Origin of the sequence: Haloarcula rubripromontorii, assembly GCF_001280425.1 — an archaeon.
Classification (GTDB): Archaea; Halobacteriota; Halobacteria; order Halobacteriales; family Haloarculaceae; genus Haloarcula; species Haloarcula rubripromontorii.
The window spans coordinates 773,220-830,890 of sequence record NZ_LIUF01000002.1; the positions used below are offsets into that span (position 1 = coordinate 773,220).

48 protein-coding genes (2 of these 48 cut by a window edge) are annotated in these 57,671 nt (G+C 58.3%); 29 read left to right on the forward strand and 19 right to left on the reverse strand.

What is annotated here, in order from left to right; all coding sequences use genetic code 11:
• Together AMS69_RS09175 and AMS69_RS09180 are read right to left on the reverse strand one after the other, a co-directional pair.
• Positions 1 to 1,420 carry the 5' portion of an aldehyde dehydrogenase family protein gene (locus AMS69_RS09175; protein ID WP_053967751.1) on the reverse strand. It extends 32 nt beyond the left edge of the window, so only the first 1,420 of its 1,452 coding nucleotides appear in the window; the start codon lies at positions 1,418 to 1,420; its stop codon lies beyond the left edge, outside the window.
• Positions 1,421 to 1,567: 147 nt separating this feature from the next.
• Positions 1,568 to 2,026, reverse strand: coding sequence for a MaoC family dehydratase (locus tag AMS69_RS09180; protein ID WP_053967752.1), 459 nt, complete (start codon positions 2,024 to 2,026; stop codon positions 1,568 to 1,570).
• Between the two features lie 101 nt (positions 2,027 to 2,127).
• On the opposite strand from AMS69_RS09180, the gene paaI reads away from it, so the two are divergent.
• Positions 2,128 to 2,523 carry a hydroxyphenylacetyl-CoA thioesterase PaaI gene (paaI, locus tag AMS69_RS09185; RefSeq protein ID WP_053967753.1) on the forward strand — a complete coding sequence of 132 codons (396 nt, stop codon included), beginning with the start codon at positions 2,128 to 2,130 and terminating at the stop codon, positions 2,521 to 2,523.
• A gap of 3 nt (positions 2,524 to 2,526) precedes the next feature.
• On the opposite strand, the gene paaK is transcribed toward paaI, so the two are convergent.
• Positions 2,527 to 3,816, reverse strand: a complete 1,290-nt coding sequence (gene paaK / locus AMS69_RS09190) for a phenylacetate--CoA ligase PaaK (RefSeq protein ID WP_053967754.1) — start codon at positions 3,814 to 3,816, stop codon at positions 2,527 to 2,529.
• Between the two features lie 132 nt (positions 3,817 to 3,948).
• On the opposite strand from paaK, the gene AMS69_RS09195 reads away from it, so the two are divergent.
• Together AMS69_RS09195 and AMS69_RS09200 are read left to right on the forward strand one after the other, a co-directional pair.
• On the forward strand, positions 3,949 to 5,121 hold the full coding sequence (locus AMS69_RS09195; protein WP_053967755.1) for a thiolase domain-containing protein: 1,173 nt from the start codon (positions 3,949 to 3,951) through the stop codon (positions 5,119 to 5,121).
• Positions 5,118 to 6,554 carry a zinc ribbon domain-containing protein gene (locus AMS69_RS09200; protein ID WP_053967756.1) on the forward strand — a complete coding sequence of 479 codons (1,437 nt, stop codon included), beginning with the start codon at positions 5,118 to 5,120 and terminating at the stop codon, positions 6,552 to 6,554. The genes AMS69_RS09195 and AMS69_RS09200 overlap by 4 nt, the downstream gene beginning before the upstream one ends.
• A 6-nt stretch (positions 6,555 to 6,560) precedes the next feature.
• On the opposite strand, the gene AMS69_RS09205 is transcribed toward AMS69_RS09200, so the two are convergent.
• Positions 6,561 to 7,706: a thiolase family protein gene (locus tag AMS69_RS09205; RefSeq protein ID WP_053967757.1), complete on the reverse strand. Its 1,146-nt coding sequence runs from the start codon at positions 7,704 to 7,706 to the stop codon at positions 6,561 to 6,563.
• 98 nt (positions 7,707 to 7,804) lie between these two features.
• Between AMS69_RS09205 and AMS69_RS09210 the strand changes: the two genes are divergently transcribed.
• Positions 7,805 to 8,689: a 3-hydroxyacyl-CoA dehydrogenase family protein gene (locus AMS69_RS09210; RefSeq protein WP_053967869.1), complete on the forward strand. Its 885-nt coding sequence runs from the start codon at positions 7,805 to 7,807 to the stop codon at positions 8,687 to 8,689.
• Entirely contained in the window at positions 8,686 to 9,498 is an 813-nt protein-coding gene (locus AMS69_RS09215; protein ID WP_053967758.1) for an enoyl-CoA hydratase/isomerase family protein, read from the forward strand. Before AMS69_RS09210 ends, AMS69_RS09215 begins: the two co-directional genes overlap by 4 nt.
• 105 nt (positions 9,499 to 9,603) lie before the next feature.
• On the opposite strand, the gene AMS69_RS09220 is transcribed toward AMS69_RS09215, so the two are convergent.
• Complete coding sequence (locus tag AMS69_RS09220) at positions 9,604 to 10,374, reverse strand: IclR family transcriptional regulator (protein ID WP_053967759.1); 771 nt, start codon at positions 10,372 to 10,374, stop codon at positions 9,604 to 9,606.
• 111 nt (positions 10,375 to 10,485) lie between these two features.
• Here AMS69_RS09220 and AMS69_RS09225 point away from each other — a divergent pair, with 111 nt between their 5' ends.
• The gene (locus AMS69_RS09225) at positions 10,486 to 10,812 is read left to right on the forward strand and encodes an EthD domain-containing protein (protein ID WP_053967760.1); all 327 of its coding nucleotides are present in this window, start codon (positions 10,486 to 10,488) and stop codon (positions 10,810 to 10,812) included.
• Between the two features lie 58 nt (positions 10,813 to 10,870).
• Here the strand turns inward: AMS69_RS09225 and AMS69_RS09230 are convergent, their stop codons facing one another.
• Positions 10,871 to 11,341, reverse strand: coding sequence for a VOC family protein (locus AMS69_RS09230; protein WP_053967761.1), 471 nt, complete (start codon positions 11,339 to 11,341; stop codon positions 10,871 to 10,873).
• Positions 11,342 to 11,539: 198 nt separating this feature from the next.
• On the opposite strand from AMS69_RS09230, the gene AMS69_RS09235 reads away from it, so the two are divergent.
• The 5 genes from AMS69_RS09235 (at position 11,540) to AMS69_RS09255 (ending at position 19,275) form a co-directional block, all read left to right on the forward strand.
• Complete coding sequence (locus tag AMS69_RS09235) at positions 11,540 to 14,389, forward strand: penicillin acylase family protein (RefSeq protein WP_053967762.1); 2,850 nt, start codon at positions 11,540 to 11,542, stop codon at positions 14,387 to 14,389.
• Positions 14,390 to 14,518: 129 nt separating this feature from the next.
• Positions 14,519 to 15,766 (forward strand): ABC transporter substrate-binding protein, encoded by a 1,248-nt coding sequence (locus AMS69_RS09240; RefSeq protein ID WP_053967763.1) that lies wholly within the window; start codon positions 14,519 to 14,521, stop codon positions 15,764 to 15,766.
• An 8-nt stretch (positions 15,767 to 15,774) separates the two neighbouring features.
• The gene (locus AMS69_RS09245; RefSeq protein ID WP_053967764.1) at positions 15,775 to 17,799 is read left to right on the forward strand and encodes an ABC transporter permease; all 2,025 of its coding nucleotides are present in this window, start codon (positions 15,775 to 15,777) and stop codon (positions 17,797 to 17,799) included.
• Complete coding sequence (locus AMS69_RS09250; protein WP_053967765.1) at positions 17,792 to 18,556, forward strand: ABC transporter ATP-binding protein; 765 nt, start codon at positions 17,792 to 17,794, stop codon at positions 18,554 to 18,556. The genes AMS69_RS09245 and AMS69_RS09250 overlap by 8 nt, the downstream gene beginning before the upstream one ends.
• Positions 18,553 to 19,275 (forward strand): ABC transporter ATP-binding protein, encoded by a 723-nt coding sequence (locus tag AMS69_RS09255; protein WP_053967766.1) that lies wholly within the window; start codon positions 18,553 to 18,555, stop codon positions 19,273 to 19,275. Before AMS69_RS09250 ends, AMS69_RS09255 begins: the two co-directional genes overlap by 4 nt.
• Positions 19,276 to 19,523: 248 nt before the next feature.
• Here AMS69_RS09255 and AMS69_RS09260 read toward each other — a convergent pair whose 3' ends face one another.
• A complete protein-coding gene (locus AMS69_RS09260) occupies positions 19,524 to 20,276 on the reverse strand; it encodes an IclR family transcriptional regulator (RefSeq protein ID WP_053967767.1) in 753 nt (250 codons plus the stop codon).
• A gap of 1,022 nt (positions 20,277 to 21,298) precedes the next feature.
• On the reverse strand, positions 21,299 to 22,429 hold the full coding sequence (locus tag AMS69_RS09265) for an ABC transporter ATP-binding protein (protein WP_053967768.1): 1,131 nt from the start codon (positions 22,427 to 22,429) through the stop codon (positions 21,299 to 21,301).
• Positions 22,430 to 22,560: 131 nt separating this feature from the next.
• Between AMS69_RS09265 and AMS69_RS09270 the strand changes: the two genes are divergently transcribed.
• Positions 22,561 to 23,784: an aminotransferase class V-fold PLP-dependent enzyme gene (locus AMS69_RS09270; protein ID WP_053967769.1), complete on the forward strand. Its 1,224-nt coding sequence runs from the start codon at positions 22,561 to 22,563 to the stop codon at positions 23,782 to 23,784.
• A gap of 44 nt (positions 23,785 to 23,828) precedes the next feature.
• The gene (locus AMS69_RS09275) at positions 23,829 to 24,533 is read left to right on the forward strand and encodes a PIG-L deacetylase family protein (protein WP_053967770.1); all 705 of its coding nucleotides are present in this window, start codon (positions 23,829 to 23,831) and stop codon (positions 24,531 to 24,533) included.
• 38 nt (positions 24,534 to 24,571) lie between these two features.
• Here AMS69_RS09275 and nagZ read toward each other — a convergent pair whose 3' ends face one another.
• From nagZ to AMS69_RS09295, 4 genes are all read right to left on the reverse strand, one after another.
• Positions 24,572 to 26,143 (reverse strand): beta-N-acetylhexosaminidase, encoded by a 1,572-nt coding sequence (nagZ, locus tag AMS69_RS09280; protein ID WP_053967771.1) that lies wholly within the window; start codon positions 26,141 to 26,143, stop codon positions 24,572 to 24,574.
• Positions 26,144 to 26,218: 75 nt separating this feature from the next.
• Positions 26,219 to 27,136, reverse strand: a complete 918-nt coding sequence (locus tag AMS69_RS09285) for a carbohydrate ABC transporter permease (RefSeq protein ID WP_053967772.1) — start codon at positions 27,134 to 27,136, stop codon at positions 26,219 to 26,221.
• Between the two features lies 1 nt (position 27,137).
• On the reverse strand, positions 27,138 to 27,998 hold the full coding sequence (locus tag AMS69_RS09290; protein WP_053967773.1) for a carbohydrate ABC transporter permease: 861 nt from the start codon (positions 27,996 to 27,998) through the stop codon (positions 27,138 to 27,140).
• 250 nt (positions 27,999 to 28,248) lie between these two features.
• Positions 28,249 to 29,616: an ABC transporter substrate-binding protein gene (locus AMS69_RS09295; protein WP_170084227.1), complete on the reverse strand. Its 1,368-nt coding sequence runs from the start codon at positions 29,614 to 29,616 to the stop codon at positions 28,249 to 28,251.
• Positions 29,617 to 29,858: 242 nt separating this feature from the next.
• On the opposite strand from AMS69_RS09295, the gene AMS69_RS09300 reads away from it, so the two are divergent.
• From AMS69_RS09300 to AMS69_RS09315, 4 genes are all read left to right on the forward strand, one after another.
• A complete protein-coding gene (locus tag AMS69_RS09300; protein WP_053967774.1) occupies positions 29,859 to 30,866 on the forward strand; it encodes an SIS domain-containing protein in 1,008 nt (335 codons plus the stop codon).
• Positions 30,867 to 30,970: 104 nt separating this feature from the next.
• Positions 30,971 to 32,119: a galactonate dehydratase gene (gene dgoD / locus AMS69_RS09305; RefSeq protein ID WP_053967775.1), complete on the forward strand. Its 1,149-nt coding sequence runs from the start codon at positions 30,971 to 30,973 to the stop codon at positions 32,117 to 32,119.
• Positions 32,120 to 32,171: 52 nt separating this feature from the next.
• Positions 32,172 to 32,918: an IclR family transcriptional regulator gene (locus tag AMS69_RS09310; protein ID WP_053967776.1), complete on the forward strand. Its 747-nt coding sequence runs from the start codon at positions 32,172 to 32,174 to the stop codon at positions 32,916 to 32,918.
• Between the two features lie 459 nt (positions 32,919 to 33,377).
• Entirely contained in the window at positions 33,378 to 34,436 is a 1,059-nt protein-coding gene (locus tag AMS69_RS09315) for a glucose 1-dehydrogenase (protein ID WP_053967777.1), read from the forward strand.
• 559 nt (positions 34,437 to 34,995) lie between these two features.
• Here the strand turns inward: AMS69_RS09315 and AMS69_RS09320 are convergent.
• Both AMS69_RS09320 and AMS69_RS09325 read right to left on the reverse strand, forming a co-directional pair.
• Positions 34,996 to 35,580: an HD domain-containing protein gene (locus AMS69_RS09320; protein ID WP_053967778.1), complete on the reverse strand. Its 585-nt coding sequence runs from the start codon at positions 35,578 to 35,580 to the stop codon at positions 34,996 to 34,998.
• Between the two features lies 1 nt (position 35,581).
• Complete coding sequence (locus AMS69_RS09325; protein ID WP_202904529.1) at positions 35,582 to 36,301, reverse strand: EthD domain-containing protein; 720 nt, start codon at positions 36,299 to 36,301, stop codon at positions 35,582 to 35,584.
• 104 nt (positions 36,302 to 36,405) lie between these two features.
• Between AMS69_RS09325 and AMS69_RS09330 the strand changes: the two genes are divergently transcribed.
• Together AMS69_RS09330 and npdG are read left to right on the forward strand one after the other, a co-directional pair.
• The gene (locus AMS69_RS09330) at positions 36,406 to 37,767 is read left to right on the forward strand and encodes an NAD-dependent succinate-semialdehyde dehydrogenase (protein ID WP_053967779.1); all 1,362 of its coding nucleotides are present in this window, start codon (positions 36,406 to 36,408) and stop codon (positions 37,765 to 37,767) included.
• A gap of 133 nt (positions 37,768 to 37,900) precedes the next feature.
• Positions 37,901 to 38,572 carry an NADPH-dependent F420 reductase gene (gene npdG / locus AMS69_RS09335; RefSeq protein ID WP_053967780.1) on the forward strand — a complete coding sequence of 224 codons (672 nt, stop codon included), beginning with the start codon at positions 37,901 to 37,903 and terminating at the stop codon, positions 38,570 to 38,572.
• Between the two features lie 131 nt (positions 38,573 to 38,703).
• Here npdG and AMS69_RS09340 read toward each other — a convergent pair whose 3' ends face one another.
• The 5 genes from AMS69_RS09340 to AMS69_RS09360 form a co-directional block, all read right to left on the reverse strand.
• Positions 38,704 to 39,087 (reverse strand): PaaI family thioesterase, encoded by a 384-nt coding sequence (locus AMS69_RS09340; RefSeq protein WP_053967872.1) that lies wholly within the window; start codon positions 39,085 to 39,087, stop codon positions 38,704 to 38,706.
• Positions 39,088 to 39,250: 163 nt separating this feature from the next.
• The gene (locus AMS69_RS09345) at positions 39,251 to 40,255 is read right to left on the reverse strand and encodes an LLM class flavin-dependent oxidoreductase (RefSeq protein WP_053967781.1); all 1,005 of its coding nucleotides are present in this window, start codon (positions 40,253 to 40,255) and stop codon (positions 39,251 to 39,253) included.
• A gap of 86 nt (positions 40,256 to 40,341) precedes the next feature.
• The gene (locus tag AMS69_RS09350; RefSeq protein WP_053967782.1) at positions 40,342 to 41,610 is read right to left on the reverse strand and encodes a M24 family metallopeptidase; all 1,269 of its coding nucleotides are present in this window, start codon (positions 41,608 to 41,610) and stop codon (positions 40,342 to 40,344) included.
• 113 nt (positions 41,611 to 41,723) lie between these two features.
• A complete protein-coding gene (locus tag AMS69_RS09355) occupies positions 41,724 to 42,686 on the reverse strand; it encodes an NAD-dependent epimerase/dehydratase family protein (protein WP_053967783.1) in 963 nt (320 codons plus the stop codon).
• A gap of 60 nt (positions 42,687 to 42,746) precedes the next feature.
• Positions 42,747 to 44,450 carry a thiamine pyrophosphate-binding protein gene (locus AMS69_RS09360; RefSeq protein WP_053967784.1) on the reverse strand — a complete coding sequence of 568 codons (1,704 nt, stop codon included), beginning with the start codon at positions 44,448 to 44,450 and terminating at the stop codon, positions 42,747 to 42,749.
• A gap of 1,156 nt (positions 44,451 to 45,606) precedes the next feature.
• On the opposite strand from AMS69_RS09360, the gene AMS69_RS09365 reads away from it, so the two are divergent.
• The 10 genes from AMS69_RS09365 to lpdA form a co-directional block, all read left to right on the forward strand.
• Positions 45,607 to 46,806: an ABC transporter substrate-binding protein gene (locus tag AMS69_RS09365; RefSeq protein WP_053967873.1), complete on the forward strand. Its 1,200-nt coding sequence runs from the start codon at positions 45,607 to 45,609 to the stop codon at positions 46,804 to 46,806.
• 187 nt (positions 46,807 to 46,993) lie between these two features.
• Complete coding sequence (locus tag AMS69_RS09370; RefSeq protein WP_053967785.1) at positions 46,994 to 48,112, forward strand: pyridoxal phosphate-dependent aminotransferase; 1,119 nt, start codon at positions 46,994 to 46,996, stop codon at positions 48,110 to 48,112.
• Between the two features lie 263 nt (positions 48,113 to 48,375).
• Positions 48,376 to 49,473, forward strand: a complete 1,098-nt coding sequence (locus tag AMS69_RS09375; protein WP_053967786.1) for a branched-chain amino acid ABC transporter permease — start codon at positions 48,376 to 48,378, stop codon at positions 49,471 to 49,473.
• Complete coding sequence (locus AMS69_RS09380) at positions 49,470 to 50,777, forward strand: branched-chain amino acid ABC transporter permease (protein WP_053967787.1); 1,308 nt, start codon at positions 49,470 to 49,472, stop codon at positions 50,775 to 50,777. The genes AMS69_RS09375 and AMS69_RS09380 overlap by 4 nt, the downstream gene beginning before the upstream one ends.
• The gene (locus AMS69_RS09385; protein ID WP_053967788.1) at positions 50,770 to 51,597 is read left to right on the forward strand and encodes an ABC transporter ATP-binding protein; all 828 of its coding nucleotides are present in this window, start codon (positions 50,770 to 50,772) and stop codon (positions 51,595 to 51,597) included. Before AMS69_RS09380 ends, AMS69_RS09385 begins: the two co-directional genes overlap by 8 nt.
• The gene (locus AMS69_RS09390; RefSeq protein ID WP_053967789.1) at positions 51,594 to 52,298 is read left to right on the forward strand and encodes an ABC transporter ATP-binding protein; all 705 of its coding nucleotides are present in this window, start codon (positions 51,594 to 51,596) and stop codon (positions 52,296 to 52,298) included. Before AMS69_RS09385 ends, AMS69_RS09390 begins: the two co-directional genes overlap by 4 nt.
• A 680-nt stretch (positions 52,299 to 52,978) precedes the next feature.
• Complete coding sequence (gene pdhA, locus AMS69_RS09395; protein ID WP_053967790.1) at positions 52,979 to 54,127, forward strand: pyruvate dehydrogenase (acetyl-transferring) E1 component subunit alpha; 1,149 nt, start codon at positions 52,979 to 52,981, stop codon at positions 54,125 to 54,127.
• On the forward strand, positions 54,124 to 55,140 hold the full coding sequence (locus tag AMS69_RS09400; protein ID WP_053967791.1) for an alpha-ketoacid dehydrogenase subunit beta: 1,017 nt from the start codon (positions 54,124 to 54,126) through the stop codon (positions 55,138 to 55,140). Before pdhA ends, AMS69_RS09400 begins: the two co-directional genes overlap by 4 nt.
• Before the next feature lies 1 nt (position 55,141).
• Entirely contained in the window at positions 55,142 to 56,656 is a 1,515-nt protein-coding gene (locus tag AMS69_RS09405; protein ID WP_053967792.1) for a dihydrolipoamide acetyltransferase family protein, read from the forward strand.
• Positions 56,656 to 57,671: the 5' portion of a dihydrolipoyl dehydrogenase gene (gene lpdA / locus AMS69_RS09410; protein ID WP_053967793.1), read on the forward strand. The gene runs 418 nt beyond the window's last position; the window shows 1,016 of its 1,434 coding nt (coding positions 1–1,016); the start codon lies at positions 56,656 to 56,658; its stop codon lies off the right edge, out of view. Before AMS69_RS09405 ends, lpdA begins: the two co-directional genes overlap by 1 nt.

Genomic DNA, 57,671 nt, shown 5'->3' on the forward strand with positions numbered 1-57,671 from the left:
CTGTGTAGCTCTCGATGGCCTGCTCGCCCTGTGCGCGGCCGTGTCCGCTCTGTTTCGTGCCGCCGAAGGGTGTCTGTGGCCACGTGTTGGGCGTCTCGTTGACCATCACCATCCCGTAGTCCAGTCTGTCTGTGACGGTGTGAGCGCGAGTCAGATCGTTCGTCCAGACACAGGCGGTGAGGCCGAACGGCGAGTCGTTCGCAACGTCAATGGCCTCTTCCTCGTCGCTCACTTCGATTGCGGTAAGGACGGGGCCGAAAATCTCCTCCCGTGCAATCGTCATCTCGTTGTCCACGTCGGCAAAGACGGTCGGCTCGACGAAGTGGCCGGTTTCTTTGTCCGCAGGAACGCCGCCGCCGGCCACGACAGTTGCGCCCTCTTCCTTGCCGGTCTCGATATAGTCGAGGATCTCCTGTTGTTGACCTGCGCTGACGACTGGCCCCATCTGTCCATCGTCGTCGATACCGCTGCCAAGTGGGATCTTTTCGGCGATTTCAGCCATCCGGGAGACCATCTCGTCGTAGATGTCTTCGTGGACGACAAGACGTGAGTTCGCCCAGCACATCTGCCCGGCGTTCATGAAAATCCCGTACTGGATGCCGCGGGCGGCGGCATCGAGGTCAGCGTCTGGGAACACGACGGCCGGGCCTTTGCCGCCGAGTTCGAGCGTCACATCGGCGACCGCATCCGCAGCCGTGCGCTGGACCGTCTTGCCGACGCCAGTACTCCCGGTGAAGGTAACGTGATCGACGCCCTCGTGTCCTGTGAGTGCCTCCCCGGCTTCAGATCCTTTCCCGGGAACGACGTTGACGACGCCGTCAGGCAGGCCCGCTTTTTCGGCGGCTTTCGCGTAGTACAGCGCCGAAAGCGGCGTCATAGCGGATGGTTTGAGGATAACACTGTTGCCTGTCGCCAGCGCCGGTGCCAGGCCGCGGCCGGCAAGCTGGAAGGGGTAGTTCCACGGCGCGATGTGTGCCGTCACGCCGACTGGCTCACGAGTGCTGTAGTTGAGCCGGCCGTTCTCAACGGGGATTTCGTCACCGCGGATCTTGTCCGTCCACCCCGCGTAATGGCGGAACGTATCGGTGACCATGTCGATTTCCAGCCCGGCCTCGAACGGCGTTTTCCCGTTGTCGTGGGATTCAACCATGGACAGCTCGTCTTTCATCGCCTCGATAGCGTCAGCCATCGCATGGAGCTTCTCCCGGCGCGTTCCCGGGTCCATCGTCGCCCACTCGGAACCGTCTGCGACGGCTGCCTGTGCTGCCTGTACCGCATCATCGATATCGCTCACCCCGGCTTTTTGTACTGTTGCGTAGGTCCGTTCGGTTGCCGGGTCCTCCGTCTCAATGCTGTCGCCGTTGGTCGCTTTTCGCCATTCGCCACCGATGTACAGGTCTGTCGGACCGGTGTACTCCATTGCAATAACAGAGGGAGCGCGCGCCGTCTTAGTTGTTATTATTGATTATTAATGTTCAGCTGACGGGAGCGCGAACTTCGACTTTCAGGCTCCAACATTGCGGTGCTATCCGCGACAGCTGCATCGCCTTCGGACGCGTCAGTAGATTCACTCGCGTTTCTTTATCAGGAACTTCATATCGCCCTCGAAGACGACGGTCCCGTCCTGATTTTCCATCTCGGTGTCGAGAACGACTAACCCGGCGTCGTCGCGCCCGACCTCCTTGGTGTTGTCAACGACAATTTCCAACTGGAGTGTATCGCCGATATGGACCGGGTTCGGGAGGTCCATGTAGTTCATCCCGAGGAACGCGAATGCAGTCCGTTCGACGATGCCCGTCCGGTAGACGAAGCCGGTCGCCTGCACGAACGTCATCGGACCGTGTGCGATCCGCTCACCGAACTCCTGTTGTTCCGCGTATTCCTTGTTCGTATGCAGTTCAGTCCAGTCTCCTGACAGGGCAGAGTGCATGACGAAATCGGACTCGGTAACCGTCCGGCCGACACTGATAAACTCTTGCCCCTCTTCGAAGTCCTCGAAGTGGTGTGGCTCGTAGCTGTAGGCCATAGTTTGTCATCTGATAGCAGCCATTTATATTTTTACGCTCCGCTGATAGCACCAGCAGTGACCGGTATGTATTTATTATTCCTGATGGAACCACAGGCTGTATGTCCGGTGTCGCTGACGAAGTCAGAGAGCGTATCGAATCGGACGCGTACTGCGAAACTCTCGGCATCGACCTGATCGAACTCGACTCGGGGTACGCACAGACTGAGCTGACGATTACTGAGGACTTGCTGAACTTTCATGGGACACCCCATGGCGGGGCGATCTACTCACTCGCCGATGCAGCGTTCGCCGCGGCGTCGAACTCGCACGGGGAGGCGGCGGTTGCACTGGAGACGAACGTCTCGTATCTAGACGCCGTCGACACCGGCGAGACGCTGTCTGCGGTCGCTGAAGAGACACATCTCGCGGACAGCACCGCGGAGTACGAGGTGACGGTGACTGCACAGGATGGCGAGCGTATCGCGACGTTTCGTGGACGAGTCTACCGGCCCTGACAGTCAGTCACGGTGGTCGTAGACGCGTTTCACTTTCCCGACCTGCGTCCGTTCGATGCTACCGGGCGCAACGAGTTCGAGTTCGTCCGGGGTGAACGCGAGGACGTTTTCCAGACGTTCGATGATTTCATCTTCCAGCGCTTTGTCGCCCGGCCCCTGCTCCGCAGTCCGTTCGATGGTGAGTTCCAGAACGTCGAGGTTGTCCTCCTCATAGAGGTCGATTCGGTAGTGCGGGGCGACGCCGTCGATATCTAGTACCGCGTGTTCGATTTCGCTGGGGTAGAGGTTGACGCCCCGGATGATGAGGAGGTCATCGGTCCGGCCGGTGACGTTGTCCATCCGTACCATCGTCCGCCCACACGCACACTCATCGTAGTTCAGCGTCGTGAGGTCACCGGTCCGGTATCGGAAGACCGGCAACGCTTCCTTGGTGAGCGTTGTGAGAACGAGTTCCCCTTCTTCGCCTTCTTCGACCGGCTCTTTCGTGTGTGGATCGATGACTTCCGGGTAGAAATGGTCCTCCCAGATGTGAAGTCCGTCTTGCGCTTCGTGGCATTCGCACGAGACGCCGGGGCCGATGATCTCGGACAGCCCGTAAATATCGATGCCATCGACGCCCAGTCGCTCCTCGATCTCCTCCCGCATCGGGTCTGTACACGGCTCTGCGCCGAAGATAATCGTTGAGATCGGCAGCTCTCTGGGATCGTGACCCATCTCTTCGGCGGTCTCGGCGAGATAGAGGGCATACGATGGGGTGCAGGCGAACACATCGCTCTCTAGGTCGGTCATCAACTCGATCTGTCGCTGTGTCTGGCCGCTCCCGATTGGAATAACTGAGGCCCCCAGCTCCTCAGTTCCGTAGTGGAGCCCCAGTCCGCCGGTGAACAATCCGTAGCCGTAGGCGTTCTGGACAGTGTCCCCCGCTTCGGTCCCGCTCGCAGCCAACGACCGTGCGACGACTTCACTCCAGGTGTCGAGGTCGTCATCCGTGTACGAGACGATTTTCGGTTTACCGGTCGTCCCGGACGACGCGTGGATTCTGGCAACGTTTTCATCGTCTACGGCGAAGAGACCGTCGGGGTACTCGTCGCGGAAATCCTCTTTCGTCGTCATCGGCAGCTTCGTGATGTCGTCGATACTCTCGATGTCGTCGGGGGAGACGCCCATCTCGTCGAGCTTTTCCCGGTAAAACGGGACGTTCTCGTAAGCGTGTGCTACAATCCCCTGTAATCGGTCAGTTTGTAACGCACGCAGCTCCGCACGGTCGGCCGTCTCCAGTTGCTTGTACACCATCTTCAATGACAGAATGGGATGAGAGTGATAAAATGGTTTGGGATTGGTCACTCCGCTGCCAATTGCGTGCGTGGCGTGTAACTCTCGACGAGTGATGCAAAGCTATTTTTCAGTACCCTCAGAGTTCTATGTATGCGGGACGCGTATCTCATCGGCGCAGGGCAAACGCCGTTTGGCTCGATGCCCGAGGAGAGCTACAGATCACTGTTCGACCATGCAGTTAGTGAGGCTGTCGACAGTGTCGACCACGGTATCGATATGGATGCGATAGATGAGGCGGTCGTCGGCTCACTCGGTGTAGGCGGCCGGCAGCTCGGTCTCTCGGGACCGGCAGCAACCGAACACGCCGGGCTGCACGGTGTCCCCAGCGTCCGCGTCGAAAACGCCTGTGCTGCGTCGGGCTATGCCGTCCGACAGGCAGTACAGGCGGTCAAAAGCGGGATGGCCGACGTGGCGCTGGCCGGCGGCGTCGAAGTCATGACCGATATGAGTAGCGACGTGACGAAGTACTGGCTCGGCGTTTCCGGCGAAACAGAGTGGGAGCGCCTGACCGGGACGACGTTTTCCGGTGTCTACGCACAGATGGCAAGCGCGTATCTACGAAAATACGAGGCAAGCGAGGAGCATCTCTCCATGGTGGCGGTCAAAAATCATCGGCACGGCGCGAAGAACCCGAAATCCCACCTGGGCTTCGAATGCTCTCTCGAAGACGCCGCCGGCGCACCGGTCGTCGCAGACCCGCTGAACCTCTATCACTGCTGTCCGACATCTGACGGCGCAGCGGTCGCGCTCGTCGCCAGTGAGGATGTCGTCGAGCAGTACTCTGACGACCCGGTCCGGGTCGCTGGAGTCGGCGCGGCCAGCGACCGGGTCGGTCTCTTCCAGCGCGACAGCTACACCGAGATTTCTGCTTCGAAAAAGGCCGCGGACACAGCATACGACCGCGCCGGAGTCGGCCCTGACGACCTTGATTTCGCGGAGGTCCACGACTGCTTTACAATCGCAGAATTGCTCGCATACGAGGACCTCGGGTTCTGTGACCGCGGCGAGGCACCGCAGCTACTTGACGCGGGAACGACCGACGCTGACGGAGCGCTCCCGGTCAATCTCTCCGGCGGTCTGAAATCGAAGGGCCACCCTATCGGCGCAACCGGTGCCGGACAGATCGTTGAGGCGTTCAAACAGCTCACCGGCAGCGCCGCTGACCGGCAGCTAGCCGCCCCGAAGTACGGGCTGACGCATAACGTGGGTGGAAGCGGGGGCAGCGCAGTTGTCCACATCCTCGAACGGGAGGCTGCACGATGACTGCGTCAGGGCTCGCGGCCATCGGCGCGTACGCACCTCGGCTGCGGATCGACGCGGCGGCGTTCGAAGCTGCCTGGGGTCGATTCGATGCGGCGGGAATCGACGAGAAGGCGGTCCCTGACGCCGACGAGGACTCGGTCACGATGGGTATTGAAGCAGCCCGCCGTGCGCTCACTGCCGCCGACGCGTCCGGCACGGATGTCGCGCACTTGGCCTTCGCGACAACGACACCGCCGATGGCGGAAGAGGACCTCGCGGCGCGACTCTGCAGTATTCTCACCGTCCCCGACAGCGCAAAGACGCAGACCATGACCGGCTCAACGCACGCCGGTGCGCAGGCACTGGACGCAACCATGGACGGCGGGCCGTTCGGGGACGGCATCGGTCTCGTCGTCATCAGCGACTGTCCGCGGGGCGACCCTGACAGCGAGGTCGAACACGCCGCCGGTGCCGGCAGTGTTGCGCTCGTTGTTGACGAGGACGGTCCCGGAACCGTCATTGAGCGAGCGTCACACACCGAGGCGTACCCCGGAACGCGCTTCAGAACGGGCGGCGACGACCGGACGACCGGGTTGGGCGTTACGCAGTACGACCGCGACGCGTTCACGACCACGCTTTCCAGTGCGGCGAAAAGACTGGACGTATCGATGGATACAGTTGATGCAGCCGCGGTCCAGTCTCCGGACGGAAAACTCCCGTATCGGGCGACTGGTGCGCTCGGGGTTGACGCGGGGACTATTGCCGCCGCGGACACAGTTAGTTCGCTCGGGGACACCGGCGCGGCAAGTGCATTTCTCGGAGCGGCGACAGCGTTTGCGGACGACGCCGAGCGCGTGCTGATTGCCGCGTACGGAAGCGGCGCGAGTGCGACGCTGTTCGCCGTTACTGGTCCCGTGCCGGTCGAAACTGCACTGGACGGGACCGCCTCCCTGTCCTACGCTGAGTACCTCAGGCGGCGCGGCGAGATTACACGCGACGAACCCGAGGGTGGCGGAGCCTACGTTAGCGTCCCGTCCTGGCAGCGGACGATTCCGCAACGCCACCGGCTCGTCGCCGGCCGGTGTTCCGCGTGTGATGCGTTGAACTTCCCGCCGACTGGGGCCTGTACGGACTGTCACGAGCGCACCGGTGATTTCGAGGCTGTCGAACTGCCCGGGACCGGGACAGTCGAGGCAGTAACGACCATCGAACAGGGCGGTGCACCGCCGGAGTTCGTCGCTCAGCAGTCCAAGAGCGGCCAGTTCGATAGCGCTATCGTCGCACTCGACAGCCCGTCGGATGCACAGACCGTGAGTGTCCCTGCACAGGTGCTTCCGACGAAGGCCGAAGTCACAATCGGCACCTCTGTCGTGCTGACGACGCGGCGCATCTACACGCAGGAGGGCGTCATCAGATACGGCTTCAAAGCACAGGTCGCCAGCCAGCGCCGGTAGCCGCCATCAGCCGGAATTCTCGAACACGACCGCGACACCCTGACCGAACCCGACACACATCGTCGCCAGTCCGTGTGTCGCGTCTTGCCGTTGCATCTCATACAGTAACGTCGTCGTGATTCGTGCCCCCGAACAGCCAAGCGGATGCCCTAACGCGATCGCCCCACCGTTGACGTTGAGCCGTCCGTCCGGAATGTCAAGTTCGCGTTTGCAGTGGATGCTCTGGGCGGCAAAGGCCTCGTTGAGTTCCACGAGGTCGATATCGTCGATTGTCAGGTCAGCGTCGTCCAGCGCAGCACGCGTCGCCGGAATCGGCCCCCGCCCCATGACCAGCGGATCGACACCGGCGACAGACCGCGTCTCTATCCGGCCGAGGATATCAAGACCGTGTTGTTCCGCGTACGCCGCCGATGTGACGAGCATCCCAGCGGCCCCGTCGGTCAGCGGCGACGCGTTCCCCGGCGTGACTGTCGCCGCCTCGTCGTCGCGGAACACCGTCGGGAGTTCGTTCAACTGCTCGACTGACGTGTCTGCCCGTGGTGTTTTGTCAGTCTCTACTGCTGTCTCGTCGGTGTGGACTGGCACGGTCTCCGCATCGAATCGGCCGCCTTCCATCGCAGCGACCGCCCGCTCGTGTGACCGCAGCGCAAATTCGTCCTGGGCTTTCCGGCTGATATCGTGGGTTCGTGCGATGGTTTCGGCCGTCTGTCCCATCGGTAGCTTGTCGGGGTCGTACCGCCGCTCGATAGCGGGATGCAGCCAGTCGGAGAAGGGGACGGTACTCATGTGCTCGACGCCGGCGACCGGATACACCGCACCGTCGCCCGCCTCGATGGCACGAGCGGCGTCGACGAGCGTTGTCAGTGACGAGCCACACAGGCGCGTCGTCGTCGCTCCGGGCACTGTTTCCGGAAACCCGCCGGCGAGTATCGACTGCCGGGCGAGGTTTCGTCCCTGCTCTCCCTCTTGATTTGCACACCCGAGTCGGAAGTCGTCCCACTCGACGGCCGGAACACCGGTCCGGTCGACAAGTGCAGCAAGCACGGTGGTGACGAGGTCTTCGGGATGTGTCCCGGCCAGCGCGCCATCCTTCGGCACCTGTGGCGTTCGTACAGCATCGACAACGACGGCTTGCGAGTCGGAGCCAGTCATTCTCACTGACAGCTACCGTGGCCGCTGTATTAAATGCAGGCCACACTGCGGCGGGACGCAGGCAACGTTTTTACCCCTCGCTACTGTGCTGAGAAATGATGCACGTAGCTATTCTAGGCGCCGGTACCATGGGCCACGGTATCGCTCAAGTGTCGGCAATGGCCGGTCACGACGTCTTTCTCCGTGATATCGAATCAGATATCGTCGATGACGGCTTGGCCGCCATCGAGTCGAACCTCGAAGAGGGTATCGCCCGGGAGAAGGTGTCCGAACCGACGGCCGAGGCAACGCTGAACCGCCTCACAGGAACCACGTCGCTGGAGGAGGCCGTGACTGGGGCAGACCTCGTCGTGGAAGCAGTCCCCGAAGACATGGAGATCAAACACGAGACGCTCACCGATGTCGAATCCCACGTCGACCCGGCGACGCTTATCGCGTCAAACACCTCCTCGCTCTCATTGACCGAGATAGCGAGCGTTCTCGACCATCCGGAACGGGCTATCGGCCTCCACTTTTTCAATCCGGTACATATCATGGCGCTCGTCGAGATCGTCGTCGCGGAACAGACGAGTCCCGAGACGGTTGCGCGTGCCCGGGAGTTCGTGAGCGGGATCGACAAGACACCGGTGGAGGTGGCTGACGCACCGGGCTTTGCCTCCTCCCGGCTTGGTGTCTCGCTGGGCGTCGAAGCGATGCGGATGGTGCAGGAGGGCGTTGCAACACCGCAGGACATCGATACCGCGATGGAACTCGGATACAATCACCCGATGGGACCGATCGAACTCGGCGATGTCGTCGGTCTCGATGTCCGGCTGGACATCCTCGAATATCTGCGTGCGGAACTCGGTGAACGGTTCCGGCCGCCACAGATACTGAAACGGAAGGTCCGAGCTGGGAAACTCGGCAAGAAATCCGGCGAGGGGTTCTACGTCTGGGAGGACGGTGACATCGTCGACACCAGCGGCGACTGGGGGGACGCATGACGGACCTCGCTGAGGCCGCCGCGGACTGTGAAACCGTTTCGGTGAGCGTCGGTGACCGTGTCGAGAATGTCGCCACTGTCGAGTTACACCGGCCGGAGGCCCGAAACGCGCTCAATGCCCAGTTGCGGTCGGAGTTCAAACAGGTCTTCGACGCAATCCCTGACAGCGATGTCCGTGCTGTCGTGTTGACTGGCGCGGCAGACACCGGCGCATTCGTTGCCGGTGCGGACGTGACAGAACTCCGTGAGCGGGATATGCTAGAGCAACGGGAGGCGAGCAAGCGACCCCGGGTCTACGAATATGTCGACGAGTGCCCGATGCCGGTCATCGCCCGCATCAACGGTCACGCACTCGGCGGCGGCTGTGAGCTGATTCAGGCGGCTGATATCCGGATCGCGCACACGGATGCGAAATTCGGCCAGCCGGAGATCAATCTCGGCATCATGCCCGGCGGTGGCGGGACACAGCGACTGCCGCGTCTGGTCGGCGAGGGCCATGCCATGCGGCTTATTCTTACCGGCGACCTCATCGACGCAACAGAGGCCGCCGACATCGGCCTCGTCGACGAGGTCCACGACGACGACGCCTTCGATGAGCGAGTCTACGAGATAGCGGCGTCGATTGCAGAGAAAAGCCCCGCAGCGCTCGAACTGGCGAAGAAAGCCGTCCGTGCCAGTTCCCGAATGGATCTCGAAGCCGGCATCGAGTACGAGGCTGAACTGTTCGCACAGCTGTTCGCAACTGGTGACAAGGACGAAGGGATCGACGCGTTCCTCGAAGACAGAGAGCCAGAGTGGGCCAGCGAGTGAGCGTGCGCTGTCCCCAGAACGGGGGACTCCGCTCGGTCGCCGCTCCACTCAGCAAGGTACAACTCGAAAACGGCCCGTTTCTCCGCTAGAATCGCGCTGCTGGCCTCAGGGATGAGCCATGTTTATGCCGATCTCGTTGACGACGCCCAGTAGCAGCGTCGGCAGTTCGTCCCGGAGAATGGAACCCTCAAGGCGGCTCGCCGGACCGGACACACTGATCGCCCCGATGGCAATGTCGTTTTCGTCCGTAATCGGGGCCCCGACCGCGTGCAGGCCCTCCACAGACTCCTCAAAGTTGAACGCGTATCCGCGGTCACGGATGGTCTCGATTTCTTCCCAGAGTTCGTCCCGGTCGGTGATGGTCTGTGGCGTCCGGCCAGGCAAGCCATGCCTGTCGATGGTCTCTGTGATCTGGGTATCGGGAAGGTGTGCGAGTATGGCCTTCCCCGCGGCGTGCTGGTGGAGGTAGTTCCGATGGCCAACCCGGGCGTACGTCTGTACCGAGTGTTTGCCCTGCGCGCCGTAGATGTGGACGCTCCGGCCGTGTTCCTCGACTGCACACCAGATCTTTTCCTCTGTCTCTTCTGCGAGTTCGTCGACTCTCGGCTTCGCCTCGTCGTAGAGCCGATACTTGTTCCGTGCCACTTCGCCGTAGTCCAGAAAGCGGATTCCGAGCTGATACTCGTTGTCGTCCTCGACGAGGAGACTGTTGGCCGCGAGTGTCTTCATATATCTGTGCGTCGTACTCTTCGCACAGCCGAGGTGGGCTGTCATTTCCGACACCGTGGCCGTGTCGTGTTTCTTGAGATACTCCATGATCTCGATTGCTCGCTCGATTGTTCCGACCGGCCTGTTGACAGCGGGCGGGATTGCCATACGTACACACATGTCTAACCGGCTTACAAGTGTTTTGTTCGAATAGCTTGAATCGATACAGCTAGCTCGGATCGGTAGCTAAAAGCCAACCCCTGACGACATGGCGCACGCATGCCAAAAATCGTCGATTTACTCGTCCGGAGAGATGGTTACACTCACGAGGAGTTCGCCAACCGATGGCAGGGCGACCACTCGGAGCTAGCGATGGACTTGCCAGGACTGCAACGCTACGTGACATCTGTCCCAACCGACCCAGAGCGTGCGGCGTACGACGGCGTGCTGGAGCTGTATTTCGAGGACATGAACGCACTCAGCGCCGCGTTCGATTCGGACCTTGCTGAGACGGTTCAGGCTGACGCGGCCGAGTTTATCGACCTAGAGGCCGGTCCCCGGCTGATCGTCGAGGAAACGGTCCAGCTCGACGAAAGAGACGACTGATAGCGTTCCGCCTGTTTTCCTGATCGACGCGGTTGCAGAGAGCGAGCCGACGCAGACATCAACCGTTGAGTCGGCTGCCATCGACGTAGAGCTTCCCGGCAGGTGGTCGGTCAGCGTCGTAACTATCGTGATACTCGAACAGTTGAATGAGCGCTCCGGTCGGGTTCGACGGTGGCACAAACGCCTCGGTCCAGTCCTGATACTCGCGGTGTTCGACGACGCTGTAACCGTTGCGCTCCAGTATCGCTTTCACGGCGTCAACAGCAGCTACTTCGAGCGTGACGTGGTGCAATCCCGGCCCGTAGTCGTCGAGATACGACGTGAGGAACGTGTCCGGTGCCTCCGGTGCGATGAGTTCGAGCCGCGACGCGTCTTGATTGAAGTCGTACTGCGCCCAGCGAAACCGTCCTTCGACGGACTCTTCGATGAGTTTCCGACAGCCGAGTGCGAACAGGAACGGTTCAGCGTCGGCGATATGCTCGACAGCGATCCCGATGTGGTCGACACGGATCGGCGGATCCACAGACATGGCGAGGACTGCGGCAGGCTCCCAATTATATGCTTGGGCCGAGAGTGCGGGCGGCGGTGAACTCAGTGCGGGTGCTGGGCGAATTGGCCGGCACAGTGCCGGGCAGACCGACTCTGATACCGTATCTGGAAAGGCATCCCAGTGACGCCCCCATATATCCCCAAATATTTATTACATATCCAGACTGTCACCTACGGGATGCCAACACAGCACCAGCACTCGTGGCAGCACCTCTCTCGACGAACACTTCTGAAGACAGGGGCCGCGGTTACCGGCATGACCGGAATCGGTGCCATCGAGACGGAGTTGGCGTACGCGCAGGCAGACGATGCCACGGTCACGATACGACGAGACGACTATGGCGTTCCACACATCTACGCCCGCGACGCTGACAGCCGTGCGCCGGTGTTCTACGGATTCGGATACGCAACGGCGGCAGACCGGCTCTATCAGCTCGAACTGTACCGGCGGTACTATCACGGGACTGTCGCGGCGGTCCTCGGTGCGGGTGACGAGGACACCGACTGGGTCCAGTTCGATATCGAAGCGCGGCGCAACACCGCAGGCGAGCCGCCACTGGACGAGCAGGCCGCTGAACAGTTGACGGCGGACCAGCGAGCGGTCCTGCAGGCGTTTACAGACGGCATCAACCGATACATTACCGAAGTCCGTGAAAGCGAGGACCTGCAGTTCCATCAGGCGTTTCAGGAACACGGGTTCGAACCCGAGGCGTTTACCACGACCGACGCTGCTGGGATGTTCGTCGCCAGTATGGCGTATTTCAGCGGCTTCCAGCTTGAGACACTCAGTGCGACTGTCCTTGACGCACTCACGCAGGAAACCGGGAGCGAACAGCGTGCGATGGAGCTATTCGAGGACCTGCAGTGGGGCGACGACCCCGGCTGCCCGACCTCGACGGTCCAGCCAGCGGATACCTACTCCCCTTCCTATACCGACGTGGGCGCAGGGCCGACACCCAACGTAACTGGGGGACAGCAGACAGACAGGGTGACACGCGGGGCAAGCGGCCCGTCTGCGACGCCGAGCAACGTCGTTACCGGCGGGGACTACACGCCCCCAGCTGACGCTGACGGAATGCACGAGGGCGAAATGGACCGGATGCGAACGCTTGCGTCCGGACTCGACAGGCTTGGCCTCCCGATCAAGTACGGCAGCAACGCCCTCGCTGTCCAGGGTGATATCACGGCCAGTGGCGATGCGCTACTGATGGGCGGGCCACAGATGGGGTTCAACACCCCCTCGATAATGTACGAAGCGAGCCTCCACGGCCCGGACTTCGATATCGCCGGTGTCACAGTTGCGGGATATCCGTTCATCATGTTCGGACACAATCGCAACGGGGCACTGACCTCGACCGCCGGCATCGACAACTGCATCCAGATGTTCACGGAGTCGATTACGACCAACTCGTCGGGGCCGGACACGTACACCTTTCAGGGCGAGGAGTACGAGGTTGAAACGGTCGAGCGGACAATTACTGTCGCTGATGGCGAGGACGTGACGTATACTGAACGGTTCACTCGCCACGGTGTCGTGACCCAGTGGGACCCTGACAACGGGGAAGCACTGGCACAGACGAAATCATACGCCGGCCGGCATATGAACTGCTGGCGGGCTTTCTATGAATGTCAGTTCGCGACGGACGCCGAGGCGTTCCGGGAATCAGCCAAGCGGTGTGACTATGCGTTGAACTTCATGTGGGCCGACAAGGACGGTGACATCGCGTATGTCCATCTGGGTCGGTATCCGGACAGCGAAGCGGTCGACTGGGACACCCGGCTGCCAGCCGATGGAACACAGTACGAGCTCACGGCGTCGGACTACCTGCGTGCGGCTGACGGTGACGTGCCCTACGCAATCAACCCCGAACCGGGGTACTCGGCACAGTGGAACAACAAACCCGCGCCTGCGTGGAACAACGGTGACCTGAGCTATTCGTGGTCGACCGACCACCGTGTGCAACGCATCATCAATCTGGTCGAGCAGCGGTTAGCGCAGGAGGGGACAGTTGATTATGACTTTCTGAAGACTGTTATCTACGACATCTCCTTCACCGACCTGCGTTCGATTCGGTACAGAGACCATCTGCTGGATGCGCTTGCGGACGCGGATCTCTCGGATACCGAACAGCAAGCACGCGACGAACTGGCCTCGTGGGACCACTTTGCACAGGCTGACGGCGAGGACAACGAGGGGCGCCACTCTGCTGGCTACACCATCTGGGATGCGACGTTCCCGTACATTCTGGAGGAGGTTTTCAGCGAGACGTTCGGAAGTGCCTACGGCCCGGCATCGTTCTTCCTCGGCTACGACTACGGTCGCGGCACCCTGATGCGGGTCCTCAACCCGGCGGAGACAGCACTGACGACGCAGGCAGAGTACGCGGATGGTGACATCACGGACGCGCTGGTCAGCGCGTTCCGGACGGCTGTGGGCGACCTCGCCGAGCAATACGACGGTGCCCCGGAGACTTGGCGGCGTGAGGCAGCGCTACACGAGTTCGACAATCTCGCGCTGTTCGGGATGCCTACCGGTGTCACGTCCGCGGGGAACACGGCGCTGATGAACCGCGGAACCGAGAACCACGTCGTCCGGCTGAGTGACGACCCGCAGGCAGAGAACATCCTCCCGCCCGGAAACGACGGCTACGTCGCACCAGACGGCACTACTGGCGAGCATTACGCCGACCAGCTGGCGATGTTCGAGAATTTCGAGTACAAACAGCTGTTGTTCGCCGACGCAGCTATTGAGTCCGCCACGACCGAGACCCGAACGCTGGCGCTGCCGGCAAACGCAACTGGCGGTGCTATCGGTAACACGCCGACGACTGACAGCACCGAGACAGACGAGGGTACTGCGGCGAGCGGCGCAACGACTACCGATGAGACAGACAGCGCGGACACAGCGACGGGGACGACTACCGCGACTGACGCCAGTGGACCCGGCTTCACGACACTGACTGGGGCGACAGCAGTCCTTGGGACTGCGCTGGCGTGGCTGTACAGACAAGAGGACGACACCAGATAGCCACCACTGCGGTGGGAATCAGGAGCCACGAGACGGGATACCGCCGCTACTGACCCCCTCGAACTGCGCGATACACGCTGACAGGGGCAAGGCTTTAATACGATTTGCTTAACAATAGATAATGAACCTATGTCGAGCGAAGGTACCTCATCAGACCGTACTGTAGGAATCGACCGGTCACGGAGACAGTTCCTCGCCGCAGCCGGCGCGGTCGGCGCGCTTGGCCTCGCCGGCTGTCAGGGCGGGTCCACGGGTGGCGACGAGGCAGTGACTATTGCGAGCCTGAACCCGATGACTGGCCCGTTCAGCTCTCTCGGACCGGGCCAGCGCACTGGGGCTGAACTCGCCGTCACGGAGATAAACAACAACGACGACTACGACTTCGAGTTCGAGCTGGTGACGGGCGATACAGAAACCGAGGCCGGGGCCGCACAGTCCGAGGCACAGCGCGTCGTTCAAGAAGAGGGGGCAGAGTTTGTGTTCGGTGCGATATCAAGCTCCGTTGCACTCGGGCTGAACGACTTTGCCGCTCAGTCGGAGCATATCTATTTCCCGGGCGGCGCAGCAGTCCCGATCACCGGGTCTGCCTGCAACGAATGGGTGTTCCGCTTCGAAACGAACACCGCACAGATTGCCGAGGCGATATCGGCGTACTCAGTCAACAATTTGGGGAACAACGTCTGGTTCCACTACGCGGACTACGCGTACGGCGACTCGGTGTACAACCGCACCAGCAGGCGCATGGCGGCCGCCAGCGACGACTACACCGAGGTCGGGACATCAACGTCCGAGTTGGGTGCCAGCAACTACGGCTCGTTCATCACGCAGATCAGCAACTCTGACGCTGACGTGGTCGTGCTTGGGATGACCGGTGGTGATCTGGTGAACTTCACCAACCAGGCCGCGGATCAGGGCCTCACCGACCAGATCGCTGTCGTCGGTCCGACCCAGACGTTCCAGAGCGTCCGTGCCGGAACCGGGTCGAACAGCGTCGGCACATTCGGCGGCGCTCGGTACGACCCTTCGCTCGACACCGGTGACAATCAGGCGTTCGTCGAGGCCTACGCCAGCGAGAACGACCGTGAGCCCGGCAACTTCGCCCGCGTTGGCTACGACTCGCTGCGGTTGATGGCGAAAGGCATGAACGAGGCCGGAAGTACCGAACCGGCGGATGTCCGAGACGCCCTCGAAGGTGGCACGTTCACGACAGTACTGGGAGACATCACCCTTCGAGAGAGCGATCATCAGGCCACGAACCCAACGTGGATGGCTGAGCTCGTTGAAGGCGACGGTGATACAGCGGATGTGGAACTCCTTGAGCAGGTCCCGGGTTCGGAAACACTCCCACCGGCCAGTGACCTCGGCTGTGAGATGTAGGTAGTACAATGGTTGCTGCCGATTTCATCGAACAACTGCTGAATGGCCTCACCCTGGGGATGGTTTACGTCCTGCTAGCCGCCGGGCTGTCAGTCATTTTCGGCGTGATGGACGTGATCAACTTCTCCCATGGCGAACTGTTCGCACTCGGTGCGTACTTCGCGCTGACCATCATTGCGCCGTTCGGAGCGGGGACTGGATTCTGGGTCGCGATAGTGGTTGCCCCGGTCGTCGTCGGTCTCATCGGGGCCGCTATCGAGCGAACGACTGTCCGGCCGTTATACGGTCGGGACCCGCTGTATCACATTCTCCTGACGTTCGGGCTGGTGCTCGTAATCAACGACGGCATCCGTCTTATTTGGGGGACACAGCAACGACAGCTAGCTGTCCCGGCGTATCTGAGCCGCCCGGTGTCTATACTGGGCGTTCAAGTATCGGTGTATAATTATTTCATGATCGTCTTTGCGGCGTTGCTCGCGGTCGTGACGTGGTACCTGCTGAACCGGACAAAGTACGGGATGATTATCCGTGCCGGGTCACAGGACCGTGAGATGGTTCGTAACGTCGGGATCGACATCGACCAGTACTACACGCTGGTCTTTGGCGTCGGTGCGGCGCTCGCTGCCGTCGCCGGGATTGTCCTCGGCGGCTACCAGAACGTAAACACTGGCATGGGCAACAGCGTCATCATTCCGGCGTTCGTCGTCGTCGTCCTCGGCGGTCTCGGTAGTTTCAGAGGGGCCGTCTTCGGCGGATTGCTCGTCGGTGTCGTCCAGACGCTTATGCGGGCCTACAGCGGGACTGTCCTTGCCACATTCGGTGAGACAACGCTGAGCGTTCCCAATCTCGAAGGGCTGACCGTGTACCTGCTTATGATCGCGGTGTTGCTCGTCAAACCGCAAGGACTGTTCGGAACCCGGGGTGACGAGTCGGAAGGGGAAGGTGAACTTCTCGTCGGTGGGTACGGCGGGATACTGGCAGACAGCACACGGGTCCGGCTCGGCGGAATCGCCGTTGCCGCGCTCGCAGTCGCGCCAGTGGCGATTCTGCTCATGGGCGATCAGTACTACCTTGTCGTCCTCAACGAGATTCTCATCTGGGCTATCTTCGCACTGAGTCTCGATATCGTGATGGGCTATGCCGGACTGGTGCCACTCGGCCACACAATGTTCTACGGCGTCGGCGCATACACCGCTGCGCTCGTGATGTTGCACTACTCGCAGTCGGTTTTCGTCGTGTTACTTGGGGCTATCCTCCTCTGTGCCCTCTTGGCTTGGGTCGTCGGCAGCCTCTCCATTCGGGTTTCCGGCGTGTATTTCGCGATGATTACGCTGGCGTTTGCGGAGTTACTCTACAGCGCTGTGTTCAAGTTCGACTTCACCGGCGGGAGCGACGGACTGCTCGGCTTTGAGGCGTTCCTCGGACTCGGTAGTGTCGGGGCGTCGCTCTCGAACATTGAGTTCGGGGTCCTCGGGTACGAAGTCGGACAGCAGTTCGTGTTCTACTATCTCGCCCTGCTGATTGCTGTACTCTCTTTCCTGTTCGCTCGGCGAATGATGAACGCACCGTTTGGTAGTGTCCTGCAGTCGATCCGGGAAAGCGAAGAGCGGGCGGAGTTCATCGGGTACGACGTCAACAGATACAAACGTCGAGCGTTTGTTGTTAGCGGCGGCATGGCCGGACTGGCCGGGGGTCTCCTCGCCGTCAGTCCGTCGACTGTCATTATCTCACCGGACCAGACCCTCAATTGGATCCACTCGGGCGAGGTCATCGTGATCGCGCTGTTCGGTGGGATGGGGACACTGTACGGTCCCATGATTGGCTCTGGTGTCTTCTTTGGTGCCGAGGAATTCCTCTCGTCGTACACCGACCAGTGGCGGCTCATTATCGGAACGATGTTCGTGCTGTTCGTGCTGTTTGTCCCACGCGGTATCGTATCGATTCCGTCCCTCGTCGCACAGCGACTTGAGACGGCCAACAACGCGGATGGTGCCGTTGACATGGACGAACGGGAAGTGAGAAGCGATGACTGAGACTGTCCTCGAAACGGACGGACTGACGAAGCGGTTCGGAAAGCTCACCGCTGTTGACGACGTGTCGCTGTCAGTTGCGGACGGTGAGTTCAGGAGCGTTATCGGACCAAACGGGGCCGGGAAGACGACGACGTTCAATCTCATCACTGGCGCGCTATCGCCGTCGGCGGGCGTGGTACGGTTCAAGGGTGAGGATATTACTAACGTCGCGCCACACGAACGGGTCGGCCGCGGACTGGGACGGTCGTTCCAGATTACGAACGTGTTCGGCGGTCTCACCGTAAGAGAAAACGTGCGTCTGGCAGCACAGTCCGTCCACAGTGACGAGATCAACCCGGGCGAAGCACTGTTCAGTGACAAGAACGGCTTCGACGAGATTACGGAGCAAACTGGGACGGTGCTGGAGCAGATCGGGCTTCACGACCGTGCTGACGAGCACGCGGAGGCTCTGGCGTACGGTGATCAGCGCCGACTCGAACTGGGCCTCGTACTGGCGACAGACCCAGATCTCGTCATGCTCGACGAACCAACTGCCGGCATGAGTAGCGAGGAAACACAGGCCACAATGAAGCTTATCGATGACGTCCTTTCAGACCGGTCGCTGATGCTCATCGAACACGATATCGACCTTGTGATGCGTGTCTCGGACCGGATTACCGTATTGACTCGCGGCGAAGAACTCGCAAGCGGGACGCCCGAAGAGATCGCAAACAACGAGGACGTCCGCGATGCGTACCTCGGTGGTGTTCGAGAATGACCGACCCGCTACTCTCCCTCGAAGACGTCCGGGCTGGATACGGGATGACTGAGGTACTACAGGGTGTTTCGATGGATGTCGAACGCGGAAGCGTCGTGTCGCTTGTCGGGCGCAACGGCGTCGGCAAGACAACGACGCTCCGCTCGATTGTCGGCAATATCACTCCGAATGGAGGGGAAATTACGTTCAACGGCGAAGACATCACGACACTCAGTCCCGAGGCGACGATCCGGCGGGGCATCGGGTTCGTCCCCGAAGAGCGACGTATTTTCCCCGAGCTGACCGTCCGAGAGAATATCCGGATGGGTGAGATCGGTGCTGAGTCCCCTGACGGCCCATCAGTCGACGATGTACTGGACATGTTCGAGAACCTTGCGGAGCGAGAACACAAGGACGGATCAGTCCTTTCAGGTGGCGAACAGCAGATGCTCGCGGTCGGCCGTGCCCTCACTGCTGACCCGGATCTGTTGCTACTCGATGAACCGACTGAAGGGCTTGCACCCTATGTCGTCCGGCAGATCGAAGACCTGATCCTCGAACTGAACGAACACGGTATCACGGTACTGGTTGTCGAGCAGAATATCCCGGTCGCGTTGGATGTCTCAGAGTACACGTACATCCTTGAAAAGGGCGAGATTGTCCACGAAGGAACAGCGGCGGAGATACAGGACAGCGACGACGTACTCGATAGACACCTCGGCGTCGGCGTCACTGACTGACTGTTGCAAAACCGGCGGAGAGCGGGACAGTCCTTATTCATGGACCGCATAGCGCCAGTCCGTGACCGCGGGCCGACTATCGGTCGAGTTCAATGCACCGAGCGGTAGCGTCTGTCTGGGTGTGAACAAGTCCCACGATCTGTTTTATTCTGTTGAATCGTCAAGCACCACGTCATATGTGTATTTTAGGCGGAATCAGGTGGCAGCACAGGTGTTCTGCCAATATCAACGAGTTCGAGTTAGTAGAACTATTGATATGAGAGATTCACCTGTAGCTCGCCGGAGATTCCCCGGATGAGGTCGGTCAGCTCGTTTTCGATGCGTTCTGAGTCCAGTCGGTTTGCCGGTCCTGAGACACTGATGGCACCGTACGTGTTACCGGCGTTGTCTACCAGAGGTGCGCCGACACCGGCGACGCCTTCGAGGAACTGGTCGATGCCGTAGGCGACGCCGCGGTCCTGAATCTCGTTGAGTTCTGCTTCGAGTTCCTGCCGGTCCCGACCATCAGGAAGTGGGTAGTCGTAACTTTCGAGGATTGTCTCCCGCCTGCGTTTCGGCAACACTGAGAGGATTGCCATGCCACCAGCCAATCTGTACAGTTCGGTGTACTGGCCGATCTGCGAGTTCGTCTGAATCGCCCGACTGCCGAGTGCTTTGGCAAGGAAGACGGCCTTGCCGTTCTCTTCGACGATCCACCACGCCTTTTCATCAGTTTCGTCGGCTATCTCGCTCAGTTTCGGCGTGACCTCCTGGTACATTTCCTGTCGCTCGCGAACTTTCATGCCAATATCCAGAAACCGCAGGCTCAGTTGATACGCTTTGTCCTTGTTCTGAACGACGTAACCTCGACTCTTGAGCGTTGAAAGATGAACGTGGACTGTACTCTTGGGCATCCCCACCTGCTCTGCCAACTCAGTGACCCCGAGTGGCTGCTCCGCTTTCAGTGCTTCAACAATGTCCAGCACCCTCCCGGCGGACTCGATCGGGTCTTGTCCCGTCATACCCGTATATTCGGCTAAATGATTATAAAATCATTCAATTAGATTGAACTCTATTTTCGGGTACCGTGTTACTCGGTGGTGTCGCGGCGACGGAACCCTGATATACATACCCAAGATTTGACAGCAGAGGAAAGTCTCTGAATCCCGTCGTTTCGTTTATTTATTTGCCGATCACTGAAAACCGGAGTACGGCGGCAGCAGGTATGTTCTAGTGCCAGTGAGTACTGTTATGATACAAGAACACCCTTGCTGCGCAGCGGCGCGTTCAGTCTGATTGAATCCGATTTCGGCATACGAATCGCGGGGAACCCATGGTGAGGATATCAGTGGTGGTTGGGATAGCCCTGCCGTAGTGTCTCAGTCCGCTTCGATTCGTCTGTGCAGACCCAGCGAGTTCCCTGCATAATACGCACTTCATGTGTGTCACGCTATTGTTTTCCTCTGTCAGGCAACAGTATGACCTGTAATCGGTATCTCACCAGCCGATGCCGACGAGCTAATACACGTACACCTGTTATTTCTCACAACGCCCCCGAATCATCCGAGACACTGTTCTACAGTGCAACTCTCTGATCTACAGTGAGAATTGTTCATTGCTATTGAATCACTGGTAATGGTGTGTCTATTGCAGGCCATAGGATTGACAACTCCGATAATAGCTGTACGCCTGTTATCGACGCACTGTAGAGATGTCGCATTATGAAACGGGGGCGAGTTACTACTCAGTCGCTACGAACTGTCGAGGCTCAGGCGGCAACTGACGCCACATGGCTAGCTACTTCTGCCGAGTCTCGGGATGGTTTTCACAATGCGAAACAAACACCCACGCTCACTCGAAGGAAGGGAGCAGTGAACACTGCAGAAGCATCCAGCGGCCCCTATTGCTAGCCCGTTCGCAAGCAACCGTGAAAACGCGCTCAGCTTCGCTCGGTACCAGTGGAATCAATTGCGCATCTCCCAGTCGGCACTACCGTTGGGATGTTCTCTGAAGCACCCCATCAAGCGTTGCGGAATGCGAAAAATCAGGCGGCAAGCGGGCTTTCTTTGTCGATGTCCGCTTCGCTGTTTTTAATTGCAGTGCCGGAGTCCACATCAAAGAGATGGATGGTCTCCTCTGGGAACCTCAAACCGACCGTGACTCCATTCTCAAGGCCCGATCCATCCTCGACGGTGACCGTATACTGCTGTCCGTCGATAGTCACGTACACATGGAACAGGTCCCCAAGTGGCTCAACAACGTCGACGGTCGCGGTGACGGTCTGCTTCGAGTCTGTGGTGGGGGTGAGTTGAATATCTTCAGGTCGGACACCGAGAATGACTTCTTCGTACCCGTCAAGCTGGTCGGCGGTTTCGGCAGATGGCGTATATGTAAACTCTTGATGCACTAGCGACCCGTCCTCGACAGTGACAGGGATAAAGTTCATCGATGGCGACCCGATAAACCCGGCGACAAACCGATTGGCCGGACGGTGGTAACACTCCAGTGGTGTTCCGACCTGCTGTAACACTCCGTCGTCCAGAATAGCGATCCGGTCGCCCATTGTCATTGCCTCCGTCTGGTCATGGGTGACGTAGATCGTTGTCACGTCGAGTTCGTTCTGGAGGCGCTTTAGCTCGGTCCGCATTTTCGTTCGGAGTTTGGCATCCAGATTACTCAGTGGCTCGTCCATCAAGAACACTGCCGGATCCCGAACGATTGCTCTCCCGAGAGCCACCCGCTGTTGCTGGCCACCAGACAACTCCTTTGGCTGATCATTGAGCAGGTCCTTGATGCCCATCATCTCGGCTGTCTCGGTTACGCGCTGTTCAATCGTCTCTGTATCCAGATCTGTCGTCATCTTCAACCCAAACGACATATTCTCCTTTGCGGTCATATGTGGATAGAGCGCGTAGTTCTGAAACACCATCGCGATATCGCGGTCACGGGGCTCGCTACCGATCACAGACTCATTTCCGATCAAAATATCGCCTTCAGTCACCGTCTCAAGTCCGGCAACCATCCGCAAGGTTGTCGATTTTCCACAGCCGGATGGGCCCACCAGTACCAGAAACTCACCGTCATTTAGCGACATATTCACCGTATCGACAGCGACGACCTCATCGCTCCCGTCGGAGAACGTCTTAACTAGGTTCTTGAGCTCTAACTGTGTCATGCGATACGTGTTATTCATCCACAGTAATATATAATAGTTTGTGTTCTTGGATTATCGATGGGAACCTTTCATATACTTGGAGAGGATTAGCGTTCGTATACACAACTAGCGGTAGTGAGCAGAGCACAACTATGGTTCGATTCACAACAGAGTCAGAGTCGGAGTCAGTGTACCATCAGTTAGGTGTCACGCCGGTCATCAATGCAGCGGGAACGAAAACGCGAATCGGTGGTAGCCTTATTCGGGAGGAAGCCGCGGACGCCATGCGCGCTGCTGCGGACGAATTCGTCCAGTTGAGTGATCTGGAGGCGAAGGCTTCCGAACAGATCGCTGAGATTGCCGGGTCGGAGGCCGGATACGTTTCCCCGGGTGCTGAAGCTGGCCTGTTGTTGGCCGCGGCTGCCGCAATCGCGGGGGACGATCCGAAGACGATGTCGGAGTTACCCCATCCGACGGACGCACCAAACGACATCGTGATGCCCCGGACTCACCGAACGGGGTACGACCACGCATTGCGAGCGGCTGGTGCAAACATCGTCGATGTCGGAACAAACGATTACCACCTCGGTACTGGTGCGACAAACGTGGAGCCCTGGGAAATCGAAAGTGCTATAGACGAAAACACTGCCGGGATTGCGTACGTCCAGAAAACGTACACACAGCCCGACCTCTCGACTGTCTCGGAGATCGCACATCGACACGATCTGCCCGTGATCGTCGACGCTGCTGCCGAGGTTCCGCCCATTGAGAACCTCTCGCGTTTCGTCGAACAGGGGGCAGACATGGTAGTGTTCAGTGGTGGCAAAGGGATTCGTGGCCCACAGACGACTGGCCTCATCGCCGGCAAACGTCGGTACATCCGTTCCATCGCTGTCCAACACCAGGATATGCATGTCGATCGGCGGGTGTGGAATCCACCGAGCTCGCTCATTGATACGGAACAGTTCGATGGAGTCCCCAGACAGGGAATCGGACGGTCGCTCAAGGTCGGGAAAGAGGAGCTTGTCGGCCTCATTCGCGCGCTGGAACTATTCATTGAAGAGGACCAGGAAGCGCTTGTTGCCGAGTGGGAGACGCTCGCCCAACGCATGGCGAGCCAGCTTGCGGCAGCGGGTGTGGAGACGACAGTTGTCACTGGCGGTGAGCAGAGCGTCGCTCCTCGCGTCGTTGCGGATATCGCTGGCTCCCAGTCAACTCTCTCGGCGGCTGTGCTGGTGGCAGAACTGCAGCGGGAGGACCCGCGTGTGTATGTCGGTGAGGACCGCATCGATGAGGGCGAGATTGTTCTCAACCCAATGTGTCTTGATGAAGACGGTGCTGCGTACGTCGTCGACCGTCTGCTCACACATATATGACGAAGATAAGTTATAAATAATAACTTACAATATCATAACATAGCATGCAGGTCCTGATAATAGTTGCCCACCCAGACGACGCAGACGTCTTCTGTGGCGGTACGATAGCAAAGCACGCTGAACGTGGTGACGAGGTCAGTATCGTACATATGACTCGTGGAGAGTACGGCGGGCTCCGGATGGACTCACAGGAAGCGGTCGGGCGAGTCCGTGAACAGGAGGCCCGCGCCTCGGGGGCGGTGTTAGGCGCGTCAGAAGTCACGTTTCTCGAATTCAAAGACGGACGAGTCACTTACTCCTTGGAAAACCGTTTTGAGATGGTGGATGTAATCCGGGAATACAATCCGGATATTATCCTCACGCATTACAAAGACGATCTGCATCCCGACCACCGCGCGACTTCACGGTTAGTTACGGACGCGTATTACATGGCGTCGCTCCCCCTCGTCGAGACGGATTTCGAACCCTGTGACCCGGACAATATCTACTACTTCGGCAAGCCGACATCGGAGTTTACACCCTCCATGTTCATCGATATCGATGGGTATCTGGAACAAAAGGTCACAGCAATTGAGAAACACGAGTCACAGGTGGAGTTCCTCGTCGAACATGGGGGGATTGACGCCGAGTTCGATAACCTTGTCGACGGACTCCGCGCCGAGAATCTCGTGTACGGAAAACAGGCTGGGGCCCGCAGTGCAGAGGGGTTCGTCCCGCTGCATGAGTCTGCACAAGACTTCCTCGGATGACGCCGCAGGCGCGTCCGGTTCGTTGATGTGGCGGCCCCTCACTCGGGAATCGTGACCGGGAGGCTCCCTGTTGTGTCGACTGTCCCTGCCAGTGTTTTCGCCGCTGTCTGAAGCGCACCCGGCGAGTAGTCATATGTCGTCAAAAACGTCGCCGCACCGGGACAGACAGCGAGGTCGTATGGGTTCCGCACAGCAAGGACAGCCAACTGCTCGTATTCCACAACGAGTGACCGGAGCGTCGCTGCCTGTGCCGTGTTGGACAGTGCATCGTAACTGACGGCCACTATCTGCTCGTTCGCTGCCGCTATGTCGACGGCCTCACCGCCGGCTATGGTATGTGTCGTGATTTCAAACCCGACCTCTCTGAGCGCAGCAGCAACTAGTTCTGGGTCGTATCGATCATCCTCGGCGGGCGACCCCCGCGTCCCGGTAAAGCTGACCACGTGCAGACGGCGTGACGTATCGAACGGCAGTGTCTCGCTGTCGTCCCTGACGAGCGTTACCCCACACTCTGCGATTTCGGACGCAAGCTGTTTCGATGTGGCTACACAGCGACGCCACTCCGGCACTTCACCACCCGCAGATTCGCCCACCCGCTGCTGCTTGTATCGCTGGATGCGATGCAGCGACCGGTCGATTCGTTCTTCGGTAAGTCGTCCCGTCCGGACGGCAGTAAGCACGGCTTCAATCGCTGCGCGCTGTCGCTCAAGTGTATGCGAAACAGTGATCATATCACACCCCGCTTCTATCGCGCAGACAGCCCCTTCGGCGGTGCCGACGCCTTCAGCAATCGCATCCATCTCGAGGCAGTCCGTGATGAGTAAGCCATCAAACCCTAATTCCTCGCGAAGCAGTCCTGTCTGCACTTCCGGAGATATCGTCGCCGGCAGTTCTTCATCACCTGTTATCGCCGGAAAGGCGACATGCGTGGTCATAATCGCGTCGATGCCGCCCTGTATCGCAGCTTCGAACGGGGGAAACTCCACGCGTTCCAATCGAGGCCGCTCGTGCGCGACCACCGGCAGATCGAGATGTGAATCGACTGCCGTGTCGCCATGACCGGGAAAGTGCTTTCCACAGGCCGAGACATCCACGGACTGAAGGCCCTGCGCCATGGCTGTACCCAGCGCGCCCACACGCTCGGGATCTTCACCAAAGGACCTGACACCGATTACGGGGTTGTCTGGGTTGTTGTTGACATCGAGAACTGGCGCGAGGTTCAGATTGATCCCGAGACTCCGTAGCTCCCGTCCGACGGTCGCACCTGCTTTTCGGGCCATCGCGTCGTCATCACAGGCCCCGATGAGCATCTGACCCGGGAGCTGTGTACCCCAGTTGAGACGTGAAACGACACCGCCTTCCTGATCGGTAGCGATGAACAGCGGGAGGCCAGCCCCGACCGCTGTGGCTTCTGACTGCAACTCCGCTGAGAGCGCTGTCACCTGCGATGGAGATGTAATGTTTCTGCTGAAATAAATGATGTTTCCGAGGTTGTACTCACGGATCAGTTCCCGCGACCCAGCCGTCGGTTCGGAGCCATCGAAGCCAGCCATGAACAACTGACCGACTTTCTGTGCCAGTGGCATACTCGCTACTGTCTGCGTCTGCATATACCAACACGCGACGTGCTGGGGATATAAAACTACGTTTGCGGTCGCGGACCGCGATAAAACTGGGTTTGAAGATTACTGCTTGACGCTCCCGGAAGTTAGCCCGGAAACGATCTGGCGCTGGAACACGACGAAGATGGCGAGCAGTGGGACAGCGGCGAGGGTCGAGGCTGCCATCATCTGGCCCCACATCGTCTGATCCTGTTGCTGGAAGTTCTGAATCCCAATCGAGAACGGCGTCACGCTGTCAGTCGCCAGCACCGATGCGAAAAGCACCTCGTTGAATGCGAGCAGGAACACGAACATTCCAGTCGCAGCTAAACCGGGTGCTGCAAGCGGCATAACGACGCGGAACAGGGCCTGTGTCCGCGTACAGCCGTCGATTCGCGCAGCTTCCTCCAGTGCGGTCGGAATTGTGTCGAAGTACCCGCGAAGCATCCAGATGGTAAATGGGACGGTAAACGTCGTATAGAGGAATATCATCCCGTGGTACGTGTCTTTCATCGGAATGTTCGCGGACTGGTCCATGAGGATGAACAGCAGAAACATCGGGATGAGGATGAGTACGCCGGGTATCATCTGCGTTGCGAGTGCCCCCATCTCGAACTTCTCCTTGCCGGGGAACTCGTATCGTGACAACGAGTAGGCGGCCAGTCCACCGATAAACAGCGAGAGGACCGTTGTTACACTCGATATGATCAAGCTGTTAACGTAGTAGTCGACAAGCGGGAATCGCTGGAACATCAGGACGTAGTTCTGGACATAGGGGTCTGCCGGAATTATGTCCAGCCCGAGCTGCAACACTTCATCCCGCGTTTTGAACGACGTCGTGAACATCATCCAGACGGGGAATATCGCGAAGATGAGAATGAGGATGAGTACGGAGCGCCAGAGCAGTTGGTATATGAGTTCTTTGCCATCCGCAGTCAGTCGCATTTCGTCGGGCAACATGGTACGTTCTGACCCGACAGCGGCCATGAGGGAGCTGAGCATCTCAGACAGCACCTCCGTCGTAGCTAGACGCCACAACGCGCTTGTAATAGACGTATGCAATAGTCATCGAAAACAGGAACAGCATCGCGCTGAGTGCGGACCCGATCCCGTATGCACTCTGTTTGAAGCCAAAGGAGTAAATGAGCAACATCAGTACGTTCCCCGATTCGCTGGGTGACCCACCCAGCAGAATGTATGGGACGGGGAAATTGATGAACGTCCAGAGAATCAACAGCAGTAGAATGACGGCAGAAACGGGCTTCAACTGTGGCAGTGTCACGTACCGCAGCTTCCCCCATCGGCCGGCCCCATCGATTTCGGCAGCCTCGTACAATTGCTCAGGAACCGACTGCAGTCCAGCGTACAGCATGATCGCTGCATACGGGAAGTTCCGCCAGACGTTCGCGATAATTATTGCATACAGGGAGTTTGGACCCAGAAGCCAGAACAGTGACCCCTCGATGAGTCCGGCCTGACGGAGCAACGCATTGATGACGCCAGTATCGCTCCGGAACATCATCCGCCACGTAAGGAGCGTGACGACAACCGGCGTCACATACGGAATCAGAATCACGGTCCGCGCGACAAGCTTGCCCCGGAACTGCTTATCGAGGGTCAGGGCGGTGACGAGCCCGAGAACGTACGTCCCTATCACTGACCCAACCGTATACAAAATAGTGACTTTGAGCGAGTTCCAGAACTGTGCGCCATAGATCGTATTCTTCTGGAACACCTTCATGAAGTGGTCAAGTCCAACGAACGTCTCAGGGCGGAACCAGTCGGTGTATCTGAGCGACGGGAACTCATAGAAGCTCATAACGAACCCGAGAATGACCGGAATCCCGTGGACGAGAAGCATCATCGCCAGGGCCGGTGCAATGAGCTTGAGTCCGAACCGCTGGCTTGCCGGTAACGAACTAACGTACGGGACATGGACTGCTGGCAGTCGACGTCTGACTCGCTGGTATGCGGACAGAAGCATACAGAATCGATTATTATGCAATGTATTTAACCGTTCTGCACGACGCCGGGACGTGACCCTACGAGACAGTGCAATTACGGATTCGACTGTCGAAGCGGTATGACACAGCAAAAACGACTGCTGGCGGGGTTCAGTCCTGGAGCGCGTTCTCTGCCTGCATCGCAGCCTGTTGGAGTGCCGCTTCGGTATCTCCTTCTGACCAAGAGTTCGTTGCTGCCTTCGTGAGCACCTTTGTGACGGCCCCTTTGATCGCTCCGGAGACATCACCCCACCCCACGACTTGTGGCGCTGTCTTTGCGTTTGTGTTGTTCAGCACATCTTCGCTGAAGGACTGGTACAGCTCACCCTGGAACGCTTCTTGTTCGAAGCTACTCTTGATTGTCGGCAGGAAGCCAGACCCCTTCGCAAGCTCTGCGTTGACCTCCGGCTGCATCAGATACTCGATGAATGTCGCGGCTGCGCCCTTCTTTTTTGTCCATGGATGGATTCCCATGAGATTCACTCCAAAAAAGGTCGACGACTCTCCCCGGGGGCCAGCCGGTGGCTTGCCGACGCCAAGCTCGGCATCGATACCGTTTGCAACTCTGAGTCCCTGCCACGTAGAGGCTATCCGCTTGCTGCTAAACGCGTTGTTTCGGGCAACACCGTTCCACTCGACTGACGCCTGTGGGGACGCTTTGTGCGTTGTCGACAGGTCCTTGTAGAAATTCAGCGCCTCCACGGCCGCGTCGCTGTCAAATGTCGGCTCGGACCCGTTAATGACGCTCCCGCCGTTTTGCCAGATGAGCATCATATAGTACTGGACGACAGCCCAGTTGTTCGCACCAGGGATGCCAAACAGGTATCTCGTGTTGTAACCCTCCTGTTCCCACTTTTCGGCCTGTTTGTTATACTTCGTCGCGTCATCTGCGAGTTCGTCCCAGGTCGAAGGGGGACCATCGATACCAGCTTCCTCGAACAGGGATTTATAGTAAATATGTCCACGAGGTCCCCAGAACCAGGGGAATCCTGCCCGGACACCGTCAAACTTGCCTATCTGAAGCGGGGACTCGTAGATATTGTCCGTCGGCATTGAAACGCCGGCTTCTTCGAGGTCCAGCCAGCCGTCGGAGTTGACCTGTTGTGGCAACCACGTCGATGCGATCTCCTCGACATCCGGACCGGTCCGGGTGGAGATACTGTTGTTTTGCTTCTTCCGAGCGACGCCCCAGCCCATCGTCTCGAAATCCACGGTGATTCCGTGTTTTTTCTTTAGTATTGGATTGTGTTTCTCGTAGAACGTCTCAATGTGGTCGTTGACGAAGTGACGGACTGTGAGAGTGGTTATATCGTTCGACTGGTTGCCGGTGTTCGCTCCGGAATCACCGCTATCTCCGTCTCCGGGAGTACTCTCCGAACTTTCATTGCCCCCACAGCCTGCGAGCAGCGTGACCGTTGCCGCGCCGGCGCTTTTGATGAAGTGGCGTCGCTTGCCACTCCGCAAACTACTGTCTGACATGTGCTATCACCAACGACCCAAGTAGTATATATAATTAATTATTTAGGTAATATTGCTGTTATCGGTGTCAGACACCATCACAAATACCTATCGTATGGTTTTATATACGCGGGCAGTCATCCTACGACCTAAGCGATTACAGAAATCTACAGTCAGACAGACTGTCGCTGGCTGACCAAAGCGCCTCTGCCGACGCTGTCGGTGGCGCAACCGACCGCAGTGCCGTCCTACACAATCAAAATATGACCACACACGCAGTCTACGACGAGATCCGTACCGGTATCGACCGACTGAATGATTTCGAGATGAGCACCCGTGATCTTTCCGAGCCACGTAAGCGTATTGCAAACGCTAATAGAGTCCACTTCATCGGCTGTGGGTCTTCTTACTGGACCGGTGTGATCGGTCAATATGCGGCGTTCCAGAGCGGCATTGATGCAACAGCGTACGCCGCATCAGAATACCTGTTCGCTGGTCCACCGATTACTGAGCAAACGGTTGTCGTCGCCTACTCCCAGTCTGGCGAGACATCTGAAACCGTTACAGCAGCGCGACGAGCAAAAGAGCGTGGTGCGGCCGTTATCGGGATTACAAACAGCAACGGTTCATCGCTCGGGACAGTAGCGGACGTGGCCCTTGTCACGCCGGCGGGAACCGAGAAGGCAGTCCTTGCTACCAAAACAGTCGATGCCGCGTTGATGCTGACCCTCTCGTTGCTCGGGGGCAAGTACAGCGAGCGCACACCGAGCGAGTTACAGCGCACGTGCCGGAATGTTCTCAATCAGGACTTCAAGGCAGCCGTCGCAGTCCTTTCGGAAGCCACGACTCTCTATACGCTCGGACGGGGAATCGAATACGGACTTGCAGGCGAGGCTGCGACGAAGTTCGGCGAGGGTGCGCTGTTACATACAACACCACTCCCGACACCTGAAATCAGCCACGGCCCCATCGCCAACGCCGCCGGGGAGCCGGCACTCGTCATTGCCGCTCACGAATCGAAGTCAGCGCTGACCAGCGAGGTTGTTTCGAAGCTACGCGACGCTGACGTTACTACTATTGTCCTCCGGCGGCCGACGAACAATTACGGTGGAGACATCTCAATAGAACTCCCCCCGCAATCGCCAGACCACCCGATAGTGCCGTTAAAAATCCTGCAATCGCTCACGTACAAGACGGCCGTCAAGAAGGGATACAATCCGGATGATCCACCGGAACTATCAAAACATATCGAGTGGAGCGCACTGCGGTAACTGCTGATTCGCGCTTATATCCGTTCGACTCGTAACACCGACGCGTGCTGGATCGTACAGATTAGATCCTGAAGGTTAATCACACTCCGCTGCGATGCAGCAGTATGCAAATCACCGGATACGAACTGTTCGAAATCCCTCCCCGCTGGGTCTTCCTCAAACTAGAAACCAGCACTGGGCTTCTGGGCTGGGGTGAGCCTGTTATTGAAGGTAGAGCAAAGACAGTTCGAGCGGCGGTCGAGGAGATGTTGGACCAGTACCTTATCGGGAAGGACCCGTTTCGGATAGAAGACCACTGGCAAGCGCTGTACCGGGGCGGATTCTATCGCGGCGGGCCGATCCTGATGTCCGCCATCGCTGGCATCAATCAAGCACTCTGGGATATCAAGGGGAAACATTTCGATGCCCCTGTGTATGAACTGCTGGGTGGGAAAAGTCGAGAAAAGGTACGAGTGTACAAGTGGATCGGCGGTGACCGGCCAGAGGATGTCGCTGCGGAAGCGACGCGATTAGCTGAGGCTGGCTACACCGCGCTCAAAATGGACGCGACGAATCAGACCAGATTCATCGAAACGAGAGCGTCGCTCGATGAGATCACAGACCGAATTCAGCACGTTCGAACAGCGGTGGACGACCGAGTAGATATCGGGATTGATTTCAGAGGTCGAGTCTCGAAATCGATGGCGAAAACCCTTGCCAACCGTCTTGAATCCGTTGAGCCGATGTTCATTGAAGAGCCGGTGCTTCCCGAAAACATCGAACACCTTCCGACCATCGCAGCACAGACACACGCACCCATCGCAGCAGGTGAGCGGTTATACTCGAGATGGGATTACAAAGATCTCCTCAAAACGGGGGCAATCGACGTGATTCAGCCCGACGTCTCTCATGCAGGGGGTATCTCAGAGATGGTCAAACTGGCAAACATGGCGGAATCACACGATGTCGCCATTGCTCCGAACTGCCCGCTGGGACCGATTGCACTGGCTGCGTCGATTCAGGTCGATACGGTCGTTCCAAATCTATTAGTACAGGATCAGGGGTTTGCTGTCCACTCTGGGGCGACCAGTCCCGCACATGACCTGCTACAGTCGAATCCGTTTTCGTTCGACGAGGGCTACCTGAAGACGCTGGACGGTCCGGGCCTGGGTATCGATGTAGCGCTAGATGTGGTTCGAGAAAAAGCAGAAGCAGATATCGACTGGTACAATCCGATATGGCGGCACGAGGACGGCAGCGTTGCCGACTGGTGACGATAGTTTCATAATAATAAAAGCTTAAGCTATAGACGGGAGTAGTTATCTTATGCCCGACAAAACTGAGACAGCAACACTTTCAGCTCCGATGAAGACGTTCGCCATTGTCGACGTGCTCAGAGATGCCGATGAGCCGCTTGGCGTCTCAGAAGTAGCTGATAAACTCGGGTACACTCGGAGTACGACATACAAGCACCTGAATACGCTGTTGCAGTCAGGCTACGTTACAAAGAGCACAGGGGACTATCAGCTGACGCTCAAGTTTGCTGATATCGGCGAACACGTTAAATCCCAGACCTCCATCTATCACGACACGAAGCCTCAGATAGATCAGATATCTGCGACGACTGGCGAGTCAGCGGGACTGGCCATCGAGTGTGAAAGACAAATTGCCGATGTCTATCACACCGCTGTTGATGACTCACTGCGACACGTCAACTACCCGTATTTTCACTGCAGCGCGCCGGGCAAGGCAATCCTCGCAGCGAGCGAGCCAGCGGAGGTTGATGCTATTTTAGACCACAGTGGGTTGCCTGCAATGACCGAAAACACGATTACTGATCGACAGACGCTCACTGCCGAACTAGATAATATTCGGGACCGAGGTATCGCGTTCGAGCGTCGTGAACAGTATCTAGACGTAAATTGCGTTGCGGTTCCGATTCAGGACCAGTCTGCAACTGCGGCCGTGTACGTGGCGGGACACGCTGAACGGCTGAGCGGGAAGCGGTTACAGGAGGATGTCCCCGGAATGATACTGAGCGCTGTCAGGCAACTCAACGCGGAGCAAGTCTGATCCGGTCGTTAATATTCCTTGTTCATGGGTACACCGTCAGGACAGTTTGGAAACAGTGTTTCCCAGTCCATTCCCAGCAACGTCGGAGTGATCTGACCGACGGCAGTTCCGGCACTCCTGACACATATATCAACAGATATTATTATACGAAATAGAGTATTTCTTTTAGTGAAACCATCTGAGAGTGCTTGGGGTATAAGATAACAGCAGTACATCTATTATTCTGATCTGGTCAACGGAACCCAGTGCATCCCAAATAAGGATATATCGTAATACAGAGGCGCTGTATCGGGTTTTCTTCATACGCTTACCTTTCATCGCCAGTGCGGTTTATTATGATTCTATCACACCAAGGTTTTTCATAATAGGAAACACAGTCGGATAACTACCGTTGTCGACTCGTCGAAACATTCAAATATTGATGGATGGTGGGTTTCATTTGCGGGGATACCTATCACAATGGATGCAATTGCCGTCAGGCAGGGGAAGACTCGGCCCGAACTCATCGATATCGAGCGTCCGGAACCGGACGACGGAGAGGTCCTCGTGAAGACTCTCCGAGTTGGCATCGACGGAACGGATTTTGAGGTGTTATCCGGATCACACGGCGAGTTTCCCGAGGGGAGTGAGTACCAGATACTGGGACACGAGGCCGTTGGCGTTGTTGAGGCAGCCAATGGGACCGCGCTGAGCGAAGGAGAGATTGTCGTCCCAACGGTCCGGCGGCCTAAAAACACATCGAGCCGGTTCTTCGAGAACGACGAGCCCGATATGGCACCGCCCGGTGAGTATGTCGAGCGGGGGATTGCGGGGGCGCACGGGTACATGGCCGAGTACTTCACCACACCTGCGTCGTTTCTCGTTTCGATTCCGGAGTCGCTGGCGGATGTCGGATTTCTGGTCGAGCCGATCAGCAATGCTGAAAAGGCACTCGAACTGGCACAGCGTTCCAGATCGACCTTCGAGTGGCAGGACTCTGCCGGACTCGTCCTTGGAAACGGACCGTTGGGATTGCTTACATTGGCAATGCTCACAGACCGGTGCGAGCGAACGTACTGCCTCGGTCGTCGTGAACGACCGGACCCGACCATCGATATCGTCGATGAACTTGGGGCCACGTACATCAACTCTCAACAGACGGCTGTAGATGAAATACCCGCAGCTCATGAGCCGATGGATCTGGTGTTTGAAGCGACGGGGCACGCAAAACACGCGTTTTCAACGATTGAGGCGCTTGATTCGAACGGGGTTGGAGTTCTGCTCGGTATTCCGGAAGACTGGGAATTCACCGTCAATGGCGGGGCGCTCCACCGGCAGTTGGTACTTCAGAACAAGGCACTACTCGGGAGCGTGAACTCGAACGTTCGACATTACAACCGCGCTCGGAACACGCTTGCAGAATACCCGGACTGGTTTGTTTCGTCCATCATGACGACGCGGTGTTCGGTGTCGGAGTTTGCGGATGCATTCGAGCAATCACCGGAGAGCATCAAATCGTACATTGAGTTCAGCGCCTAGATAGTGGCATACGCGCCGTATTTCATCCTCGTCCCAGAGAACTAGATCCAAATACGCATATGAAAAATAATTTTAATTGTATTCTTGCCGGGTACGAACTCACTGTACGCTCCCAGAACCGCTCGTATTGATAAATATTGTTTTATGATGATACTTTCCATTCATTTGGACGTTAATATCCGCTAAGCAGGTAGAAATAATCCGACACCCCGACATCGGTTTTTACACTGTAGCTGGATGCGGTTGTCTTTCAGAACACGCTCGAAACAGTCGACCCCTCGTTTCTGAAGACACGGCCAATCCTTGTTCGGAACGGGGCTTTTTTAGAACAGACAATGCGATTGCGGCGTATCCGCGTACAGATGTGGATACGCCGCGCCGAGTCGCTCTGTCATCGCAAAACCCGAGTGTGGGACACCAGTCCTTACCCGTTCCGCCAACCCCGAACCTGAAGCTATCAGCCTTCACCGAGGTGTTCTGGACCACGTATCCACGGCGGTAAGCCACGGGAGATACCTACGGCGGGCAACACCGTGGAAACGACAGCGCTCGCCGGTGGCTACGTCTGGGAGTACTCATCAACCCACTCCTGCAGCGTGATACCCATCGTTGACTGCGTAATCGCGTTCGAAGACGCGGAGTTTGCACTCTTGACGAGTTCGGCCTCTAATGTCCGTGTCGGGATCTCGCCGATAAAGTGCGGAATCGCTCGCTGGACCGCCAGTGGACAGCCGACCTCGTGAGCAAGTGCATAGCCTGACAGGGAGTGTGGTATTTCCTCGGTTGCGTATCTGGGGTCTGGATCGAGTAGCTTCTCGTCCTCGACAAAGTCAACGTACTCGTAGCACTTCCCGACATCGTGGAGAAGTGCGGCTGCCACAATGACATCGATATCTGGATCGGCACCGTGGAACTCCTGCTGTTCGATGGCGGATTCCCGTGCGATTCTTGTGACCCCACGAATGTGCCTGACGTTGGTCACGTCATGGATATTCCAGGCGTAGGGAATGTCTGTAATGTCGCGCCAGCCACCTCGGTCAAGCGCGAGTGTCCACGCTTCGATGACTTTGTTGCGAAGGCTCTCTGATGAGATGTAGTCGAGTTCTGGAAACGCCTCCGTGACTTGCCCCTCGTAGTCGGGCATATTACCCCTCGTCCGTGACGAGCTGTTCCTGACCGATAAACCGTGGCCGCTCGTCGATAGCCAAGAAGTTATCCACGTCCTCGCGTGCCGCTTTCGCTTTGCCTCTGTCAGGAGCGTAATCCCGTGACCCTTCGCTGCCGAGGGCGTCATATAGCTTCTCGAGGTCGTCAAAGTAGAGTTCGGCAACGCCGTCGAACTCGGCGTTCTCGGGGTCAGTGGGGATGACCGTATTGTACTTGACGACGCCCTCGATTTCACGGGCGATTGGCGTATGGTTGGTCTGCCAGTAGTCGACGAACTCCTCGTGGGTCATGTCATCTTGTCGGACGAGAAACGCCGAGTGCTTGTAGAGGCCGTCCGTGTCGCCGTCGACCGCGTCTTTCTGGACGATTTCTTCGCCGATAATCCGTGGCCGCTCTTCGACAGCGAGGAAGTTGTTCACGTCGTCGCGGGCCTTTGCGGCGATCTCTTTGGTTGGGTCGTAATCTCGGGACCCAGGACTGCCCAGCGCCTCGTGCAGGTCATCAAGCGTCTCGAAATACAGTTCTGCTAGGCCGTCAAATTCGGCGTGTGCTGGCTCTGTCGGAAGAACTTGCTGGTAGCGAACCACGCCTTCGATGTCTTTCGCGATTGGCGTGTGGTTAGTCTGCCAGTAATCGACGAACTCCTCGTGAGACATGCCCTCCTGTCTGACTAGCAGGGCTACATGCTTGTACATCATCAGCACATTTCTGACCTATGAGTATAAAAGCTACCGCTGTCACCTGTCAGGAAATTTGGGTCAGTAAAGATTAATGTATCCGTGACGCCGAACACTGAACCGATATGGAGGCAGTCAACCCCGCTACGGGCGAGCGGCTAAACGTGTACGACCCTGATGACGACGACGCAGTCGAGCGAAAGCTGGACCGTGCCACGTCGACGTTCGAGGACTGGCGTGAGGTTCCGCTGCGCGAACGAGAGGAGTTGCTTGAAAACGCCAGCGATGTTCTACGGGAGAACAAACAGCGGTACGCCGAACTGATGACCCGGGAGATGGGGAAACCAATCACGCAGGCCATCGCTGAAGTCGAAAAGTGCGCATGGGCGTGTGACCATTACGCCGAATACGCACACAAGTACCTCTCCGATGAACACCACCCCAGTCCGCCGGGCACGGAGGTAAAGACGGTCCATGATCCACTCGGGCCAGTGCTAGCAGTGATGCCCTGGAACTATCCGTTCTGGCAGGTCATTCGCTTTGCCGCGCCCTATCTCACTGCTGGCAACGTGGGCCTCCTCAAACACGCCTCAAACGTCCCCGGGTGTGCGCTCGCGCTCGAAGAAGTGTTTGCCGAAGCCGGCTATCCTGACGGCGCTTTTCAAACGTTGTTGGTTGGCTCCAGTAACGTCGACAGCATTCTCGCAGATGACCGTGTCCGCGCGGCGACGCTGACCGGAAGTGGTCCCGCCGGTCGTGCCGTCGCCGAAACCGCCGGCAAGCATCTGAAAAAGACCGTGCTGGAACTCGGCGGATCTGATCCGTTTATTGTCCTCGACGATGCTGATCTCGATGCGGCGCTCGAGACTGGGGTGCAGGCACGGACACTAAACGGCGGCCAATCCTGTATCGCCGCCAAGCGATTTATTGTTCACACAGATGTCTATGAGGAGTACGTTGATCGGCTCGTCGCTGCCTTCGAAGACCTCACTGTCGGCGATCCGATGTCCGAAGAAACCGATGTCGGCCCCCAGGCCGACCCTGACCTCATGGCCGAACTGCACGACCAGGTACAGGAAAGCGTCGACGCTGGTGCAACCCTGTTGACTGGGGGCGAGCCGCTTGCCCGAACCGGTGCGTTCTATCCACCGACAGTACTGACTGCTGTCCCGTCGGGATGCCCCGCCGACACAGAGGAGACGTTCGGACCAGTGGCGACCGTCTACGAGGTCGGCGATGCGGAGGAAGCAATCGAAGTCGCAAACGACACCCGTTTCGGGCTGGGTGCGAGCCTCTGGACAGCGGACCGGGAACGTGGCCAGCGTCTGGCACGAGAGATTTCGGCGGGCTGCGTCTACATCAACGAGATGACCAAATCGGACCCGCGGGTTCCGTTCGGCGGCATCAAAGACGCCGGGTACGGCCGTGAACTCTCGGAGATGGGTATCAAAGAGTTCGTCAACAAAAAGACGGTCTGGGTCGAATAACTGCCGGGGTTTGCGCCTGGGTCATACGTCTATTGCTGGTGTGTCCGGTTTTCACGGCTAGTATCAGGGACGGTCGCCAGCAATTTGCGTGACAGGACAAAGCTTCTTATTTCAAGGGGCATTATGCGGGCGCATGGAGTTAGCCATACTTGGCGGTACTGGTGATATCGGTGAGGGACTCGCGATGCGGTTTGCCTCCGACACGGCCCACACGATTACTATCGGCTCGCGGGACGCTGCAAAAGCCAGCGAGCGAGCCAGAGCGTACGAAGACCGGCTATCCGCCCACGGTGTCGAGACTGAAATCAACGGAACGGACAACAGCAGTGCCGCGGCTAGCGCAGACGTGGTTATTCTGGCCATTCCGCCACATCACGTCGGCGATACAGTTGAAGAACTAACTGAAGATGACGTGCTTTCGGACCAACTACTCATTAGCCCTGCTGTCGGGATGAGCGGCGACGAGGATGGACTTCACTACCGACCACCGTCGACGGGAAGCGTTACCGAATTTGTCGCACAGCAGGCCCCTGACTCGGTTCCAGTGGCGGGCGCGTTCCACAACCTCGCAGCGGACCGGCTGGCGGATCTAGAGGCCACGCTCGATGTGGATACGCTGGTCGTCGCTGACGACCCGGAAGTCAGTGACCGCGTTGTGACGCTAACTGCTGACCTCGCGGGCGTCCGACCGATCCCTGCTGGCCCGCTTTCGAACGCCTCGGAGGTCGAGAGCCTGACGCCACTGCTCATCAACATCGCTCGATACAACGAGGGGATGCACGATGTCGGTGTGACTTTCAGTTAGACGCCGGCAGGGTTCTGTCCACCGCCATTGTTCACATGGTAGCGCCGCGCGGTCGGTTGCACGCTTGCTTTCGACGGTCTCTGCACACAATCACACCCAGGGAGGGACCTGTTCACTCGCTGCAGCTGAACTTAGCCTGTCTTGTAGACGCCGCGTGCATCCGCGACCTGTGTACCGTTCTCGGCGTACACCTTGACGCTGACGACGCCAACATCACCACCGTGCCGAATCACGTCCGCCTCCGCTCGGAGGTCCCCTGTCCCGGCTTCGAGGTAATCGATGCGCATATCGATGGTCGGCACCGGCTGTTCGACGAGAGACACGAGAGCGGCCCCACCAACAGTATCGGCGAGGGTGAATGTAACACCGCCGTGGGCCATTATCTGTTCCTCGTTCCACGACAGTTCCTCGCGCATCTCGATGTGGCCTTCGGCGTGCCCGTTATCTACGGTGGTTATTTCGATATCGAGCAGGTCGGCAAACGGCATGTTCTCGAAGAACGCTTCGATGTCCATACTCATCAATTATGTTCTTCACCTGGGGAAATAAGTATTGGTGTTCACCCGGACCGAAATCCACGGGCAGCACTCAGAGAATCGCTTGCGCACACGCTGTCACAACCCTCTCTCCCGGACTGTGTCTGGCGTCTCAGCAGCCACCGACACGGTCTGCCAGTCTCTAGCTGACCTTCGGTCGCACTTCTTCACCCAGCCGCCGAATACACTCGGCCATCGCCTGCGTCCCGGTTCCGGGATGATACGTCCGGAAGATGAAGTGAATGTCATCGCCCAGCGCCTCGCGGTACGTTTCCAGTTCGGCCGCGACTTGGTCGGGTGTCCCGAAGATGGCCTGTTCTTTGAGCTCCTGTTTGTGGTCGTCGTCCAGTTCCGGAACCGCCTCGCCCGAGAATATCTCCTCGTACCGGCGCTGGATGTAGAGGTAGCCGTCGCGCATCTGCTCCCATGCGTCCTCGCGGGAGTCACCGACGAACCCGTGCTGGAGGACGTACACCTGAAAGTCGCCCTCGATATCCTCGTCGGCACGAACGTTTCGGATGTCCTCGACGCGCTTCCGGACGCCATCGACTGACAGCGATGACGGGGCACACCATGCGTCAGCGGTCCGGGCGGCCCGCCGGACGGCAGGTCGGGACGCCCCACCAAGCATGAGGGGAACGTCGTGTGCAGGCTTCGGTGTCACAGTGACATCTGACGAGATGTCGTGGAACTCCGGCTCGTAGTCGAGCGGCCCGTCAGACCAGGCACCGCGAAGCGTATCGACCGTATCAGCTAGCCGCTCAGCCCGTTCGTCGTCGGGAATCCCGAAGGCGTCAAACTCGGAGACGTTCGACCCGATTGCCATCCCGAGCGTCGTTCGGCCACCGGAGATCTGGTCGACGGTTGCGATATCTTCGGCGAGCCGGATTGAATCATACAGCGGCGCGAGTGCGATACAGGACCCGATTTCGATGGTGTCGGTGACTGCAGCTAACGCCCCGAGTGCCGGTGTGACGCCCGACAGATAGTCGTCGTCGAGGAAATGATGCTCCGAGACCCAGGCGCTATCGAGTCCCGCATTGTCGATCACTTCACCCAGTTCGAGCATTTCGTCGTAAATCTCGCTGGTCTCGCGGTCGTCGTCCGGGCGCTGCTGACAGGTAAACAGGCCTGTTCCCAGTTGCATAAATTTCCGTTACGCCGCGACCGACTTAATGGTAGTGACGCGCCGGCACCCGGACAGTGCGTGCGACCGGCCGCGATACCTGCCAGTCAGTAGTCGATCCGAGTAATCTCCGCGACGGGCCACTCACTGAGGATTTCCACGCCGTTCTCACGGACGACAACCATCTCCTCGACGCGGACGCCCTGCCGCTCCGCGGGTTGCATCGTCTCGACAGCCATCGTCATGCCCTCCTCGATTTCGATCGGGTGGTCCGGCGAGAGTCCACGCCAGATGAGCGGCGTCTCGTAGAGCTGTAGTCCCAGCCCATGAGCCCAGTGGTTGGTCGTCATCTGCCAGAACTCGTCGGCGTCGTACCAGTCCATATGCTCACCCTCTCTGTCGGGGAAGCCCTTGCAGATCTCGTCGGTCGTGGCCCCCGGCTTGATCCGTTCGAGGACGTCATAGAGGTCGTCACGAGCTTTTTCGTAGGCGTCTTTCTGTGCCTGTGTCGGTTCGCCCATGCTGAACGTACGGTAGTAACAGGAGCGATAGCCCAGATAGCCGATGTTGTAGAAATCAGCGTACACGAGGTCGTTCGGTCGAATCATTCGATCGGTCGTGTTCGCCTGATGTTTCGGCCAGGTGTTCGGACCGGAGGTCACGTAGCCACCCTGGGCCATTGCGCCGTGCCCCCAGAGTTCGCCGACCGCATCGCCCCAGACTTCCGACTCGCGCTTGCCTGGCTTTGCACTCTCCGTAATCTTCTGGAAACCAGCCTCACAGATAGCAGCGACCTGTCGCAGACACTCGACCTCGTCGCGGGTTTTGGTCTTCCGCGCGTCAAGCATGATATCAGTCGCCGCGCTGGTGTCGACATCGACGCCGCGGTCCTCGAACTTCTCGATAAGTGCCCCGTTGCCCACGTCGATGCCCATCGGCTCCCGGTCGACACCGTACTCTTCCATGGCGGTGTACACCGTCTCGGCCATCTTGTCTTTGAGCCAGTCGCGCGCGGAAGCGCTGCCCGACGCCCGGGGAACGTTGCCGAGTCCCGGACAGGCATACCGGATGTCGTCGAGCCAGGGACAGTTGAATCGCTGGTTCGATGCGTGGTCAGCGGTGTCCCAGTGGACGATGTCCCCGTCTTCGGTCAGGAGCGTGTAGTGGTCCGCGCCGCTCCCGCCGGTCATCGCCAGCCCGGTGACGTACCGGACATTCGGGTCGTTGATCAGCAGCATCGACCCCAGTTCAGAGTCCTGCAGTCGGTCGAGGGCTCGGTCTTTGCGTTCGCGTCGCATCCGCTTGACGTCGATCCGTTCCTCCCAGTCGACGGCCATGGTGCCACGCGTTCCTTCCATGAAGTCGCGCTCGTACATCACGTAGGCGTACAGGCAGGTCCCTAATCAAACACTGGGGTCACTCTGGAGCACTGAGCGAAAAACGGGCCAACCCACAAGATGCACTACGCTCCGCCGGCGGGACTCGTGTCTCAGAGCGGTTCGAGGCCGTTCTCGTCCCGGAGTGTGTTGATGTATGACCGGAACCCGGCTTCGAGGCCGTACTCGACCTCGTAGCCGAAGTCTTGCTGTGCAGCGGTCATATCGAGATTCTGGGTCCAGGGAAGTTCGCCCGCATCAGAGACTTCAAGGTCGGCATCCGGGACGATTTCTCGGACCGTGTTGGCTGCTTCACGGATCGTTGCGAGGACACCGCGGACGTTGTAGATGCGTTGGGTGAGGTCGTCCTCGTCGACGAACGTTGCTTTCCGGAACGCCTGTGCGATATCGCGGGCGTGTTGCCAGTCGATCACCTGATCCCCGTACTCGACGCTAAAGGGTTCGCCGACTGCCGGCTTTTCGATGATATTTGCGAGGAACGCCGACCCACCGGTTTCCCGGTAGGGCCCGTACGCCACAGTCGGACGGAGTCCAACGTGGTCAACGCCGTAATCCTCGTAGTAGACGCGGGCCTGATGCTCGTTGTACTCTTTGGTCGCACCGTAGAGCGTATCCGGATACACGAGTTCGCTCTCGTCGACGTACTCGCCTTCGTAGTTATGTGGCGGCGCGTACACCGCCGCGCTGGAGGCCCAGGTGACGCGTTCGATCTGGTCGTCGAGGGTGCGTGCAGCCTCGAAGATGTTGTTGGTCCCTTTGATGTTGACATCGAGGCCAGCCCGCGGGTTGTCTCGTGCCGTGTTCGTCAGCAGTGCCGCGAGGTGCACGATGTGCGTCGCCCCCGTCTCTTTGACGGCACGAATCACGTCCGTCGCCTCAGAGACATCACCGCGCCGGATAGTCACATCGTCGGCGACACCCAACTTCGAGAGGATGTGGTCGTCCGTCGAAAGGTCGTAGGCCACGACATCGTGGCCGTGTTCAATCAGGTCCTCGACGACATACGAGCCGAGGAAGCCGGTTCCGCCAGTGACGAGTACCGTGGTATCTGTCATTGTTGTATCAATGTGTGTTCCGTAGTTGATTTATATTCTTTGCTACCCCTGCCCGGGAGTTCATTCGTGCAGCCCGCCGACTTCCTTGTAGAACGACGACTGAAGGGACTCGACCATCTCTTCGTCACGGTCGATACGAACGTCGATGACGAAGGGAACATCGGCGCTGGTCCCGTCAGCGAGTGCATCCGCGAGTTCAGCGGGTGTCACTGCCCGCGTCGCTTCAGCGCCGAACGCTTCGGCTGCTTTCACAAAGTCAGTGTCGTGGAACTCGACGCCAGCGATGTCACCGTCTTCGTGTTGCATCTGTCGGACCATCCCGAGGCTGGTGTCGTTGAGGACGACGAACGTGGGCGCGACGTCGTTCTCGACGGCTGTCTCCACACTGGTCATTGTCATCGTGAAGCCACCGTCTCCCGCGACGCCGATGACATCTTTCTCCGTCGTGATGGCGGCGGACACTGCGGCCGGCGTTGCCCACCCCATCGCGCCGACGCCACCGCTTCCGTAGTAGGTCCCGGTACCCGGTGTCTGAAGATAATTGAGCAACCAGAACCGGTTGTTGCCGGAGTCGGCGGTCACAATCGTTTCCGAATCAACGACAGCCTCGATTTCTTTGACTGCACGCTGTGGCTTAATCGGCGACGCGTCCGACTCGCATTTGGGGGCGTAAAACGACTCCTGCGCTGTGGCCGCACGGTCACGCGCCCAGTCGTTTCCAGCGCTCTCGGGGAGGTTCGCCGCCAGATCATCGAGACTGTGGGCCGCATCACCGATGAGTGCGACATCTGCGGGGTAGACCCAGCCAGCATTGCGCGTGTCTATGTCAGCGTGGATAATGGTCTGCTCGTCGGGCCGGATGAACTCCGGGGACTGCCAGTTCGTGTCCATCGGGTTCATGCGACAGCCCACGACGAGGAGTACGTCCGCTTCACTGACAACCTGATTTGCGCCCTCGTGACCGAAGGAGCCGATAACACCCGCAGCCAGCTCATGGGTTTCGGGGAACGTCGACTTGCCCAGATAGGAGGTAGTGACGACGGCATCAGTCGCCTCCGCGACAGTTGCTAGCTGGTCGTAGGCGTCGGCGGCGTGAACCCCGTTGCCGGCGACAATGACTGGTCGGTCAGCCTCGCTTAGCGCTGCAATCGCTGTCTGAACATCCTCCCGGGCCGGTCGCGAGTCCCAGTTTTGCACCTGATCGTGGCCGTCCCAGACCGGCGGAATCGGATCGTCGGGCATTTTCTCGGTGACGGCGTCGCCGTCAAGGATTACCGCCGTTGGCCCGGGCCGGCCGGCTGTCGCGTGTTTGAACGCGAGCTGGAGGCTCCGTACCGTTTCTGTCGGGGAGCGCGGGAACCAGTTTTCTTTGGTGTAGGCATCGAGCGCTGACGGAAGGTCAAGCCCACCGTAGTCACCGCGGGCCTGCTGGTACGGCGCAAGCGTGGAATAGTCGCCCCGCTCGCTGGCCTCGGTAATGACGACCATCGGTGAGGAAGCGAGTTTTCCTTCCATCTGGCCGATTGCGCCGAGGCTCCCGATCCAGGGACCTTGTCCAGCGAGGACTCCGGGGTTGCCGGTGAGTCGTCCGTGCATCTCGGCCATCACGCTGGCTTCTCGCTCATCGCGTGGCCGGACCATCTCCACATCGGCATCCGGGACATGGTCAAGGATCTCGATGGCGCGACCACCGGGATATCCGAAGACGTACTCGACGCCTTGCTCATCCAGTTCCTCGACAAGGCGCTTTCCTGTATCAGTCATGAGTAGTAGATTTGGGTATCATTCTCTATCGTTGCGTTACGTCCCACTGTGGGTAACTCCCAAGATATAGAGTTTGGGGTGCAACGGTGCAGCAGTTTTGGCTGTATAGGGAGCACTCGGGGCCCTGCGAAATCAACTGACTTGCTGTGCCGTTCAAGTAATTCGATCAGCCGATAGTACCGGAACCCGAGGACACCAATCACTTCGGGGACTGTATCATCTGTTTTTCTCAAAAGAGACGTTCTACTAATTCGAATTGGAGTGCCCCATGATACAATTGGTAGAAAACTCAGATAAGCCAAGAAAAAATGGATGAATAGTCGGGAAAGCTCTCTGTTCGACTGTATCTCCTGTGTAGGCCATCTGTCTTCTATAGCGTTGGATACAGCCACCGGCTGATTACAGTGGTATTGCTGTAACAGTTCCGACGCTACAATCGCAATTGCTGTTACAGACGTATGAATGTAACAATACTGCAAACACAGACTCGTGTTATACTATTCACGCAGTTTCAGTATCTCTCTCAACGAATTGTCTTTCCGCTGCGTAGACACACTGCTCTTCGAGGTTACAGCGTACGTGACCTGTTGTCTGTTCGAGTTGCTCGAACTGACACTACACTATAACTGATTTATATACTAGCGCCGTCCGGATAGTCGGCTGTCCAAACTGAGCGTGACCACTGCTCGCCGAACCTGAGACTGTCTACCGATGCGATATCTGTCCTGCATGCTCAGTATAGACAGTCACCCACGGGTGAGCGATTGGACGCACGAACCAGACTTGTACCGCGGATACGTGCCTGTGAGAGTCAAGATTGCACTGTACCGGTCGGACGGTGTGTGCGACGACCCGCCGTCGACGCCGTTCGGAAGGTTCGAACGGGTATCGGCACTGACAGTGGAATAGACAGCCAGTTCAGACGAGAGTGTGCCGAATATCTGTGCGCTTGGTATCGGACGGGAACTGCTCACAACGAGGGACAACACAGTAGCGCAGGCGGAACAGTCGGGGCGTTGTCTGTGCCTGACTTGGCCCCTCTCGGGGTCCCTTTGGTCTCTGTACAGACCTGCTGCGGTTCATAATAACGTTTATCACGAAAGATTGTGTCATGGCGAGTGTTGCGATGCACGATACAGTCAGCCGTCGAACTGTGATGAAGAGCATTGGTGCCGCAGGCGCTGTCGGACTCGCAGGCTGTTCGACAGACGGTGGTAGTGGTAAAAACACCATCAGCATGGGCATCCTAATGGGGGTAACAGGTGGGCTGTCCGAAGTAGGTCCCGCAATTCGAGACGCAGCAGAACTAGCTGTAAAGCAGGTCCGAGACGCGGACAACGGCTTCACAGTCGATACGCAGTTCGAGAACACGGAGACCAAGCCGAGTCGGGGCGTGAGTGGTGCAGAAGCTCTCGTGAACGCCGGGTATCCGATGATTTGCGGGGGACTGGCGTCGTCTGTGACACTGCAGGTCGCCGAGAACGTCGCCATTCCGAATCAGACGGTGATGTGCTCACCATCGGCGACGTCGCCCGATGTCTCCTCACTGGAAGATAACGACTTTGTGTACCGGACGCCGCCGACGGACAAGCTGCAGGGATCGCTGCTGGCACAGATAGCGGCCGAGCGGCTCGAAAAAGAGAGCGCAGCCATCCTCTTCCTCAATAACGCGTACGGGAACGGCCTGTCGAACGGTTTTACCAAGACGTTCGAGGCGGAGTACGGTGGTGAGGTGCTGAATCAGGTCTCGTACTCGGCGGGTCGTTCCTCATACACGTCACAGTTGCAAAACGCTCTTGATGGTGACCCGGGGACGCTCGTGATCATCGGCTATCCCGAGAGCGGGAACAAGATCTTCCGGAACTTCTACGAGAACTTCGACAGAGCGGACATGGATATCCTGGTCCCAGACGGACTCAGGGCGGATGACTTGCCCGGGAACGTGGGACACGATATGACAAACGTCCGCGGAACCAATCCGTCCTCGGCCGGTCCGGGGATCGAGTACTTCAGGTCGGCATATGAGGAGGAGTACGGCTCTGCGCCGGGACCGTTCAATCAGCAGTCGTTCGATGCTGCGGCAGTCCTCATGCTGGCACGCGCAGCAGCCGGTGAGGATGACGGGACTGCAGTCCGCGACCAAATGCGGGCAGTCACAGACTCCGGTGGCGAAACGGTCGGACCTGAAACCCTGGGAGAAGGCGTTTCGCTGGCGGCTGACGGGACCGAAATCAATTATCAGGGGGTCTCGGGCCCGGTCGAGTTCGACAACAATGGTGATCTTGCCAGCGCCGTGTACAATTACTTCAGGTACACAGAGAACGGGACGGAGAACATCGAGCAGGTCGAAGTCTAACTGAACCACCGTTTTGCTTTCTCACTCCAAGTCGCTTATGTTCCAGAGTCGGCCATCCCAGACGATTTTGTGACACAGCCGTGACTCAGGGCGACCCTATCCAGCAGACTGTGCAGTACGGCTGGTGAGATACTCAGTGTCGGACAACCGAAAGACTATAATCAAATACCGTTATACTCATGAACTGATGTCTCAGTACGCAGCACGCGTCGAAGCGATGGATATCAGTGGCATCCGTGAAGTCTTCGAGGCGGCAGGCGAAGACGCAATAAATCTGGGTCTCGGCCAGCCTGATTTCCCAACTCCAGACCACGCCCGGGAGGCAGCGGTGAGTGCGATTCAGGATGGCATGGGTGATTCATACACCTCCAACAAGGGGATTCCAGAACTCAGAGCGGCGATTAGTGACCGCTACGCCACCGACAACGGGCAGGACATCCCGCCTGAAAACATCATTGCTACTGCCGGGGCAAGTGAAGCAATTCACGTTGCAATCGAGGCCCATATCCAGCCCGGCGACGAAGTGCTTTGCCCTGACCCCGGGTTTCTCGCCTACGAACAACTGGTGCTACTCGCCGGCGGCGAACCAAAGCGGGTCGAGCTCAGGGACGACCTGACTCTTGACCCCGCTGCTGTTGAGGATGCCATCACGGAAAACACGGCGCTATTTATTGTTAACAGTCCAGCGAACCCCACTGGTGCAGTGCAATCGAAGCGAGACATGGCAGAGTTCGCGCGGATCGCGGACGAACACGAGATTATCTGCCTCTCTGATGAGGTCTACGAGAAGATCGTCTTCGACGGTGAACACCATTCGCCGGCCGAATTCGCCACCTCTGATAGGGTCATCCAGGCCAGCGCGTGCTCCAAAACGTACTCGATGACAGGCTGGCGGCTCGGTTGGGTAGCGGCCAGTACAGAGCGAATCGAGCGGATGCTTCGAGTGCACCAGTATGTGCAGGCGTGTGCCAGCGCTCCCTCACAGTACGCTGCCGAAGCGGCGCTTACTGGTCCACAGGAGCCGGTGCAGGAGATGGTGTCTGCTTTCGAGGAGCGGCGAAACGTCCTCCTCGATGGGCTGGAGGATATCGGACTCGACACGCCGGTGCCGAAAGGGGCGTTCTACGCGATGCCTCACGTCCCAGACGGATGGACCCAGAAGATGCTGGACAACGATGTCATCGTGGTTCCTGGCGAGGCGTTTGGGCCGAGTGGACGGGGGCAGGCGCGGATTTCGTATGCCACGAGTACAGCTGAACTGAAAGAGGCGCTGGAAGTGATGCGAACGGTCACGAATTCGCTGTAGGGTGCCACTGGAACTCGTGCTTGACTGTACCTTCGGATGAGCGGCTTCCCATTTCTCATCGCGGGCGTCTGTGTCCGTGACGGTGTCTCTCCTGCTATCGACACCTGCAGGTCAACCCCGGTGGAACAAAATAGAATACATGCTTCTTGTTAGAAGTTGCCATGTGAAAAACTAGCAAGAAATTGGGACACGGCTTCGCCGCTCCCGGATTCTATGACGATTTTACATCAAGATTTTTAACACTGGGTAGAGAGCACAAACGTATGGCGGCCCGAGACTACTACAGCCGTGGACAGAATATAGTGTACAACCGCCCAGTACTCGTTATATTCGCGGTTATCGGCGTGTTCCTCGTCTTCGATATCTTTCGGCAGGTCGGAACTGGAACAATTGCCGCCACAGATCTCATGAGTTATCTCTGGAACGGTCTGGTACTCGGGATGTCGCTCGGACTGGCTGGCGTCGGCCTCTCGATGACATACAGCATCCTCAATTTCGCGAACTTTGCCCACGGAGACTTGATCACGAGCGGTGCGTTCGCCGGATGGGCGACGGCGTTTCTGATTGCCGGGCTAGGTGAATTTTCCGTCGAAGCGCTCGTCCTCATCGGTGGCCCGATCGCAGTCGGTTCGAACGAACTTGGCATCAACGTCGTCAATACCCCACTGGCCCTGCTGGCTGGCTTACTCGTCGCTGCGGTCCTGACAGCCGCCCTTTCGCTCTTACTGGATCGAATCGTGTTCAAGCCGATGCGTAGCGCCGACGGTGTAACGCTGATGATCGCCAGCGTCGGTGTCGCACTGTTCCTCCGTAACTTTATCACCTACTCATTCCTGACTGACAGCCGCGGGCTGACAGGCGGAAACGTCCCCCAGTTTACTCTGGCGGGTGTCACGTTGGGCGGGCACCAGATTACGCTGGTCGTCGTCGCCGCACTTCTGATGCTTGCTACCCATGTTCTGCTCCAGTACACCAAGATTGGTACGGCGATGCGTGCGATGGCTGCGAACAAAGACCTCGCGAAAGTCACAGGCATCCCGACGGAGCGCGTCGTCAAACTCACCTGGAGTATCGGCGGCGGGCTTACCGGGTGTGCAGGCTTTCTTATCGCATTACAGCAGGGAACGCTCACAGTAACAATGGGATGGGACCTGCTGTTACTAGTGTTCGCAGCGGTCATCCTCGGCGGTGTCGGTTCGATCTACGGAGCAATGGTCGGCGGTGTCATCCTCGGAATCGTGAGCCGACTCGCACTCGTCTGGATTCCGGCCAGTTTCCTTCTGGTCGCGGCATTCGTCATGATGATCGTCATGCTGCTCGTGCGCCCATCGGGGCTGTTCAGTGGGAGGACGACGGCATGAGTACGGGTTCTATTCAGGCACGGGCTGAGGGCTGGCTCGGCAACAACGACGTGCGCTTGCTCATCGCCCTGGCCCTCGCTATCGGGGGCCTGTACGCGCTTTTCAGTGCCGTCCTCGGGTTCCAACTGAACGGCACAGTCAACACGCTTCGCCGTGTCGCGTTTCTCTCGGCGATCTATGCAATGTTAGCGCTCGCGCTGAACCTCCAGTGGGGATACGCAGGCCTGTTCAATCTCGGTGCGGCTGGATTCATGGCCATCGGCGTTTACACGATGGGGATACTGGCTGCTCCAGTGACGGCCAGTCCGCCCGGCTTCGGGCTGCCGCTGCCGGTCGCGATTCTGGGTGCGATACTCGTGACCGGGGTCATTGGCGGCCTCGCAGCGTTGCCTGCAATCAGACTCCGTGCCGATTATCTGGCAATCGTCACTGTCGCGTTCTCGGAAATCGTGCGTCTCACATTACGTGCGCCGGAGTTCGCGAACACTCGCATTGCCGGCGTTGCATTCGGGACGGGCGGTGCGACGGGGCTGTCCTTGCCAGCGAACCCGATCCGGATTCTCTTTTACACGGACCCCGCCGCAACAGCTCCAGCACCCAATGCGCTGGGGACGGCGATATTCAGTGCCGTGGCACCGCTGGGAATCGAGGAGACGCTGGTTATCGGCTGGGCGTACGTGGTTGTGCTATGCCTCTGTCTCGGCCTCCTGTACTGGCTGATGGTCCGCATCGGCAAGTCACCGTTCGGACGGGTCCTCAAGAGCATCCGCGAGGACCAGCAGGTCACGCAAGCGCTGGGGAAGGACACGCGCCGATTCAAGATCAAGACGTTCGCGCTCGGCTGTGCGCTCATGGGGCTCATCGCTATTCTCTGGCGTCTCTCCGGGGGGTATGCGTCGCCACGGATGTTCAAGCCGATACAGACGTTCTACATCTTCATTGCGCTGTTTATCGGTGGGACTGGGTCGCCAACGGGAAGTATCGTCGGCGGTGCTCTGTTCGCCAGTCTGCTCTTCGAGGGGCCCTCGTTCATCCGGCGAGTCGTGGCGGAGTACCTCCAGCTCAGCAACGCACCCGATACGCTTGTCGGTGCTCTCGCCGAGCTAGGAACCCTTGATGTCACACCATTGCTGGCGTATTCCGTGCAGGACGTGAGCATCTCCGCGCTCCGGCTCATGCTGTTAGGCATCGTTCTAGTGTATCTTATGCAACGGCATCCGGATGGCCTGCTGGGTCATCGAAAAGCAATCGCATCGAGCGTTGACCTCTCACGACAGGAGCCTCGCGAGGGCGACAATGAGTAAGAACGTACAAGCAACACCGCGCGACCGGTCCCAGAACGGACAGCAAGAACAGATACTCAAAGTGGAGAACCTGCGAAAGACCTTTGGCGGTATCACAGCTGTCGCAGATGTCTCATTCCACGTCGAAAAAGGGACGATCACCGGCCTGATCGGTCCGAACGGAGCAGGGAAGTCGACGACATTCGACCTCATTACCGGGGTGCAACGTCCGGACGGGGGCGCAGTCGAGTTCAACAACACGGAAATCACCGGGTATCGGTCAGATCAGGTCGCAAATCAGGGTCTCGTCCGCACGTTCCAGATAGCCCGAGAACTCTCGGAGATGACTGTGCTGGAAAACCTGATGCTGGCACCGCAGGATCAGGCCGGCGAAGCAGTCTGGCGGGCGGTCCTCCCGCGAGCCAGAACACAGGTCATCGAGCAGGAAAAGGCGCTCCGAGAACAGGCCTGGGAGATGCTCGAACTATTCGAGATTGAACACGTCGCGCACGAATCCGCCGGCAATCTCTCAGGGGGCCAACGGAAGCTACTGGAGATGGCGCGTGTGCTTATGACCGAGCCGGAGATGGTGCTGCTGGATGAGCCGCTTGCGGGAGTCAACCCAACACTGGAAGAGAAACTCATTGATCGGTTGCATACGCTCAAAGAGCAGGGCTACACTTTCCTCTTCGTCGAACACGACATGGACGTTATTATGAACAACTGCGATACGGTCATCGTGATGCACCAGGGGAGTGTTCTCACAGAGGGGCACCCGGACGCAGTGAAAAACAACGACAAAGTCCTCGATGCATATCTCGGGGAAGAGGTGAAAGCATGAGTTTGCTGTCAGTACAGCAACTGGACGCCGGGTACGGTGATCTGCAGATTCTCACAGATATCGACATGGAGGTCGGACAGGGCGAGTACATCACTATCGTCGGCCCGAACGGCGCAGGCAAGTCCACTGTGATGAAATCAGTGTTCGGACTGACGACGTACATGGGGGGTGAAATCGTCTTCAACGACAGGGACATCGCCGGTGAACAACCGGAAGATATCATCTCATATGGGTTGAGCTTCGTCCCGCAAAGCAACAACGTGTTTGAGCCGTTGACGGTCACGGAGAACCTCAAGATGGGTGCTTACACGCTGGACAGATTCCCGGAAGAGCGGTTACAGGCGGTTTACAACCGGTTCCCGATACTGGAAACCCGGTCGGGGCAGAAAGCAGGGACACTATCAGGGGGGCAACAACAGATGCTGGCGATGGGCCGTGCGCTCATGCTTGATCCCGACCTGTTACTGCTTGACGAACCCAGCGCAGGTTTGGCACCAGATCTCGTCGATGAGATGTTTGACCGCATCGACGAGATCAACGACGCCGGTACCGCTGTCCTCCTCGTCGAACAAAACGCAAAAGAGGCATTGCGGCGGTGTGATCGCGGCTATGTCCTTGTACAGGGGCAGAATCGACACGAAGACAGCGGTGAGGCACTCCTCAACGACCAACAGGTCCGCAAAGACTTTCTGGGCGGGTAGCTCCTGTCGCCCAGTACTGGCTTAGAGGACTTTTTTCGAACAAAAGCGTCTCCGTGAGATTCTCTACGGGCCGTTGAGCCGTCACGGGCTGTTGTGTCCATAACGGCGCATATTCAGTGCCCGGATTTCCACACTGCAGCCCCGGATTCAATGAAATTATAGAGATTTGATGTATGTACCTCTTCACAGCACGCCATTATATCACAGTATCCGTATTAACGGCTGCATATCCACTCTGTTACCAGTATCGCAAGATGGAGAATGTGTGTGTGTTATGGTTTATTATATTTCACTTCCTTTTCGACCGACGCCGCTTCGGACCTGTAACTGTCCCCGTTCACATCGGAATAGCTACTGTTACGTGTGAACGAGTGTCGCACAAACAATAAGTATCTACCATGTCAGACTTCGCATATGCATCCGGGCTTGAACCCTACCGCCTGCCCTGCAGGTCAGCTGTCCCGGCAGTTAATGGACTGGGCACTGCCCTCCGCCACAGCCCCGTCTTTTACATTTTCGACATTTAAACTGGCGTAGACCGCTAGCGCACAGGAGGTCCCTGTGCCCTGGTGGAAAACGCCAGCCTTGAACACGCTCGGAGAGCTGTACCCAGCGGCTGTTCGGGTTCTCAGGGTCTGTCGAGGGAGCGTCTATCGAATATACAAACATCATCGAAAACAATGAACATGAAAAACGAAGCAGGAAACACGGACTTGCCAGCGCCCGTCAGACAAGACTCGGAGCTAGTCCAGGTACTGGATGCTGAAGGCAACGTATTACCGCAGGCGTCTGTCCCGGATCTCTCAGACAGGGAGTTACTTGAGCTGTATGAGACAATCAAGCTCGCCCGTCACTTCGATCAGCGGGCGATCAGCTTCCAGCGACAGGGACGACTGGCGACGTACGCACCAATGACCGGGCAGGAGGGGTCACAGGTCGCCACGAGCATGGCGCTTGCCGAGCAAGACTGGCTGTTCCCAACTTACAGAGAGCACGCGGCAAAGTACGCTCACGGAATGGAGCTGGCATCCCTCTTCGAACCACTGCGAGGCTATCGGGACGGATATGCAATCCCTGAAGATGTCAACGTGATGCCTGAGTATATTCCGATAGCGACTCAGGTTCCGCAGGCTATGGGAATGGCCTGGGGACACAAGCTACAGGGAAAGACCGATACGGCCGTCCTGTGTCACCTCGGTGATGGTGCGACCTCCGAAGGAGACTTCCACGAAGGACTGAATTTCGCCGGTGTATTCGACGTCCCTGCTGTGTTCGTCTGTAACAACAATCAATGGGCGATTTCGGTCCCGCGAGAGCGACAGACTGCGAGCGAAACCATCGCTACAAAGGCACAGGCATACGGTATCGACAGCGTTCGTGTCGACGGGCTGGACCCGCTCGCGGTCTACAAAGTCACCAGTGAGGCACTGGAGAAAGCTCGGAATCCGGCTCCCGGTGAGCTGCGGCCAACGCTTATCGAATCTGTCCAGTATCGCTTCGGCGCTCACACCACTGCGGATGACCCGTCCGTTTACAGAGACGAATCGGAGGAGGAGGCCTGGCGAGACCGCGACCCAGTGGACCGCATCGAAAAGTACCTCTACAACGAGGATATCCTCGATTCGGACCTCGAAAGTGAGATCCAAGACCGAATCGAACAGGCGGTCAGCGAAGCGATAGAGACAGCCGAACAGACGGAGACGAGTCCGGACAACATCGTTGAGCACGTGTACGACGACGTTCCGGCACGACTCGAAGAACAGCGGGACGAACTGAACCGACTGCGGGAAAAGTACGACGACGGCGCGTTCTCGGAGGTGCTGGAATGAGTTCGACAGCCAGCACGCAGTCGGGGCAAACGGTTCAGCGTCTCGCTCTCGTGGAGGCGATACAGGACGGGTTGTACACTGAAATGGCACAGGACGACAGCGTCGTCGTGCTGGGCGAAGATGTCGGAAAGAACGGCGGTGTCTTCAGAGCGACCGACCAGCTCTACGAGGAGTTCGGTGAAGACCGCGTCATCGACACGCCACTGGCAGAAGCCGGAATTATCGGGGCTTCGATTGGACTTGCCCAGACCGGCATGAAGCCCGTTCCCGAGATGCAGTTCATGGGCTTCATGTATCCTGCCTTCGATCAGATTGTCAGTCACGCCGCTCGCCTTCGGAGCCGTAGCCAGGGACAGTATTCGGTGCCGATGGTGATACGGGCTCCGTACGGCGGTGGCATCCGAGCCCCAGAACACCACTCCGAGTCGAAGGAAGCGTTCTTCGTGCACGAGCCCGGTCTCAAGGTCGTCTCGCCGAGTACCCCCTACGATGCAAAGGGACTGCTGGCGGCGTCCATCCACGACCCGGATCCAGTCATCTTCCTGGAGCCGAAGTTGATCTACCGCGCCTTCCGTGAAGATGTCCCGACGAAACCGTATGCCGTGTCGCTGAGTGAGGCTGCTGTCCGGCGGGAGGGGAACGACATCTCAGTCTACACTTGGGGCGCGATGACCCGGCCGGCACTGATTGCTGCGGAGAATCTGAGCCAGTCGCATGGCATCGATGCCGAAGTCATCGACCTGCGAACCCTGTCTCCCCTCGATATAGAGACGATCACCGACTCGTTTAAAAAGACCGGGCGAGCCGCGATTGTCCACGAAGCACCGAAGACTGGCGGATTGGGAGCCGAAATCGCAACGACGATTCAGGAGGAAGCGCTCGTGCATCAGGAAGCGCCGATCAAGCGAATCGCCGGCTTCGATGCCCCCATGCCACTCCACTCGTTAGAGGACTACTACCTGCCACAGGCGGTCCGTATCCAGGACGGAATTCGCGAAACGGTCGACTTCTAACATGGTACGCGAATTCGAACTCCCCGATGTCGGTGAAGGCGTCGCCGAGGGCGAACTGCTTCGCTGGCGCGTTGCGCCGGGCGACGCAGTTTCGGAAGACCAGCCAGTAGCGGAAGTCGAGACCGACAAAGCCGTCGTTGATGTTCCGTCCCCAGTCGACGGTGTCGTCGAAGAACTCCGTGCTACGGAAGGTGAGGTTGTCCCGGTCGGTGATGTGATTGTCGTCTTCCGGGTAGATGGTGAAACCGACTCAGACGGAACCGAAGTAACGCCTCCAGATGACGCCACCTCGGAAAGTGGCCAGCAGACCGATGACGAAGCTGCACCACAGCCAGCCGGAGATGCGCAGTCAGATCCAGCGGTGACCCAGAGCGTCCAAATCCCCGCACCGCCGTCCGTACGGCGTCTCGCCCGGGAACTAGGCGTTGATATTTCCAGCATTGCAGATTCGTCTCCCGGGCGTATAACGGAATCGGATGTCCGCGCGTACGCGAGCGAGTCCTCAACTCAGGAACGTTCAAGTCACCAGACCGCGGCTGCAAAGCAACGAGAACAGCAGCCAGCCCCGGCGCAGTCTGTCAGTTCGGCACAGATGCAAGAAACGGCAGACCGGGAAACGACCGTTGCCGTTCCGAAAACCAGACACATCGCAGCGGAGGAAGGAATTGACCTCAATACCGTTCCCACCGATGAACGAAAAGACGGCGAACCCTTTGTCACGCTCGAAACGGTCCGGGAGTACGCAGAGGCACAGAAAACGGATCGAGAAGCGGTAACCAAGAGAGAAGCGACAGACGAGCCAGCGCGCCCGGAATCTCGGAAACCGTACAACGGGATCAGGCAGTCGATTGGATCGGCGATGACATCGTCGAAATACACGGCCCCGCACGTCACCCATCAGGACGAGGTCGATGTCACCGCTCTGGTCGACGCCCGCTCGGACCTCAAACAGGAGGCCGAGGAGCACGATATCCGACTGACGTATCTGCCGTTCGTGATGAAAGCGTGCGCCGCGGCCTTACAAGAGAACCCACAGGTAAACGTCTCTCTCGACGAAGCAAACGAGGAGATCGTCGAGAAACAGTACTACAATATCGGTGTCGCAACGGCGACTGATGACGGCCTGCTGGTTCCTGTCGTCGAGGATGTCGATACGAAGGGCCTGCTCGAAGTCGCCGCTGAAACCTACGAAAAGACTCAGAAGGCCAGAGAACGGAGTCTTTCGCCGGAAGAAATGCGTGGCGGGACATTTACCATCTCGAACATCGGCGGAATAGGCGGGGAGTACGGGACCCCGATCATCAACCAACCGGAGAGCGCCATCCTGGCACTGGGAGAAATAAAAAAGAAGCCACGAGTCGTCGAAAGTGATGGTGAGGAGACGATAGAACCCCGCCACGTCATGACCCTCTCGCTGTCGTTCGACCACCGAGTGCTTGACGGCGCAGACGCCGCCCAGTTCACGAATGCCGTACAGAAATACCTGCGAAATCCAAATCTGCTACTACTAGAATAATGGTTGTCGGAGATGTAACTACGTCGACTGACGTACTGGTTATTGGGGCGGGTCCCGGCGGATACGCCGCCGCAATCCGCGCTGCACAGCTTGACCTCGATGTCACGCTCGTGGAAAAGGAAGCGTATGGCGGTGCCTGTCTCAACCGTGGCTGTATTCCCTCAAAGGCGCTGATAAACGGTTCAAAACTGGCTTCGAAGGCGGGCAACTCGGAGGAACTGGGAATTTACGCAGACCCGACGGTTGCGCTTGACGAGATGATGGACTGGAAAGACGGCGTCGTCGATCAATTAACAAGCGGTATCGAACAACTGTGTACGGCAGCTGGCGTGAACCTGCTGCAAGGGACTGCCGAATTTGCTGCTGAAAACAAGATCAGAATCGTCCATCAGGGTGAGGGACAGGGGTCTGAATCGCTGAAATTCGAACGCTGCATCATCGCGACAGGGTCCAGACCGGTTGCAATCCCGGGATTCGACTTCGATGACGAGTATATCGTTTCCTCCGCCGGCGCTCTGTCCCTCGAAACAGTACCCGACGAACTCGCAATCGTTGGAGCCGGATACATCGGCATGGAGCTGGCGACCGTCTACAGCCGACTTGGAAGCGACGTCACGGTCATTGAGATGCTGGAGCAAGCGCTTCCCAGCTATGAGCGAGACATTGCTTCGGTAGTCCGCCAGCGAGCGGAGAATCTCGGTGTGGATTTCCATTTCGGGTACACTGCGGATAGCTGGGCGGCGTCTGGTGACAAGGCCGTTCTGACTGCTGTCCCCGCCGACGAAGCGGCAGATGATAGCGATGTAGAGATCACCGCCGAAAAAATACTGGTCGCTGTCGGCCGACGTCCGGTGACTGACACGCTCAGTATCGATGCCGCTGGCGTCGAAACCAATTCTCAGGGGTTCATTCCAACGGATAGCAGGTGCCGGACGAACAAGGAGCATATTTTCGCGGTCGGTGACGTTGCTGGTGAACCGATGCTCGCGCACAAGGGATCGAAAGAAGGGGAAGT

Bases quoted from the DNA above. Each gene is read 5' to 3' on its own strand.
- AMS69_RS09180 (WP_053967752.1), bottom strand. From the start codon at position 2,026: ATGGCCTACAGCTACGAGCCACACCACTTCGAGGACTTCGAAGAGGGG.
- paaI (WP_053967753.1), top strand. From the start codon at position 2,128: ATGTCCGGTGTCGCTGACGAAGTCAGAGAGCGTATCGAATCGGACGCG.
- paaK (WP_053967754.1), bottom strand. From the start codon at position 3,816: ATGGTGTACAAGCAACTGGAGACGGCCGACCGTGCGGAGCTGCGTGCG.
- AMS69_RS09195 (WP_053967755.1), top strand. From the start codon at position 3,949: ATGCGGGACGCGTATCTCATCGGCGCAGGGCAAACGCCGTTTGGCTCG.
- AMS69_RS09200 (WP_053967756.1), top strand. From the start codon at position 5,118: ATGACTGCGTCAGGGCTCGCGGCCATCGGCGCGTACGCACCTCGGCTG.
- AMS69_RS09205 (WP_053967757.1), bottom strand. From the start codon at position 7,706: ATGACTGGCTCCGACTCGCAAGCCGTCGTTGTCGATGCTGTACGAACG.
- AMS69_RS09210 (WP_053967869.1), top strand. From the start codon at position 7,805: ATGCACGTAGCTATTCTAGGCGCCGGTACCATGGGCCACGGTATCGCT.
- AMS69_RS09215 (WP_053967758.1), top strand. From the start codon at position 8,686: ATGACGGACCTCGCTGAGGCCGCCGCGGACTGTGAAACCGTTTCGGTG.
- AMS69_RS09220 (WP_053967759.1), bottom strand. From the start codon at position 10,374: ATGGCAATCCCGCCCGCTGTCAACAGGCCGGTCGGAACAATCGAGCGA.
- AMS69_RS09225 (WP_053967760.1), top strand. From the start codon at position 10,486: ATGCCAAAAATCGTCGATTTACTCGTCCGGAGAGATGGTTACACTCAC.
- AMS69_RS09230 (WP_053967761.1), bottom strand. From the start codon at position 11,341: ATGTCTGTGGATCCGCCGATCCGTGTCGACCACATCGGGATCGCTGTC.
- AMS69_RS09235 (WP_053967762.1), top strand. From the start codon at position 11,540: ATGCCAACACAGCACCAGCACTCGTGGCAGCACCTCTCTCGACGAACA.
- AMS69_RS09240 (WP_053967763.1), top strand. From the start codon at position 14,519: ATGTCGAGCGAAGGTACCTCATCAGACCGTACTGTAGGAATCGACCGG.
- AMS69_RS09245 (WP_053967764.1), top strand. From the start codon at position 15,775: ATGGTTGCTGCCGATTTCATCGAACAACTGCTGAATGGCCTCACCCTG.
- AMS69_RS09250 (WP_053967765.1), top strand. From the start codon at position 17,792: ATGACTGAGACTGTCCTCGAAACGGACGGACTGACGAAGCGGTTCGGA.
- AMS69_RS09255 (WP_053967766.1), top strand. From the start codon at position 18,553: ATGACCGACCCGCTACTCTCCCTCGAAGACGTCCGGGCTGGATACGGG.
- AMS69_RS09260 (WP_053967767.1), bottom strand. From the start codon at position 20,276: ATGACGGGACAAGACCCGATCGAGTCCGCCGGGAGGGTGCTGGACATT.
- AMS69_RS09265 (WP_053967768.1), bottom strand. From the start codon at position 22,429: ATGACACAGTTAGAGCTCAAGAACCTAGTTAAGACGTTCTCCGACGGG.
- AMS69_RS09270 (WP_053967769.1), top strand. From the start codon at position 22,561: ATGGTTCGATTCACAACAGAGTCAGAGTCGGAGTCAGTGTACCATCAG.
- AMS69_RS09275 (WP_053967770.1), top strand. From the start codon at position 23,829: ATGCAGGTCCTGATAATAGTTGCCCACCCAGACGACGCAGACGTCTTC.
- nagZ (WP_053967771.1), bottom strand. From the start codon at position 26,143: ATGCAGACGCAGACAGTAGCGAGTATGCCACTGGCACAGAAAGTCGGT.
- AMS69_RS09285 (WP_053967772.1), bottom strand. From the start codon at position 27,136: ATGCTCAGCTCCCTCATGGCCGCTGTCGGGTCAGAACGTACCATGTTG.
- AMS69_RS09290 (WP_053967773.1), bottom strand. From the start codon at position 27,998: ATGATGCTTCTCGTCCACGGGATTCCGGTCATTCTCGGGTTCGTTATG.
- AMS69_RS09295 (WP_170084227.1), bottom strand. From the start codon at position 29,616: ATGTCAGACAGTAGTTTGCGGAGTGGCAAGCGACGCCACTTCATCAAA.
- AMS69_RS09300 (WP_053967774.1), top strand. From the start codon at position 29,859: ATGACCACACACGCAGTCTACGACGAGATCCGTACCGGTATCGACCGA.
- dgoD (WP_053967775.1), top strand. From the start codon at position 30,971: ATGCAAATCACCGGATACGAACTGTTCGAAATCCCTCCCCGCTGGGTC.
- AMS69_RS09310 (WP_053967776.1), top strand. From the start codon at position 32,172: ATGCCCGACAAAACTGAGACAGCAACACTTTCAGCTCCGATGAAGACG.
- AMS69_RS09315 (WP_053967777.1), top strand. From the start codon at position 33,378: ATGGATGCAATTGCCGTCAGGCAGGGGAAGACTCGGCCCGAACTCATC.
- AMS69_RS09320 (WP_053967778.1), bottom strand. From the start codon at position 35,580: ATGCCCGACTACGAGGGGCAAGTCACGGAGGCGTTTCCAGAACTCGAC.
- AMS69_RS09325 (WP_202904529.1), bottom strand. From the start codon at position 36,301: ATGATGTACAAGCATGTAGCCCTGCTAGTCAGACAGGAGGGCATGTCT.
- AMS69_RS09330 (WP_053967779.1), top strand. From the start codon at position 36,406: ATGGAGGCAGTCAACCCCGCTACGGGCGAGCGGCTAAACGTGTACGAC.
- npdG (WP_053967780.1), top strand. From the start codon at position 37,901: ATGGAGTTAGCCATACTTGGCGGTACTGGTGATATCGGTGAGGGACTC.
- AMS69_RS09340 (WP_053967872.1), bottom strand. From the start codon at position 39,087: ATGGACATCGAAGCGTTCTTCGAGAACATGCCGTTTGCCGACCTGCTC.
- AMS69_RS09345 (WP_053967781.1), bottom strand. From the start codon at position 40,255: ATGCAACTGGGAACAGGCCTGTTTACCTGTCAGCAGCGCCCGGACGAC.
- AMS69_RS09350 (WP_053967782.1), bottom strand. From the start codon at position 41,610: ATGTACGAGCGCGACTTCATGGAAGGAACGCGTGGCACCATGGCCGTC.
- AMS69_RS09355 (WP_053967783.1), bottom strand. From the start codon at position 42,686: ATGACAGATACCACGGTACTCGTCACTGGCGGAACCGGCTTCCTCGGC.
- AMS69_RS09360 (WP_053967784.1), bottom strand. From the start codon at position 44,450: ATGACTGATACAGGAAAGCGCCTTGTCGAGGAACTGGATGAGCAAGGC.
- AMS69_RS09365 (WP_053967873.1), top strand. From the start codon at position 45,607: ATGAAGAGCATTGGTGCCGCAGGCGCTGTCGGACTCGCAGGCTGTTCG.
- AMS69_RS09370 (WP_053967785.1), top strand. From the start codon at position 46,994: ATGTCTCAGTACGCAGCACGCGTCGAAGCGATGGATATCAGTGGCATC.
- AMS69_RS09375 (WP_053967786.1), top strand. From the start codon at position 48,376: ATGGCGGCCCGAGACTACTACAGCCGTGGACAGAATATAGTGTACAAC.
- AMS69_RS09380 (WP_053967787.1), top strand. From the start codon at position 49,470: ATGAGTACGGGTTCTATTCAGGCACGGGCTGAGGGCTGGCTCGGCAAC.
- AMS69_RS09385 (WP_053967788.1), top strand. From the start codon at position 50,770: ATGAGTAAGAACGTACAAGCAACACCGCGCGACCGGTCCCAGAACGGA.
- AMS69_RS09390 (WP_053967789.1), top strand. From the start codon at position 51,594: ATGAGTTTGCTGTCAGTACAGCAACTGGACGCCGGGTACGGTGATCTG.
- pdhA (WP_053967790.1), top strand. From the start codon at position 52,979: ATGAACATGAAAAACGAAGCAGGAAACACGGACTTGCCAGCGCCCGTC.
- AMS69_RS09400 (WP_053967791.1), top strand. From the start codon at position 54,124: ATGAGTTCGACAGCCAGCACGCAGTCGGGGCAAACGGTTCAGCGTCTC.
- AMS69_RS09405 (WP_053967792.1), top strand. From the start codon at position 55,142: ATGGTACGCGAATTCGAACTCCCCGATGTCGGTGAAGGCGTCGCCGAG.